The sequence below is a fragment of the Enterobacter sp. 725m/11 genome, from assembly GCF_011683705.1.
Taxonomy (GTDB): domain Bacteria; phylum Pseudomonadota; class Gammaproteobacteria; order Enterobacterales; family Enterobacteriaceae; genus Enterobacter; species Enterobacter bugandensis.
This window is the reverse complement of the sequence record NZ_JAAQOK010000014.1, coordinates 1-54991: the sequence shown is the minus strand read 5'-3', so window position 1 is coordinate 54991 and position 54991 is coordinate 1. Positions and strand designations below refer to the sequence as shown.

At 56.2% G+C, this 54991-nt stretch carries 61 protein-coding genes and 2 tRNA genes (1 of these 63 cut by a window edge); 29 read left to right on the top strand and 34 right to left on the bottom strand.

The features are described 5' to 3' along the window. The 7 genes in view from rutG to rutA are tightly spaced (at most 21 nt apart) and all read right to left on the bottom strand, a layout consistent with a single transcriptional unit that may run on beyond the window. Positions 1-313: the 5' end (the start) of a pyrimidine utilization transport protein G gene (gene rutG, locus HBA26_RS08265; protein ID WP_126345229.1), read on the bottom strand. It extends 1010 nt beyond the left edge of the window; 313 of the gene's 1323 nt are visible here — the first part of the coding sequence; the start codon lies at positions 311-313; its stop codon lies beyond the left edge, outside the window. Positions 314-334: 21 nt separating this feature from the next. Next, positions 335-829: an NADH-dependent FMN reductase RutF gene (rutF, locus tag HBA26_RS08260; RefSeq protein ID WP_028012654.1), complete on the bottom strand. Its 495-nt coding sequence runs from the start codon at positions 827-829 to the stop codon at positions 335-337. Positions 830-838: 9 nt separating this feature from the next. Next, positions 839-1429, bottom strand: coding sequence for a malonic semialdehyde reductase (locus HBA26_RS08255; protein WP_028012655.1), 591 nt, complete (start codon positions 1427-1429; stop codon positions 839-841). A gap of 9 nt (positions 1430-1438) precedes the next feature. Further along, on the bottom strand, positions 1439-2239 hold the full coding sequence (gene rutD, locus HBA26_RS08250; RefSeq protein WP_028012656.1) for a pyrimidine utilization protein D: 801 nt from the start codon (positions 2237-2239) through the stop codon (positions 1439-1441). Between the two features lie 7 nt (positions 2240-2246). Then, positions 2247-2633: a pyrimidine utilization protein C gene (gene rutC, locus HBA26_RS08245; RefSeq protein ID WP_008499822.1), complete on the bottom strand. Its 387-nt coding sequence runs from the start codon at positions 2631-2633 to the stop codon at positions 2247-2249. An 11-nt stretch (positions 2634-2644) separates the two neighbouring features. Next, on the bottom strand, positions 2645-3334 hold the full coding sequence (gene rutB / locus HBA26_RS08240; RefSeq protein ID WP_028012657.1) for a pyrimidine utilization protein B: 690 nt from the start codon (positions 3332-3334) through the stop codon (positions 2645-2647). Next, the gene (rutA, locus tag HBA26_RS08235) at positions 3334-4425 is read right to left on the bottom strand and encodes a pyrimidine utilization protein A (protein WP_041910549.1); all 1092 of its coding nucleotides are present in this window, start codon (positions 4423-4425) and stop codon (positions 3334-3336) included. The genes rutB and rutA overlap by 1 nt, the downstream gene beginning before the upstream one ends. 245 nt (positions 4426-4670) lie before the next feature. Between rutA and rutR the strand changes: the two genes are divergently transcribed. Next, on the top strand, positions 4671-5309 hold the full coding sequence (gene rutR / locus HBA26_RS08230; protein WP_028012659.1) for an HTH-type transcriptional regulator RutR: 639 nt from the start codon (positions 4671-4673) through the stop codon (positions 5307-5309). Here rutR and HBA26_RS08225 read toward each other — a convergent pair. Both HBA26_RS08225 and putA read right to left on the bottom strand, forming a co-directional pair. Next, on the bottom strand, positions 5306-5701 hold the full coding sequence (locus HBA26_RS08225; RefSeq protein WP_041910548.1) for a lysozyme inhibitor LprI family protein: 396 nt from the start codon (positions 5699-5701) through the stop codon (positions 5306-5308). The two genes, rutR and HBA26_RS08225, sit on opposite strands and share 4 nt — an antisense overlap. Before the next feature lie 51 nt (positions 5702-5752). Next, entirely contained in the window at positions 5753-9715 is a 3963-nt protein-coding gene (putA, locus tag HBA26_RS08220; protein ID WP_126345231.1) for a trifunctional transcriptional regulator/proline dehydrogenase/L-glutamate gamma-semialdehyde dehydrogenase, read from the bottom strand. A gap of 422 nt (positions 9716-10137) precedes the next feature. Here putA and putP point away from each other — a divergent pair, with 422 nt between their 5' ends. After that, positions 10138-11646: a sodium/proline symporter PutP gene (putP, locus tag HBA26_RS08215; protein ID WP_045261668.1), complete on the top strand. Its 1509-nt coding sequence runs from the start codon at positions 10138-10140 to the stop codon at positions 11644-11646. Positions 11647-11762: 116 nt separating this feature from the next. Beyond that, positions 11763-12182 (top strand): DUF3574 domain-containing protein, encoded by a 420-nt coding sequence (locus HBA26_RS08210; protein WP_126345232.1) that lies wholly within the window; start codon positions 11763-11765, stop codon positions 12180-12182. A gap of 48 nt (positions 12183-12230) precedes the next feature. Here the strand turns inward: HBA26_RS08210 and HBA26_RS08205 are convergent, their stop codons facing one another. Next, complete coding sequence (locus HBA26_RS08205) at positions 12231-13415, bottom strand: nucleoside transporter C-terminal domain-containing protein (protein ID WP_047368266.1); 1185 nt, start codon at positions 13413-13415, stop codon at positions 12231-12233. A gap of 251 nt (positions 13416-13666) precedes the next feature. Between HBA26_RS08205 and efeU the strand changes: the two genes are divergently transcribed. The 4 genes from efeU to phoH all read left to right on the top strand — a co-directional run bounded on the left by efeU (position 13667) and on the right by phoH (position 18245). Continuing rightward, positions 13667-14500 carry an iron uptake transporter permease EfeU gene (efeU, locus tag HBA26_RS08200; RefSeq protein ID WP_028012665.1) on the top strand — a complete coding sequence of 278 codons (834 nt, stop codon included), beginning with the start codon at positions 13667-13669 and terminating at the stop codon, positions 14498-14500. 40 nt (positions 14501-14540) lie between these two features. Further along, positions 14541-15668: an iron uptake system protein EfeO gene (gene efeO, locus HBA26_RS08195; protein ID WP_028012666.1), complete on the top strand. Its 1128-nt coding sequence runs from the start codon at positions 14541-14543 to the stop codon at positions 15666-15668. 5 nt (positions 15669-15673) lie between these two features. Next, positions 15674-16957, top strand: a complete 1284-nt coding sequence (gene efeB, locus HBA26_RS08190; RefSeq protein WP_126345233.1) for an iron uptake transporter deferrochelatase/peroxidase subunit — start codon at positions 15674-15676, stop codon at positions 16955-16957. A 499-nt stretch (positions 16958-17456) separates the two neighbouring features. Continuing rightward, on the top strand, positions 17457-18245 hold the full coding sequence (gene phoH / locus HBA26_RS08185) for a phosphate starvation-inducible protein PhoH (RefSeq protein ID WP_024908976.1): 789 nt from the start codon (positions 17457-17459) through the stop codon (positions 18243-18245). A 292-nt stretch (positions 18246-18537) separates the two neighbouring features. Here phoH and HBA26_RS08180 read toward each other — a convergent pair. The 3 genes from HBA26_RS08180 to HBA26_RS08170 form a co-directional block, all read right to left on the bottom strand. After that, positions 18538-18625 (bottom strand) — tRNA-Ser (locus HBA26_RS08180). A 137-nt stretch (positions 18626-18762) separates the two neighbouring features. Further along, the gene (locus HBA26_RS08175; RefSeq protein ID WP_025755865.1) at positions 18763-19440 is read right to left on the bottom strand and encodes an isochorismatase family protein; all 678 of its coding nucleotides are present in this window, start codon (positions 19438-19440) and stop codon (positions 18763-18765) included. A gap of 20 nt (positions 19441-19460) precedes the next feature. Then, the gene (locus HBA26_RS08170) at positions 19461-20321 is read right to left on the bottom strand and encodes a pirin family protein (RefSeq protein WP_126345235.1); all 861 of its coding nucleotides are present in this window, start codon (positions 20319-20321) and stop codon (positions 19461-19463) included. 109 nt (positions 20322-20430) lie between these two features. On the opposite strand from HBA26_RS08170, the gene HBA26_RS08165 reads away from it, so the two are divergent. Then, a complete protein-coding gene (locus HBA26_RS08165) occupies positions 20431-21336 on the top strand; it encodes a LysR family transcriptional regulator (RefSeq protein ID WP_048957843.1) in 906 nt (301 codons plus the stop codon). A gap of 243 nt (positions 21337-21579) precedes the next feature. Here HBA26_RS08165 and HBA26_RS08160 read toward each other — a convergent pair. Beyond that, positions 21580-21667, bottom strand: a tRNA-Ser gene (locus tag HBA26_RS08160). A gap of 232 nt (positions 21668-21899) precedes the next feature. Between HBA26_RS08160 and ghrA the strand changes: the two genes are divergently transcribed. From ghrA to HBA26_RS08140, 4 genes are all read left to right on the top strand, one after another. Then, positions 21900-22838, top strand: coding sequence for a glyoxylate/hydroxypyruvate reductase GhrA (ghrA, locus tag HBA26_RS08155; RefSeq protein ID WP_028012670.1), 939 nt, complete (start codon positions 21900-21902; stop codon positions 22836-22838). A gap of 84 nt (positions 22839-22922) precedes the next feature. Continuing rightward, positions 22923-23660 (top strand): phosphatase, encoded by a 738-nt coding sequence (locus HBA26_RS08150; protein WP_028012671.1) that lies wholly within the window; start codon positions 22923-22925, stop codon positions 23658-23660. A 20-nt stretch (positions 23661-23680) separates the two neighbouring features. Beyond that, the gene (locus HBA26_RS08145; RefSeq protein ID WP_028012672.1) at positions 23681-24235 is read left to right on the top strand and encodes a molecular chaperone; all 555 of its coding nucleotides are present in this window, start codon (positions 23681-23683) and stop codon (positions 24233-24235) included. 96 nt (positions 24236-24331) lie between these two features. Continuing rightward, entirely contained in the window at positions 24332-24814 is a 483-nt protein-coding gene (locus HBA26_RS08140) for a DUF1097 domain-containing protein (protein WP_072201771.1), read from the top strand. A 45-nt stretch (positions 24815-24859) separates the two neighbouring features. Here HBA26_RS08140 and csgG read toward each other — a convergent pair whose 3' ends face one another. Genes csgG through csgD form a run of 4 tightly spaced genes read right to left on the bottom strand, consistent with a single transcriptional unit; the run spans position 24860 to position 27201 of the window. Then, positions 24860-25693, bottom strand: a complete 834-nt coding sequence (gene csgG / locus HBA26_RS08135) for a curli production assembly/transport protein CsgG (RefSeq protein WP_047368272.1) — start codon at positions 25691-25693, stop codon at positions 24860-24862. Between the two features lie 26 nt (positions 25694-25719). Continuing rightward, positions 25720-26133 (bottom strand): curli production assembly/transport protein CsgF, encoded by a 414-nt coding sequence (csgF, locus tag HBA26_RS08130; RefSeq protein ID WP_028012675.1) that lies wholly within the window; start codon positions 26131-26133, stop codon positions 25720-25722. A gap of 23 nt (positions 26134-26156) precedes the next feature. Further along, complete coding sequence (csgE, locus tag HBA26_RS08125) at positions 26157-26546, bottom strand: curli production assembly/transport protein CsgE (protein ID WP_028012676.1); 390 nt, start codon at positions 26544-26546, stop codon at positions 26157-26159. A gap of 4 nt (positions 26547-26550) precedes the next feature. After that, the gene (gene csgD / locus HBA26_RS08120; protein ID WP_028012677.1) at positions 26551-27201 is read right to left on the bottom strand and encodes a biofilm master transcriptional regulator CsgD; all 651 of its coding nucleotides are present in this window, start codon (positions 27199-27201) and stop codon (positions 26551-26553) included. Between the two features lie 755 nt (positions 27202-27956). Here csgD and csgB point away from each other — a divergent pair. The 5 genes from csgB to ymdB all read left to right on the top strand — a co-directional run bounded on the left by csgB (position 27957) and on the right by ymdB (position 30417). After that, on the top strand, positions 27957-28412 hold the full coding sequence (csgB, locus tag HBA26_RS08115) for a curli minor subunit CsgB (RefSeq protein ID WP_028012679.1): 456 nt from the start codon (positions 27957-27959) through the stop codon (positions 28410-28412). Positions 28413-28453: 41 nt separating this feature from the next. Beyond that, entirely contained in the window at positions 28454-28906 is a 453-nt protein-coding gene (csgA, locus tag HBA26_RS08110; RefSeq protein WP_047368274.1) for a curli major subunit CsgA, read from the top strand. 61 nt (positions 28907-28967) lie between these two features. Then, positions 28968-29300 (top strand): curli assembly chaperone CsgC, encoded by a 333-nt coding sequence (gene csgC, locus HBA26_RS08105; protein WP_041910536.1) that lies wholly within the window; start codon positions 28968-28970, stop codon positions 29298-29300. Between the two features lie 150 nt (positions 29301-29450). Beyond that, positions 29451-29771, top strand: a complete 321-nt coding sequence (locus tag HBA26_RS08100) for a hypothetical protein (RefSeq protein WP_063153821.1) — start codon at positions 29451-29453, stop codon at positions 29769-29771. Positions 29772-29874: 103 nt separating this feature from the next. Beyond that, positions 29875-30417: an O-acetyl-ADP-ribose deacetylase gene (gene ymdB / locus HBA26_RS08095; protein WP_063153822.1), complete on the top strand. Its 543-nt coding sequence runs from the start codon at positions 29875-29877 to the stop codon at positions 30415-30417. 35 nt (positions 30418-30452) lie between these two features. On the opposite strand, the gene mdoC is transcribed toward ymdB, so the two are convergent. After that, positions 30453-31592, bottom strand: coding sequence for a glucans biosynthesis protein MdoC (mdoC, locus tag HBA26_RS08090; RefSeq protein WP_041910534.1), 1140 nt, complete (start codon positions 31590-31592; stop codon positions 30453-30455). A gap of 254 nt (positions 31593-31846) precedes the next feature. Here mdoC and mdoG point away from each other — a divergent pair, with 254 nt between their 5' ends. The 3 genes from mdoG (at position 31847) to HBA26_RS08075 (ending at position 36233) form a co-directional block, all read left to right on the top strand. Next, positions 31847-33400 carry a glucans biosynthesis protein MdoG gene (mdoG, locus tag HBA26_RS08085; RefSeq protein WP_028012685.1) on the top strand — a complete coding sequence of 518 codons (1554 nt, stop codon included), beginning with the start codon at positions 31847-31849 and terminating at the stop codon, positions 33398-33400. Then, positions 33393-35921 carry a glucans biosynthesis glucosyltransferase MdoH gene (gene mdoH / locus HBA26_RS08080; protein WP_166720868.1) on the top strand — a complete coding sequence of 843 codons (2529 nt, stop codon included), beginning with the start codon at positions 33393-33395 and terminating at the stop codon, positions 35919-35921. Before mdoG ends, mdoH begins: the two co-directional genes overlap by 8 nt. 84 nt (positions 35922-36005) lie before the next feature. Next, positions 36006-36233: a YceK/YidQ family lipoprotein gene (locus HBA26_RS08075; protein ID WP_013097162.1), complete on the top strand. Its 228-nt coding sequence runs from the start codon at positions 36006-36008 to the stop codon at positions 36231-36233. A 6-nt stretch (positions 36234-36239) separates the two neighbouring features. Here the strand turns inward: HBA26_RS08075 and HBA26_RS08070 are convergent, their stop codons facing one another. The 3 genes from HBA26_RS08070 to HBA26_RS08060 form a co-directional block, all read right to left on the bottom strand. After that, entirely contained in the window at positions 36240-36614 is a 375-nt protein-coding gene (locus tag HBA26_RS08070) for a MysB family protein (RefSeq protein ID WP_028012687.1), read from the bottom strand. Between the two features lie 97 nt (positions 36615-36711). Then, complete coding sequence (gene mdtG / locus HBA26_RS08065) at positions 36712-37929, bottom strand: multidrug efflux MFS transporter MdtG (protein WP_045630082.1); 1218 nt, start codon at positions 37927-37929, stop codon at positions 36712-36714. Between the two features lie 140 nt (positions 37930-38069). Next, positions 38070-38996 carry a Kdo(2)-lipid IV(A) acyltransferase gene (locus HBA26_RS08060; RefSeq protein ID WP_028012689.1) on the bottom strand — a complete coding sequence of 309 codons (927 nt, stop codon included), beginning with the start codon at positions 38994-38996 and terminating at the stop codon, positions 38070-38072. Positions 38997-39217: 221 nt separating this feature from the next. Here HBA26_RS08060 and HBA26_RS08055 point away from each other — a divergent pair, with 221 nt between their 5' ends. Beyond that, on the top strand, positions 39218-40267 hold the full coding sequence (locus tag HBA26_RS08055; RefSeq protein WP_048956746.1) for a rhodanese-related sulfurtransferase: 1050 nt from the start codon (positions 39218-39220) through the stop codon (positions 40265-40267). A 41-nt stretch (positions 40268-40308) separates the two neighbouring features. On the opposite strand, the gene HBA26_RS08050 is transcribed toward HBA26_RS08055, so the two are convergent. The 9 genes from HBA26_RS08050 to mdtH form a co-directional block, all read right to left on the bottom strand. Then, the gene (locus tag HBA26_RS08050) at positions 40309-40887 is read right to left on the bottom strand and encodes a YceI family protein (RefSeq protein WP_061098591.1); all 579 of its coding nucleotides are present in this window, start codon (positions 40885-40887) and stop codon (positions 40309-40311) included. Between the two features lies 1 nt (position 40888). Continuing rightward, entirely contained in the window at positions 40889-41455 is a 567-nt protein-coding gene (locus HBA26_RS08045) for a cytochrome b (RefSeq protein ID WP_028012692.1), read from the bottom strand. Positions 41456-41668: 213 nt separating this feature from the next. Next, positions 41669-41782: a YceO family protein gene (locus HBA26_RS08040; RefSeq protein ID WP_032644857.1), complete on the bottom strand. Its 114-nt coding sequence runs from the start codon at positions 41780-41782 to the stop codon at positions 41669-41671. A gap of 60 nt (positions 41783-41842) precedes the next feature. Continuing rightward, positions 41843-42961 carry an N-methyl-L-tryptophan oxidase gene (solA, locus tag HBA26_RS08035; RefSeq protein WP_047368279.1) on the bottom strand — a complete coding sequence of 373 codons (1119 nt, stop codon included), beginning with the start codon at positions 42959-42961 and terminating at the stop codon, positions 41843-41845. 116 nt (positions 42962-43077) lie between these two features. Beyond that, positions 43078-43332 carry a biofilm formation regulator BssS gene (gene bssS / locus HBA26_RS08030; protein WP_023299782.1) on the bottom strand — a complete coding sequence of 85 codons (255 nt, stop codon included), beginning with the start codon at positions 43330-43332 and terminating at the stop codon, positions 43078-43080. Between the two features lie 272 nt (positions 43333-43604). Then, positions 43605-43850, bottom strand: a complete 246-nt coding sequence (gene dinI, locus HBA26_RS08025) for a DNA damage-inducible protein I (RefSeq protein ID WP_028012694.1) — start codon at positions 43848-43850, stop codon at positions 43605-43607. Positions 43851-43924: 74 nt separating this feature from the next. Next, positions 43925-44971, bottom strand: coding sequence for a dihydroorotase (gene pyrC, locus HBA26_RS08020; RefSeq protein ID WP_028012695.1), 1047 nt, complete (start codon positions 44969-44971; stop codon positions 43925-43927). Positions 44972-45097: 126 nt separating this feature from the next. Next, the gene (locus tag HBA26_RS08015; RefSeq protein WP_028012696.1) at positions 45098-45658 is read right to left on the bottom strand and encodes a lipoprotein; all 561 of its coding nucleotides are present in this window, start codon (positions 45656-45658) and stop codon (positions 45098-45100) included. A gap of 123 nt (positions 45659-45781) precedes the next feature. After that, the gene (mdtH, locus tag HBA26_RS08010; protein WP_049000010.1) at positions 45782-46990 is read right to left on the bottom strand and encodes a multidrug efflux MFS transporter MdtH; all 1209 of its coding nucleotides are present in this window, start codon (positions 46988-46990) and stop codon (positions 45782-45784) included. Between the two features lie 236 nt (positions 46991-47226). On the opposite strand from mdtH, the gene rimJ reads away from it, so the two are divergent. The 4 genes from rimJ (at position 47227) to murJ (ending at position 51059) form a co-directional block, all read left to right on the top strand. Further along, positions 47227-47811: a ribosomal protein S5-alanine N-acetyltransferase gene (gene rimJ / locus HBA26_RS08005; protein WP_013097146.1), complete on the top strand. Its 585-nt coding sequence runs from the start codon at positions 47227-47229 to the stop codon at positions 47809-47811. A 9-nt stretch (positions 47812-47820) separates the two neighbouring features. Then, on the top strand, positions 47821-48468 hold the full coding sequence (locus tag HBA26_RS08000; protein ID WP_069732489.1) for a YceH family protein: 648 nt from the start codon (positions 47821-47823) through the stop codon (positions 48466-48468). A gap of 2 nt (positions 48469-48470) precedes the next feature. Further along, entirely contained in the window at positions 48471-49394 is a 924-nt protein-coding gene (locus HBA26_RS07995; protein ID WP_100170481.1) for a Gfo/Idh/MocA family oxidoreductase, read from the top strand. Positions 49395-49523: 129 nt separating this feature from the next. Continuing rightward, entirely contained in the window at positions 49524-51059 is a 1536-nt protein-coding gene (gene murJ / locus HBA26_RS07990; protein WP_126345237.1) for a murein biosynthesis integral membrane protein MurJ, read from the top strand. A gap of 59 nt (positions 51060-51118) precedes the next feature. On the opposite strand, the gene flgN is transcribed toward murJ, so the two are convergent. The 3 genes from flgN to flgA form a co-directional block, all read right to left on the bottom strand. Continuing rightward, the gene (gene flgN / locus HBA26_RS07985) at positions 51119-51544 is read right to left on the bottom strand and encodes a flagella biosynthesis chaperone FlgN (protein WP_028012701.1); all 426 of its coding nucleotides are present in this window, start codon (positions 51542-51544) and stop codon (positions 51119-51121) included. Positions 51545-51548: 4 nt separating this feature from the next. Beyond that, complete coding sequence (flgM, locus tag HBA26_RS07980) at positions 51549-51842, bottom strand: flagellar biosynthesis anti-sigma factor FlgM (RefSeq protein ID WP_014883360.1); 294 nt, start codon at positions 51840-51842, stop codon at positions 51549-51551. Positions 51843-51935: 93 nt separating this feature from the next. Next, on the bottom strand, positions 51936-52595 hold the full coding sequence (flgA, locus tag HBA26_RS07975) for a flagellar basal body P-ring formation chaperone FlgA (protein WP_049136770.1): 660 nt from the start codon (positions 52593-52595) through the stop codon (positions 51936-51938). Between the two features lie 157 nt (positions 52596-52752). Between flgA and flgB the strand changes: the two genes are divergently transcribed. The 4 genes from flgB to HBA26_RS07955 all read left to right on the top strand — a co-directional run. Next, positions 52753-53169, top strand: a complete 417-nt coding sequence (gene flgB / locus HBA26_RS07970) for a flagellar basal body rod protein FlgB (protein ID WP_008500815.1) — start codon at positions 52753-52755, stop codon at positions 53167-53169. A 3-nt stretch (positions 53170-53172) separates the two neighbouring features. Further along, entirely contained in the window at positions 53173-53577 is a 405-nt protein-coding gene (gene flgC, locus HBA26_RS07965; RefSeq protein ID WP_013097138.1) for a flagellar basal body rod protein FlgC, read from the top strand. An 11-nt stretch (positions 53578-53588) separates the two neighbouring features. Beyond that, positions 53589-54299 carry a flagellar hook assembly protein FlgD gene (gene flgD, locus HBA26_RS07960; protein ID WP_041910524.1) on the top strand — a complete coding sequence of 237 codons (711 nt, stop codon included), beginning with the start codon at positions 53589-53591 and terminating at the stop codon, positions 54297-54299. Between the two features lie 26 nt (positions 54300-54325). After that, on the top strand, positions 54326-54991 hold a 666-nt coding region (locus tag HBA26_RS07955), incomplete at its 3' end, for a flagellar hook-basal body complex protein (RefSeq protein ID WP_166720867.1).

Genomic DNA, 54991 nt, shown 5'->3' with positions numbered 1-54991 from the left:
GGTTGATCCCCTGGCCGTTAAAACCGGTAGTGGCGATCACCACGCCGACAAAAGCGGCGCTGGAGCCCAGGTAGCTGGGCACGCGCCCGCCGGTAACAAAAAAGAACAGCAGGGTGCCGATTCCCGACATCAGAATAGACAGGTTGGGATCGAGCCCCATCAGCATCGGCATCAATACCGTCGCGCCAAACATCGCGACTGCATGCTGGACGCCCATCACCATGGTTTGCCCGAGCGGGAGGCGTTCATCCGGCGCGACCACGCCTGCTTCAGTGGAGGTCGATTTCAACTGCCAGTGGGGAAATCCGAACATGGTCTGTCTCCTTAAAGCGCCTTAGCAGGCGGGTCGCATAAGCGCGTGGTAGCTGCGGTCAAACCACACCAGACCTTGCGGTGCGGGGTGGCGAATAATCGATACGATGTCGCAAAACAGAATGTCGTGGGTACCGACGCTGACCACCTGGCTGATGCGGCAGTCAAAGGAGGCCAGCGCATCCTCCAGACGCGGGCAGCCCGTGTCGCCCGTCTGCCAGCGGGCGGCGGTAAAGCGTTCCGCCATCGGCGTTTTGCCGCCAAACAGATTGGATAAAGGCTCCTGTCCGGCGCTCAGGGTATTCACGCAAAGGGTGCGGTTTTCGCTGAACGTGGGCCAGACCGACGCGCCGCGGTTCAGGCACACCAGCAGGGTGGGAGGGGAATCCGTGACGCTGCATACCGCGCTGGCGGTAAAGCCCGCCATCCCCGCCGGGCCGTCGGTGGTGATGATGTTGACCGCCGCGCCAACGCAGGCCATGGCGTCGCGAAAGGTTTGTTTATCGGGTGTCATCACGATCGCTCCTTACGCCAGTCCGCAGGCATCGTCGAAGGTCAGGCGCGGCAGGCGCCCGTAAAGTTTGCGCGTATCGCCATAGCCAATGTTGATCAGCAGGTTGCTTTTAAGCGTTGTGCCGGTGAAAAAGGCCTCGTCGACCTTTTGTCGGTCAAAGCCCGACATCGGGCCGGTGTCCAGCCCCAAGGCGCGACAGGCGAAAATCAGATACGCGGCCTGCATTGAGCTGTTGCGAAAGGCCGTCTCTTCCGCCAGCGCGGGGCTTGCGGTAAACCAGCTTCTGGCATCGCCGTGCGGGAACAGCTCGGGCAGGCGCTCGTAGAATTCCCCGTCCCAGGCGACAATCGCTGTCACCGGGGCGGTAAGCGTTTTCTCGAGGTTGCCGCTGGAGAGCGCCGGGCGCAGCTTCTCTTTTCCCTCTGCGCTTCGCACAAAGATAATGCGCGCCGGTGAGCAGTTGGCAGACGTTGGGCCCCATTTCATCAGGTCATACATCTCGCGCAGCGTCTCGTCGCTGACCGGCATATCCAGCCAGCCGTTGTGGGTGCGGGCACCGGTGAACAGCGTTTCCAGCGCGGCGGGGGTAATGGCTTCGCTCATTAAAGCTCCTTATAAAGCGGGTTCAGGGCTGTGCAGCAGGCTGGCAAGCCCGTTCAGCAGCAGGGTGTTAAAGGTGTCCGGCTCGGTGACGTTGCAGGCATGTCCGCCCTGGCGCATGACCGTTTTGTGGGCGTGCGGGAGGGCGGCGTGCAGTTCAGCGGAACAGACGGACGGCACCAGCACGTCGTCGGCGGAACAGATAATGTGAACCGGGCAGCGAATGCGTGCGGACTGGCGGCGGAAGTCGGCTTTTTTCAGGGCGCTGAGCCTGCGCAGCAGGTTGGTTTTACCCTGGAAATGGGCCAGCGCCAGCGCTTCTTCAGCTTCCAGACGCGGCGCGCGGGCGGCCATCCAGTCTGCCGGGTAGAGAAACAGCGGCTGCGCCTCGACCCACGCCTGCGCGCCGCCGGAATGCAGCAGCCGCTCGCGAACGTCAAAACAGCGGCGGGTGTGGGCATTGAGGGTCAGCCAGCCGTTGACGCACACCAGCGCGGTGAGGGCGTCGGGCCTGTCGAGGGCCAGTTGCAGGCCGACCAGCGCGCCGAGCGCGTGCCCGACGACGCTGTAGCGCGCAATGCCTGCGTCAGCCAGCGCCTGGGCGAGCTCGTCTGCCATCTGCGCAAGGCTGTAACCCTCCGGCAGGGTGTCGGGGTTATTGCCCGTTCCCCGCTGGTCATAGCACACCACCTGATACTCCGGCTCCAGCGCGGCCTGCTGGGGCAGCCAGTAGCTGCCGCTGCCGCCGAGACCGGAAATAAAGACCACCACGGGCGCACCCTCGTACGGCGGCGGCGAGACGGAAAGTTTCATGCCTGCCTCACTTCGCGATGTGCGCAACGGTGGCGATCTCAACCAGCGCGTCCGGTTTTACCAGCCCGCACTGAATGCAGAACCGCGCCGGTTTATCGCCGGGGAAGAACTCGGCGTAGATTTCGTTAATCGCGGCGTAGTTTTTCCAGTCGGTGATAAAGATGCTGTTGAAGGTCACGTCCTCCATGGTGCCACCCGCCGTTTCGATCACGGTTTTGATCGTCTCCAGTACGTGGCGGGTTTGCGCCTTTGGGTCGTTGATAAATACCACGTTGTTGTCTTTATCAAACGGCAGCGTGCCGGAGACATACACCACGCCGTCGGCGAGGGTGCCGGGGACGAACGGGGCGATGGGCGTGCTGGTGCCCGGCGGGATGATTACGGATTTCGGCATCGTGTGTCTCCTCAGGCGATACGGGCGAGCGGAGGATTCAGGGCGTCGCAGAAATCCGCAACGTTACTGACCCAGCCAAAAAAGGTTTCGATATTGAACAAAGCTGCCTTTTGGGCGAATTCCGGCCCGGCCTGATGGGTCGCGTCTTCCAGCACCACGCCGAAATACTCGAGGAAAAAGCCGTCGCGCAGGGTCGACTCTACGCAGACGTTGGTGGCAATGCCGGTGAACACCAGGTGGCGAATGCCCCGGCTGCGCAGCAGGCTGTCGAGCGGGGTGTTGAAAAAGCCGCTGTAGCGCGGTTTCGGCAGGACGATATCACCCGCCTGCGGGACCAGCTCGTCCACCAGCTGATAATCCCAGCCGCCTTTGGCCAGCAGCTTGCCCTGCAGTTCGGGCCGTTTACGCATGGTTTTCAGGGCGTTGGATTTGTGGAAGTTGGGCGAGCCGGGGCCACCGGCCTCGACGTACTGGTCGTCCCAGCCGTTCTGGAACCATATAATGAGCATGCCCGCAGCGCGCGCGGCGGCGACGGCGGTTTTGATGTTCTCGATCACCGGCCTTGTGGCGGAGACGTCGAACCCCGCCAGATCCAGATAACCGCCCTGGCTGGCATAGGCGTTTTGCATGTCCACCACGATCAGCGCGCTCTGCTGCGGCGCAAAGGTGATGGCTTCCGGGCGAGCGTTTAAGGTCGTCATTACGCCACCTCCTTCGTGACGGCAGGAATGTGGGCGCGGCACTGCATCAGCGGCTGGATGCGCTCGCCGAAGGTTTCCACGCCGGTGAGGAAATCATCGAAGGTCAGCAGGACGCCCTCAGCGCCGGGTACGGCTGCCACTTCGTCGAGCATCCTGGCAACGCTGGCGTACGAGCCAACCAGCGTGCCCATGTTGATATTGACGGCGGAGGTTGGGTCGGCCATCTGACGCACGTTGGTGTCTGCGCCGGAACGGGTATCCTTCTGGCTCTGCTCGGTAAGCCAGCTCAGGGCTTCGTCGTCAGCGCCGTCCTTATACCGTTCCCATTTGGCGCGTGCGGCGTCGTCGGTTTCGTCGGCAATGACCATGAACAGCACGTACGAGCCCACGTCGCGCCCGGTTTTGTCGGCGGCCTCCTTCATGCGTGCCGCGGTCGGGGCAAAGGCGGCAGGGGTGTTAACGCCTTTGCCGAAACAGAAGTTAAAGTCGGCGTATTTCGCGGAGAATTCCATGCCCGCGTCGCTCTGCCCGGCGCAAATCACCTTCATCGGCACCGACGGCTGCGGGCTGACGCGGCAGTCGTTCATGGTAAAGAAATCGCCTTTGAAGTCGCTTTTGCCGGTGCCCCACAGGTCGCGCAGCACCTGTACGTATTCGGTCAGGTAGTCGTAGCGACGGGAGAAGTAATCGTCGCCCGGCCAGAGTCCCATCTGCTCGTACTCCGGTTTTTGCCAGCCGGTGACCAGGTTAACGCCAAAGCGCCCGCCGGAGATGGAGTCGATGGTGGAGGCCATGCGTGCCACGATCGCGGGCGGAAGGGTGAGGGTGGCCGCGGTGGCGTAGATCTGGATCCGCGAGGTAACCGCTGCCAGCCCGGCCATCAGTGTGAAGGACTCCAGGTTGTGATCCCAGAATTCCGTTTTGCCGCCAAAGCCGCGCAGCTTGATCATCGAAAGCGCAAAGTCGAAATGGTAGTGCTCCGCTTTCTGCACGATGGCTTTGTTCAGCTCAAAGGTCGGCATGTACTGCGGTGCAGTGGTCGAGATAAGCCAGCCGTTGTTGCCGATGGGTACAAATACGCCAATTTTCATCACGAACCTCTCTTCATTACGTCGCAGGTGTAACGGAGGTTTTGCAAAGGCAATGCCAGTTTTGAAAACGCTTGTGTTATTAATGTGTTAATCAAAGGTTGGAGGATTGATGCCGCTAAATGTGGACTAAATGGTCAAAAACATTGCACAGAAAACAGGCACTCATGCGCGATGGGAGTGCAGAAGGTCGTGGCGAGGCGGGGGTTTTGCTATGCTGAGCGCAGGAAAGAAAATGGAGAGCGGAAATGACACAAGGCGCAGTGAAAACACCCGGAAAACGTTCGCAGGCGGTGAGCGCCAAAAAGCAGGCGATCCTCAGCGCCGCGCTGGAGACCTTTTCACAGTTTGGCATTCACGGCACGCGCCTGGAGCAGGTGGCGGAGCAGTCCGGGGTGTCTAAAACCAATCTGCTCTACTATTACCCGTCGAAAGAGGCGCTGTATGTGGCGGTGATGCAGCAGATCCTCGATATCTGGCTGGCGCCGCTCAAGGCATTTCGCGAAGAGCTGGCCCCGCTGGTGGCTATCGAGGAGTACATTCGCCTGAAGCTCGAGGTGTCGCGCGATTACCCGCAGGCGTCAAGGCTGTTTTGTCTTGAGATGCTGCAGGGCGCGCCGCTGCTACAGGCGGAGCTGACGGGGGATTTAAAGCAGCTGGTGGACGATAAGTCGGCGATTATCGCCGGATGGGTTGCCAGCGGAAAGCTGGCACCGGTCGACCCGCAGCACCTGATCTTTATGATCTGGGCCGCTACCCAGCACTACGCTGACTTTGCGGCCCAGGTCGAGGCGGTAACCGGTAAAACGCTCCAGGACGAGGCGTTTTTCCAGAGCACCCTCGAAAACGTGCAGCGGATGATTATCGAAGGGATCCGCGTGCGTTAATTGCCCGGCGGGAGAGGGCAGCTTAAGTCGCCCTCTTCACACTGCATCAGCGAGGCCAGAAACGCCTCGCGCTCCACGGTTTTTTCCGCCAGGCACTGGTTAACAATCATTGGCTGGACGCTCCCGCCTTCCGTCCCCGAACCGATAAACGCGCAGTCCGCGTCGCGTAGGGTAATCCACGCCTGTTGCGCTTTTTTCAGCAGGTCGCGCTGGGGGGCCGCCGCGCGTTTGATGGCGGCCTGGTAGGTCTGGTTGAGTTTTTTATCGGCTGCCTGGTACTGCTGCGCGCTACAGGTGTTCAGTTCAAGCTGCGTAGTGGCGTTGTCGCACTCGTTGGCCAGCGCGCTGGTGCTGAGCAGCAATGCCGCACCGGCGATAAGATATCGTTTCATATACTCCCCAATAAAATAAGGCTCCGTCTCCGGAGCCTTATTAGCACAGCGTTAGCCGATTGTCATCAGGCTGGCGTTACCGCCCGCCGCTGCGGTGTTGACGCTGAGCGAGCGCTCCACGTACAGACGCTCCAGCAGCAGGTTGGTTTCCCCGCGGGCGAAGCCCTGCACGGAAACAATCGCCCCGCTGCGGGCCGCCACCTGCTCGCACAGCTCGCGCAGCTGGTCGGAATCACCGTGGTAGATCACCGCGTCAAACGGCTGGGTCAGCAGGGCATCGGCTTTCGCGAAGTGAATACGGGCCGAGACCGCTTTCGGCAGCTGTTTGGCGAGATCGCGATGCAGCGCATCGTCCGGCCACAGCACTTCACACCCGGTGGCCATCGCCGCGGCTAGCTGTACCAGCGCGTCCTGCTCGTTATCCGCCACGCACAGTACGCGCTCGCGCGGCATCAGCGTCCAGGTGTTGCGCTCGCCGGTTGGCCCCGGCAGCAAACGCTGGGTACCGGCCTGCGCCAGCTCGCCGTACTGCTGGGCAACCGCACGCAGCTCAGGACGTTTTTCCGCCCAGGCGATCAGCGCCTCCAGCGGTTGCGTCAGCACGGTTTTCAGCTGCGCATCCACCGGATACTCCGCATCCTGACGCGCCAGGGTGACTCCCAGTGCGTTCTCAGGACGGTTCGCCAGCAGCCGGTACAGGTAGAGCGGGCCGCCCGCTTTCGGACCCGTACCGGAGAGGCCTTCGCCGCCGAACGGCTGCACGCCCACGACCGCGCCAACCATGTTGCGGTTGACGTACAGGTTGCCGACTTTGGCCGTGCCGGTGACCTGCGCAATGGTCTCGTCGATTCGGGTATGCACGCCGAGCGTCAGGCCGTAGCCGGAGGCGTTGATCTGGTCGATAAGCGCGTTGAGGTTGTTACGGTTGTAACGCACCACGTGCAGCACCGGGCCGAAGACCTCTTTTTTCAGCTCGTCGAAGCTTGCCAGCTCAATCAGCGTAGGCGGCACGAAGGTGCCAGTCTGCCACTCGCGGGCATCTTCGCTGTTCTCGCGCACCGCCTGGAACACCGGACGGCCTTTGGCGCGCATGGCCTGAATATGGTTTTCAATGTTGGCTTTGGCTTCCGCGTCGATCACCGGCCCGATGTCGGTGGTGAGACGGCCCGGGTTGCCCATGCGGCATTCCGCCATCGCGCCGCGCAGCATCTTCAGCGTGTGGTCAGCCACGTCATCCTGTAAGCACAGCACGCGCAGGGCGGAGCAGCGCTGACCAGCGCTATCGAAGGCGGAGGCCAGCACGTCAACCACCACCTGCTCGGTGAGCGCGGAGGAGTCAACAATCATGGCGTTCATGCCGCCAGTTTCGGCGATAAGCGGGGTAGGACGACCCTGCGCATCCAGACGGGTGGCGATGTTGCGTTGCAGCAGGGAGGCCACTTCGGTCGAACCGGTAAACATCACGCCGCGCACGCGGTTATCGGAGGTGAGTTTGGCGCCCACCGTTTCACCGCGCCCTGGCAGCAGTTGCACCACGCCCGCCGGAACGCCTGCTTCCAGAAGAATGTTGATGCCCTGGGCGGCAATCAGCGGGGTTTGCTCTGCCGGTTTCGCCAGCACGCTGTTGCCTGCGGCAAGGGCGGCGGCAATCTGGCCGGTGAAGATCGCCAGCGGGAAGTTCCACGGGCTGATACAGACCACCGGACCGAGCGGACGGTGCGTTTCGTTGTCGAAATCATCGCGCACCTGACCGGCGTAGTAGTGCAGGAAGTCGACCGCCTCACGCACTTCGGCGATGGCGTTGCTGAAGGTTTTCCCCGCCTCACGCACCAGAATGCCGATGAGCGACTGCATTTGATCTTCCATCAGCACCGCGGCGCGTTCCAGAATGGCGGCACGCTCCTGCGGCGGGGTGGCGAACCAGATTGGCGCGTTATTCACCGCGCTCTCCAGCGCCTGTTCCACTTCCGCTTCGGTTGCTTCACGCGCGTAGCCGACGATGTCCTTCGGCTCTGCCGGGTTGATCACCGGCTGCATTTCACCGTCCTCAACGGACTGCTCAAGGATCGGTTTGGCCTGCCATTTCTGCAATGCGCTGTTGAGCAGGGCAGAGGAGAGCGACGCCAGACGGTGTTCGTTCGCCAGATCCAGGCCCGCCGAGTTGACGCGGCCCGCGCCGTACAGCTCGCGCGGCAGGGCAATTTTCGGATGCGGCAGACCAATCTGGCCTTCCTGCGCCGCCAGCTTCTCAACGGCCTGCACCGGATCGGCCACCAGTTCGTCGAGCGGCAGGGTGGTGTCGGCGATGCGGTTAACGAAGGAGGTGTTCGCCCCGTTCTCCAGCAGACGACGCACCAGGTACGCCAGCAGGGTTTCGTGGGTGCCCACCGGGGCATAGATACGGCACGGGCGGTTCAGCTTGCCGTCCGCCACTTTACCGGTGACCTGCTCGTACAGCGGTTCGCCCATGCCGTGCAGGCACTGGAACTCGTACTGGCCCGGATAGTAGTTCTGCCCGGCCAGGCTGTAGATCGCCGCCAGGGTATGGGCGTTGTGGGTCGCGAACTGCGGATAAATCAGGTTCGGCACGCCGAGCAGTTTTTTCGCGCACGCGAGGTAAGAGACGTCGGTGTAGACCTTGCGGGTATAGACCGGATAGCCTTCCAGACCTTCCATCTGGGCGCGTTTGATTTCGCTGTCCCAGTAGGCGCCTTTCACCAGGCGGATCATCAGGCGGCGACGGCTGCGGCTGGCCAGGTCAATCAGGTAATCAATGACGAACGGACAGCGTTTCTGGTAGGCCTGGATGACGAAACCAATCCCGTTCCAGCCTGCCAGTTCCGGCTCGAAGCACAATTTTTCCAGCAGATCGAGGGAGATCTCCAGACGGTCAGCCTCTTCGGCGTCGATATTAATGCCGATGTCATACTGGCGCGCCAGCAGGGTCAGGGACTTCAGGCGCGGATAGAGCTCTTCCATCACCCGGTCGTACTGCGCGCGGCTGTAGCGCGGGTGCAGGGCAGAGAGCTTAATAGAGATGCCCGGGCCTTCATAAATACCGCGACCGTTGGACGCTTTACCGATGGCGTGGATCGCCTGCTGGTAAGAGACCATGTAGGCCTGCGCGTCGGCGGCGGTGAGCGCCGCTTCGCCCAGCATGTCATAGGAGTAGCGGAAACCTTTGTCTTCCAGCTTGCGGGCATTCGCCAGCGCTTCGGCAATGGTTTCCCCGGTGACGAATTGCTCGCCCATCAGGCGCATCGCCATGTCCACGCCCTTGCGGATCAGCGGCTCGCCGCTCTTGCCGATAATGCGGTTCAGAGAGCGTGACAGGTTGGCTTCGTTATGGGTGGAGACCAGCTTGCCGGTAAACAGCAGACCCCAGGTGGCGGCGTTGACGAACAGCGACGGGCTGCGGCCAATGTGGGAGTGCCAGTTGCCGTTGCTGATCTTGTCGCGGATCAGCGCGTCGCGGGTAGCTTTATCCGGAATACGCAGCAGCGCTTCCGCCAGGCACATCAGCGCCACGCCTTCCTGTGAGGAGAGGGAGAACTCCTGCAACAGGCCCTGCACCATCCCGGCGCGGCCGGTGGCGGTTTTCTGGTTGCGCAGCTTGTCGGCTAACTGATACGCCAGGCTGTGCGCCTGGGCGGCAATGGCTTCCGGCAGGCGGGCCTGCTCCAGCAGCATCGGCACGGCGTCGGTTTCGGCGCGGCGGTAAGCCCCGGTAATGGCGGCGCGGCTGACGGACTGCGGCAGGATCTGCTCGGCAAATTCGAGGAACGGCTGGTGGTTCTCTTCCACCGCCGTCGCGGCGTCTTCGCTTTCGTTCGCTGCGCCCGCCAGCAGGGCAGGCAGCTCCGGCAGGCCGTCTTCGCTTTCCAGCCTTTCCAGATAGTTAAAAATCGCCTGCTTGATTAACCAGTGCGGTGTGCGATCAATGCGGGTTGCTGCGGTCTTAATCCGTTCGCGGGTCGCGTCATCCAGCTTAACCCCCATGGTGGTCATCCCCATGCCAAGACTCCTGTTGTTCTGTAATAGCGTTCTGTTGATAGCGTGAAATATCCACCATGTTGCAACTTTGTGCAACCGTGTTAAATGTGACCTGGTTTGCAAGCTGGAAAATGAATGGATTGTTAACGAATAGTTAGCTGGAAAAAAGCGCTGGCTTCTGCATGCGAAGCCTGTTTTTATGCGGTGCTTAACACTTTTAAAAGGTGCAACCCGTATAAATGTGAGCGAGTGCAACCTATAGGAAAGACGTATAAAACCAGGGATGAAATTCATGTAAATGCAGTGTTAAATCGTTTGTCAGTGGGAAGCGTATACGGCAGGATAGCGCGCCCAACGGAAACACATACACACATCACTACGTTCCGGTGATGACATAACAAGGCAACCCGGACGGTTGTCGCTCGACATTTTGGAGAATTTGAATGGCTATTAGCACACCGATGCTGGTGACATTTCTCGTTTATATTTTTGGCATGATCCTGATAGGGTTTTTGGCATGGCGTTCCACTAAAAACTTTGACGACTACATCCTTGGCGGGCGTAGCTTAGGCCCAATGGTCACCGCGCTCTCTGCGGGCGCATCCGACATGAGCGGTTGGCTGCTGATGGGGCTGCCGGGCGCGATTTTCATCTCTGGTATTTCCGAAAGCTGGATCGCCATCGGCCTGACCGTCGGCGCATGGATCAACTGGAAGCTGGTGGCAGGCCGTCTGCGCGTGCATACCGAAGCCAACAACAACGCCCTGACGCTGCCAGATTACTTCACCGGACGCTTTGAAGATAACAGCCGCATTCTGCGCATTATCTCCGCGGTGGTGATCCTGCTGTTCTTCACCATCTACTGCGCCTCCGGCATCGTGGCGGGTGCGCGACTGTTCGAAAGCACCTTCGGCATGAGCTATGAAACCGCCCTGTGGGCCGGTGCCGCGGCAACCATCCTCTATACCTTCGTGGGCGGGTTCCTGGCAGTAAGCTGGACCGACACCGTGCAGGCGAGCCTGATGATCTTCGCCCTGATCCTGACCCCGGTGATTGTGATTTTCACCGTTGGCGGCTTTGGCGATTCACTGGAAGTGATCAAGCAGAAGAGCATCGAAAACGTCGACATGCTGAAAGGGCTGAATTTCGTTGCCATCGTCTCCCTTATGGGCTGGGGCCTGGGCTACTTCGGTCAGCCGCACATTCTGGCGCGCTTTATGGCGGCGGATTCTCATCACACCATCGTTCACGCGCGTCGCATCAGCATGACGTGGATGATCCTGTGTCTGGCGGGCGCGTGTGCGGTCGGCTTCTTCGGTATCGCCTACTTCAGCAATAACCCGGCGCAGGCGGGCGCGGTGAACCAGAACGCCGAGCGCGTGTTCATCGAGCTGGCGCAGATTCTGTTTAACCCGTGGATTGCCGGTATTTTGCTCTCCGCGATCCTGGCGGCGGTGATGTCCACCCTGAGCTGTCAGCTGCTGGTTTGCTCCAGTGCAATCACCGAAGACCTCTACAAGGCCTTCCTGCGTAAAAATGCGAGCCAGAAAGAGCTGGTGTGGGTAGGGCGCTTTATGGTGCTGGTGGTGGCGCTGGTAGCCATTGCGCTGGCAGCCAACCCGGAAAACCGCGTGCTGGGTCTCGTGAGCTACGCGTGGGCGGGCTTCGGTGCCGCGTTTGGGCCGGTGGTGCTGTTCTCCGTCATGTGGTCACGCATGACCCGCAACGGCGCGCTGGCGGGGATGATCATCGGTGCGGTGACCGTCATCGTCTGGAAGCAGTTCGCGTGGCTGGGCCTGTACGAAATCATTCCGGGCTTCATCTTCGGCAGCATCGGTATTGTGGTGTTCAGCCTGCTGGGTAAAGCGCCGTCTGCCTCTATGCAGAAGCGCTTTGCGGAAGCGGATGCGCACTACCACACTGCGCCGCCGACTAAGCTTCAGGCAGAATAATTTTCTCACGCAGTACCGTAGGCCGGGTAAGCGCAAGCGCCACCCGGCTTTTTTCTTGCCAAAATCCGTATTTTCCTGTGATATCCATGTGCTTATAACAATGAGGATAGCGACATATGACAATCAAAACAGGGTTAATGGCGGTGGCATTATTGATGCTGGCGGGTTGTAACGCACCCTCGCAGCGTGCGGCGGTGGAGACCTGCAAAGCGGATAACCAGATGCAGCAGACCACGCTCTATTTTGGCTTGAATCGCCCGGCAGGGGCGCAGATTACCGGCAGCGAGTGGCAGCAGTTTGTTGACCAGGACGTGACGCCGCGTTTTCGCGATGGCTTAACGGTGTTTGATGCGCGCGGGCAGTGGCTGGGCAACGACGGGAAAGTGGCGCGTGAATCCAGCAAAGCGTTAATGCTGATCCACGGTAAAGATGCGCAGAGCGAGAAGAACATCGAAGCATTGCGCGGGATTTATAAGTCTCGTTTCGCGCAGGAATCGGTGATGCGGGTCGACCAGCCGGTGTGCGTACAGTTTTAATAAAAAACGGCGGGATAACCCGCCGTTGTTGTTTTGTAGCAAAGCTATTTACAGCACTAATCCCGCAAAGCTCGCCGACAGCAGGCTCACCAGCGTCGCACCGTATACCAGGCGCAGACCAAACCGCGACACCACGTTGCCCTGCTGCTCGTTAAGCCCCTTAATTGCCCCGGCGACGATGCCGATGGAGGCGAAGTTAGCGAACGAGACGAGGAAGACGGACAAAATACCCAACCCGCGCGGTGACATTTCATGAGCAATTTTTTGCAGCTCAATCATCGCCACAAATTCATTCGCCACCAGCTTGGTTGCCATAATGCTGCCCGCGTTTAACGCATCGCTCAGCGGAATCCCGATAAGCCACGCCAGCGGATAAAACACATAGCCCAGGATCTGCTGGAAGCTCATGCCGAATACGCTGGAGAAGAGGGCGTTAACGGCGCTGATGAGGGCGATAAAGCCAATCAGCATCGCCAGAATAATCATCGCCACCTTAAAACCGGCCAGAATATACTCGCCCAGCATTTCAAAGAAGCTCTGGGATTCGTGCAGTTTTTCCAGCTTGATATCCGGTTCGGCTTCCGGACGCACCGGGTTAATGACCGAGAGAATAATAAAGGTGCTGAACATGTTCAGGATCAGCGCGGCAACGACAAATTTGGCGTCGAGCATGGTCATATAGGCACCGACAATCGACAGGGAGACCGTCGACATGGCCGTGGCCGCCATGGTGAACAGACGACGCGAGGAGAGATCCCCCAGCACGCCTTTATAGGCAATGAAGTTTTCCGACTGGCCGAGGATCAGCGAGCTCACCGCGTTGAACGATTCCAGCTTGCCCATGCCGTTCAGCTTTGACAGCAGCGTCCCGATGATTCGAATAAAAATCGGCAGGATCCGCCAGTGCTGGAGAATACCAATCAGTGCGGAAATAAAAATAATCGGACACAGCACGCCGAGGAAAATAAACGCCAGCCCTTTTTCTCCCATTCCGCCAAAGACGAAATTCGTCCCTTCCGAGGCAAATTTCAGCAGTGACTCAAAGAAGCCGGAAACGTATTTAATCAGGAATAGCCCGCTTTCGGCGTGCAGGAAAAAGAACGCCAGGGCAATTTCAATAACAATCAGCTGTAAAACATAACGAATGCGAATTTTTCGGCGGTCGAAACTCACCAGCCAGGCAAGCGCAAGAATAATCACCAGCGCCAGCAGGAAATGGACAATCTTAAACATGGAATATTTTCGGTTGGTTTTTGAGGCGGATATTTAGCCACAGCACTGGTTAACCGTAAATGGGCATTTTAATTATAACTTATAAACTTAACGGTAACGGTGGCAACTATTAACAGGCTTTGAGTTTACAACTCGTCATCAAATCACCACACATTTCGCTTGTGTTTCCTTCCGCCGTAATGATAATCACTATCACAAGAATTTACCTTTCTTTGCATCAGTTGACCGCGATAAACATTTAAGGTGTCGGCATGTTTGTTCCATTTCTCATTATGTTACGTGAAGGCCTTGAAGCGGCCCTGATTGTCAGCCTTATCGCCAGCTATCTCAAGCGCACCCAGCGTGGGCGCTGGATTGGCGTGATGTGGGTTGGCGTATTCCTTGCCGCGGCGCTCTGCCTGGGCTTAGGTATCCTCATCAATGAAACCACCGGCGAATTCCCGCAGAAAGAGCAGGAGCTGTTTGAAGGTATCGTCGCCGTGATTGCGGTGTTCATCCTGACGTGGATGGTCTTCTGGATGCGCAAAGTTTCCCGCAACGTGAAGGTGCAGCTGGAGCAGGCGGTGGATAACGCCCTGCAGAAGGGGAATCACCACGGCTGGGCGCTGATCATGATGGTCTTTTTCGCCGTGGCGCGCGAGGGTCTGGAATCGGTTTTCTTCCTGCTGGCGGCATTCCAGCAGGACGTGGGCATCTGGCCGCCGCTGGGCGCTATGCTCGGTCTGGCAACGGCGGTGGTGCTGGGCTTTCTGCTCTACTGGGGCGGCATTCGCCTCAACCTGGGCGCCTTCTTTAAGTGGACCAGCCTGTTCATTCTGCTGGTGGCCGCGGGGCTGGCGGCAGGGGCGATCCGCGCCTTCCACGAGGCGGGCCTGTGGAACCACTTCCAGGACGTGGCGTTCGATCTTAGCAACGTTCTCTCCACCCATTCACTGACCGGCACCCTGCTCGAAGGCATCTTCGGCTACCAGGAAACGCCGAGCGTCAGCGAAGTGGCGATGTACTTTATCTATCTGGTTCCGGCGCTGGTGCTGTTCGCGATGCCGCCGCGTACCGGTTCGCAGGCGTCGCGCGTTGCGCCGTAATTATTGTTTTAGTTACAACATACTTTTTAAGGGAAGAGTCATGGCAATTCAGTTTCGTCGTAGTGCATTGTGCGCAGGCATTGCCGCGCTGTTCGCTTCTGCATTCGCTGCGCAGGCTGCGGATATTCCGCAGGTAAAAGTCACCGTTAACGATAAGCAGTGCGAGCCGATGACCATCACGGTTAACAGCGGTAAAACCCAGTTTATCATTCAGAACCACAGCCAGAAGGCGCTGGAGTGGGAGATCCTCAAAGGCGTGATGGTGGTGGAAGAGCGCGAGAACATCGCGCCGGGCTTCAGCCAGAAGATGACCGCCAACCTGCAGCCGGGTGAATACGACATGACCTGCGGCCTGCTGACCAACCCTAAAGGCAAGCTGATCGTCAAAGGTGCAGCGACGGCGGACGCGGCCAAAGGCACGGCCCTGCTGAGCCTGGGCGACGCTATCACCGCCTATAAAGCCTACGTCACCAAAGAGACGGCGGACCTGGTCACGGGTACCAAAGCCTTCACCGACGCCGTGAAAGCGGGCGATATCGAAAAAGCGAAATCCCTGTACGCGCCAACCCGTCAGCACTACGAGCGCATCGAGCCGATTGCCGAGCTGTTCTCTGACCTCGACGGCAGCATTGATGCCCGCGAAGATGACTACGAGCAGAAGGCCGCCGATCCGAAATTCACCGGCTTCCACCGTCTGGAAAAAGCCCTGTTTGGCGATAACTCCACCAAAGGAATGGAGAAATACGCCGGGCAGCTGAACACCGACGTGCTGGAGCTGCAAAAGCGCATCAGCGAGCTGGCCTTCCCGCCGTCGAAGGTGGTGGGCGGCGCGGCCGGTCTGATTGAAGAAGTGGCCGCGAGCAAAATCAGCGGTGAAGAAGATCGCTACAGCCACACCGACCTGTGGGACTTCCAGGCCAACGTCGACGGTGCGCAGAAGATTGTCGAGCTGCTGCGTCCTCAGCTTCAGAAAGAGAACGGCGAACTGCTGGCGAAAGTGGATGCCAACTTCAAAAAGGTCGATACCATCCTGGCGAAGTACCGTACCAAAGACGGGTTCGAAACCTACGACAAGCTGACCGACGCCGACCGTAACGCGCTGAAAGGCCCGATTACGACGCTGGCGGAAGATCTCTCCCTGCTGCGCGGCGTACTGGGTCTGGACTAAGCACGATGAACAAGCACGAAGAATTCGACGTGGCGGAACCTTCCCGACGTCGTTTGTTAAAAGGGGTAGGGGCGCTGGGCGGCGCGTTTGCCCTGGCGGGAGGTTGCCCGGTGGCGCATGCGGCGAAACCGCAGAGCGCGCCCGGTACGCTCTCGCCGGATGCCCGCATGGAGACCCAGCCGTTTTATGGCGCGCACCAGGCGGGTATTCTCACGCCGCAGCAGGCTTCCATGATGCTGGTGGCCTTTGATTCGCTGGCCAGCGATAAGGCGGATCTGGAGCGTCTGTTCCGCCTGCTGACGGCGCGCATCGCGTTTCTTACCGCGGGCGGGCCGGCACCGGATACGCCGAACCCGCGCCTGCCGCCGATGGATTCCGGTATCCTCGGGGCGTTTATCGCGCCGGATAACCTGACCATTACCGTGTCGGTAGGGGAGTCGCTGTTTGACGGCCGCTACGGCCTGGCAAAACAGAAGCCGAACGCGCTGCAGAAGATGACGCGCTTCCCGAATGACTCCCTCGACGCGGCGCTGTGCCACGGCGATCTGCTCCTGCAGATTTGTGCCAATACCCAGGACACGGTGATCCACGCCCTGCGCGATATCATCAAGCACACGCCGGATCTGCTGAGCGTGCGCTGGAAGCGGGAAGGGTTTATCTCTGACCACGCCGCCCGCAGCAAAGGCAAAGAGACGCCGGTTAACCTGCTGGGCTTTAAGGACGGCACGGCCAACCCGGACAGCAGCGATGCGGCGCTGATGAAAGACGTGGTGTGGGTGACGGCAGATCAGGGGGAACCCGCATGGGCGGTGGGCGGCAGCTACCAGGCTGTGCGCATTATTCAGTTCCACGTGGAGTTCTGGGACCGCACGCCGTTGAAAGAGCAGCAGACGATTTTTGGCCGCGACAAGCAGAGCGGGGCGCCGCTGGGCATGAAGCACGAGCATGATGTGCCGGACTACGCGAACGACCCGGATGGCAACGTTATCGCGCTCGACAGCCATATTCGCCTTGCCAACCCGCGCACCAAAGAGACGCAGTCCAGCCTGATGATGCGCCGTGGCTACAGCTATTCGCTGGGCGTGACCAATTCCGGCCAGCTTGATATGGGGCTACTGTTCGTCTGCTATCAGCACGATCTGGAGAAAGGCTTCCTGACCGTGCAGAAGCGGTTAAACGGCGAAGCGCTGGAAGAGTACATTAAGCCCATCGGCGGCGGCTATTTCTTTGCCCTGCCCGGCGCGCGCGATGCTGGCGCGTATCTCGCACAAGGTCTGATGGAAGCCTGATAATTGTCCCTGCGATAGTTCGCGGGGACATTATTTTTTCATATGACTATCTTATTGTTATATTTCTGTAATATTCATATATAAGACTGATTCCGCTGCAGGAACAGTCTTAAAAGTTGCATCCAGGTAAAATAAATGTTGCATTTATGATAACTCCTGATGTACTTAAGATAAGACAGCGGTAGTTCCCGGCAGTGATGCTGAATCACTATGGAGATCGCGAATGGTTGCGTCCTGTACTGGACAAGGTAAACATAACAACCGCAGCACCCGGCGCGGAGGCTCAGACTCCGGCAGCGATCTCCTCACCACTAAATTCTCCCCCACACCTCAAGAATCTGATTCGACCGACGTGCAGACCGGTGCGCGTAGCCGTTCTGTATCGTCATCTGATAAAGCAAGCAATGGCTTACAAGGAAGCCAACCCTCTGATGTTCGTGCGCATAATCGTGCCGAAGCTGGCGCGTGTGATGAATACCAACAACTCAAGGTGCTATCCATGGGAAGACAAAAAGCAGTGATCAAAGCTCGTCGCGAAGCAAAACGTGTGCTGAGACGGGACTCACGTAGCCATAAACAACGTGAAGAAGAATCGGTCACCTCGCTTGTGCAGATGAGTGGCGTAGAAGCAATTGGCATGGCCAGAGACAGCCGTGATAATTCTCCAATTGTGGCGCGCAATGAGGCTCAGGCGCACTACCTGAATGCTATCGAGAGTAAACAGCTCATCTTTGCAACCGGTGAAGCCGGATGCGGGAAAACCTGGATCAGTGCAGCCAAAGCAGCGGAAGCGCTGATCCATAAGGACGTGGAGCGCATTATTGTTACCCGTCCTGTACTGCAAGCTGATGAAGATCTCGGCTTCCTGCCCGGCGATATTTCGGAGAAGTTTGCTCCGTACTTCAGGCCCGTCTATGACGTGCTGGTGAAGCGACTGGGTGCATCCTTTATGCAGTACTGCCTGCGACCAGAGATTGGCAAGGTGGAAATCGCGCCGTTCGCCTATATGCGCGGACGTACATTTGAAAATGCGGTCGTTATTCTCGACGAGGCTCAGAACGTGACCGCTGCGCAAATGAAGATGTTTTTAACGCGCCTCGGGGAGAACGTGACGGTTATCGTTAACGGCGATATTACCCAGTGTGACCTGCCGTCGGGCGTGAAGTCCGGCCTCAGCGACGCCATGTCACGTTTTGAGGAAGATGAGATGATTGGGGTGGTACGCTTCACCAAAGAGGACTGCGTGCGCTCGGCACTCTGTCAGCGCACGCTGCAAGCGTATTACTGAGTTTGCTGTTGTGTTCAAGGCCCGGGAAACCGGGCTTTGTTTTATGTGCAATTTATTCCCTCTCCCCTGGGGAGAGGGTTAGGGTGAGGGTCTCAGGCCGCACCGAGCTGAATATAGCACCGGGGGGGATTGACTCGCTTCGCTCGCCCTGCGGGCAGCCTGTTCGCTTCGCTCTCAGTCTGTCCAACTGGCTGCGCCAGTTGTCGAACCCCGGTCGGGGGTTCTCATCCCCCCTTACGGAGAATATAAAAGAAAAAAGCCCGTACTTTCGTACGAGCTCTCATCTCAAATATGGCGGTGAGGGGGGGATTCGAACCCCCGATACGTTGCCGTATACACACTTTCCAGGCGTGCTCCTTCAGCCACTCGGACACCTCACCATATTGTTTTGCTGCCTGACCGCTTGGGGGGCAACGGGGCGCTACTATAGGGAGTTGCGCGAAAGCGGTCAAGCAGATTTTCTGAATTCGTGCTTGTTCGGTTAAGCCTTAATCAGCTTATGTCGTACAGCGCAGGATTAACGCTGCGAATCGAGCACTTCGCTGTTTTTCACCACCTCCTGCGCTTTGCCGTAGCTTTCGATCAGCAGCTGGTAGGCCGGGAAGATGTGGGTGTATACCTCAGCCCATTCAGCCGCATCTTCACGGTTCCAGGTTCGCTGGATCTCAGAGGCCACAGCGGCGGTATCCATCGGCACCACGCCTGCCTGGACCACGCGGGCCAGGGTGATCTCCTGCGCCATTTTGCTGTAGGTGCCGGAGGCATCAATCACCGCAAACACTTTATATCCGTCCGCCACCGCGCTGATGGACGGGAAGGCCATGCAGACGCTGGTGATCGTGCCTGCAATAATTAACGTCTTGCGACCGGTAGCTTTTACCGCCGCCACGAATTCCGGGTTATCCCAGGCGTTGATCTCACCTTTGCGGGCCACATACTGCGCATGCGGCGCGTTGGCGTGGATCTCCGGGATAAGCGGGCCGTTCGGTCCCTGTGGAACGGAGGCGGTGGTGATCACCGGGATCTTCGCCAGCGTGGCGATCTTTGCCAGCGCCGCCGCACGGGCGCGCAGCTCCGGCATGGGCATGTCGCCGACGGTCTGGAACAGCCCGCTCTGGTGGTCGATAAGCAGCATGACGGCATCATTTACGTCAATGACGGGACGTGCACCGTTGAAGTTTGCAGGGGTGGACATATTGCGCTCCTTAATTACGTTCAGATCTGGCCAAAGCGGCCGGAGTTGAAATCACGAATGGCTTCCGCGATCTCGGTTTTACTGTTCATCACAAACGGGCCGTAGCCCACAATCGGTTCATTCAGCGGCTCACCGGCCATCAGCAGCAATTTCGCGTCGCTGTTCGCTTCCAGATGCAGCTTTTCACCGCTCTGACTTAGCACAACCAGCTGCGCTTCACCCGCTGGCGTGGTGCCGTTCACCGTTACGCTGCCCTCAAGTACCACCAGCGCCGTGCTCCAGCCTTCGGGCTGGTTGAGCGTCAGATGGCTGCCCTGGTTAAGCGCGATGTCCCAGACGTTCAGCGGTGAGAAGGTATGGGCCGGGCCCGTCACGTCCTCAAGGCGACCGGCGATGACCCGCAGCGTGCCGCTGTTATCCGGCAGCGTGACCACCGGGATATCCGCTTTGGTGATACTCTGGTAGCCGGGCGTCGCCATTTTGTCTTTGGCGGGCAGGTTGACCCACAGCTGCATCATTTTTAGTTCACCGCCTTTCTGCGCGAAGGCGCTGGAGTGGAACTCCTCGTGCAGGATGCCTGCGCCCGCCGTCATCCACTGCACGTCGCCGGGGCCAATAACGCCGCCTCTGCCGGTGGAGTCGCGATGCTCCACTTCGCCGGCGTAAACGATGGTCACCGTTTCAAAGCCGCGATGAGGATGCTCGCCCACGCCGCGTTTCGCGCCGTCCGCCGGGAAGGTGTACGGTCCGGCATAGTCCAGCAGCAGAAACGGGCTCAGCGGCTCGCCGTGCGTCTGGTAAGAAAACATTGAACGAACCGGGAAACCGTCACCGACCCAGTGCGGACGAGGTGCGGTATAAACGCCTGTTACTTTTTTCATGATGTACTCCTGATGTTCTGTTGATGTAATTAGCTTATATTCAGGGTTAATATCCCGGTAGATAGTGAAAATGACATTCACTGTTCTGAATATGGAACGATGAGGGCGTATGCAGGATCTCAATGATTTCGCGTGGTTTGTGAAGGTGGTGGACCATGGTGGATTTGCGGCGGCGGGTCGGGCGCTCGATCAGCCCAAGTCAAAACTGAGCCGCCGGATTGCCCAGCTGGAAGAGCGCCTTGGCGTGCGGTTGATCCAGCGCACCACCCGGCAGTTTACGGTGACGGAAGTGGGGCTGACGTTCTATCAGCACTGTAAAGCCATGCTGGTAGAGGCCGAAGCTGCGGAAGAGGCGGTGGCGGCGTTGCAGGCCGAGCCACGCGGCGTGGTCAGGATCACCTGTCCGGTCACCTTGCTGCACGTGCACGTTGGTCCCATGCTGGCGCGGTTTATGGCGCGCTATCCGGGGATCAATCTTCAGCTTGAGGCCACCAACCGACGGGTTGATCTGGTGGGTGAGGGCATCGACGTGGCGATCCGCGTTCGTCCACGTCCGTTTGATGACAGCGACCTGGTGTTAAGAGTGCTGGCAGACAGGGGACACTGCCTGGTGGCGAGCCCTGCGCTGATTGAGCGGATGGGTCACCCTGCCGTGCCCTCTGAGCTGAGCGAGTGGCCGGGTTTGAGCATGGGGGTGGGAAAGCAGCTGCACAGATGGGAGCTGAGCGGGCCGGAGGGAGCGAAAGCCGCGATTCATTACACGCCGCGCTTTATTACCACCGACATGCTGGCGCTGCGTGAAGCGGCGATGGCGGGGGTGGGCGTGGTGCAGCTGCCGATTTTGATGGTCAAGGATCAGCTGGCATCCGGGGAACTGGTAAGGGTGCTGGACGCATGGGAACCCCGACGGGAAGTGATTCACGCTGTTTATCCTTCCAGGCGAGGTTTGCTGCCGTCCGTCAGAACGCTGGTGGATTTTCTTACTGAAGAGTATGCGCGGATGGTGGAGGAGTAACGATCCCCTCGCCCTTTTGGGGAGAGGGTTAGGGTGAGGCGCTCAGGCTGCACCGAGCTGAATATAGCACCGGGGGGGATTGACTCGCTTCGCTCGCCCTGCGGGCAGCCTGTTCGCTTTGCTCACAGTCTGTCCAACTGGCTGCGCCAGTTGTCGAACCCCGCTCGGGGGTTCTCATCCCCCCGCAGGCGTGCAACATGCGAAAAAAAAGCCCGCATTTTCATGCGAGCTCTTCTTAAAATATGGCGGTGAGGGGGGGATTCGAACCCCCGATACGTTGCCGTATACACACTTTCCAGGCGTGCTCCTTCAGCCACTCGGACACCTCACCATATTGTCATCCCGTTGTTGCTGGGACGGGCGCTAATGTAAGGAAAAGCCGAACTGCCGTCAACCCACTTTTTCAGTAATTTAGCGCGTTTAGACAAACTTCAGGCAACATGATTCTTAAATGTGCTGAAAGCGTCTTTTTTATCAACAACACGATCACGCAATAAATTTGCTATGCTGACCGTCCAGTTAAAAAGCAAAATAAATCAGCGCAATAAAAGGCAGGATTGACTATGGATATACTCTTCTATCACCCCACTTTTGATACGGCTTACTGGATTAAGGCACTTTCTGCGGCACTGCCGGGCGCTCGCGTTCGTGAGTGGAAGCGGGGCGATAACGAACATGCTGACTACGCGCTGGTCTGGCATCCGCCGGTAGAAATGCTCCAGGGCCGTAAGCTAAAGGCCGTGTTCGCGCTCGGAGCCGGCGTGGATTCCATTCTGAGCAAGCTGAAAGCACACCCTGAAATGTTGCCGGAAGATATTCCTCTGTTCCGCCTGGAAGATACCGGTATGGGCCAGCAAATGCAGGAATATGCCGTCAGCCAGGTGCTGCACTGGTTCCGCCGCTTTGATGACTATCAGGCGCTTAAGCAGCAATCCCGCTGGGAGCCGCTGCCTGAATATCCGCGCGAAGCGTTTACCGTTGGTATCCTCGGCGCAGGCGTGCTGGGTTCGAAAGTGGCTGAAGCGCTCGCGCCGTGGGGCTTCCCGCTGCGCTGCTGGAGCCGCAGCCGTAAAGACTATCCGGGCGTTGAGAGCTTTGCCGGAACGGATGAGCTTCCGGCCTTCCTGAACGGCACGCGTGTGCTGATTAACCTGCTGCCCAATACGGCGGAAACGGTGGGGATTATCAATGAAGGCCTGCTCAACCAACTGGACGACCAGAGCTACCTGATGAACCTGGCGCGCGGCGTGCATCTGGTCGAGCCGGATCTGCTGAAGGCGCTGGATAGCGGGAAGCTTAAAGGCGCCATGCTGGATGTCTACAGCCGTGAGCCGCTGCCGGAGGAAAGCCCGCTGTGGCGACACCCGCGCGTGGCAATGACTCCGCACGTTGCCGCCGTGACGCGACCTGCCGAGGCGGTGGCCTATATCTCGCACACGATCGGTGAAATAGAGAAGGGTAACCCGGTCACCGGACAGGTCGACCGACAGCGCGGCTACTGAGAGAAACCCGGCGTTCGCCGGGTTTTTGCTAATATTCGCCGCTGATAACTGCTATCCTTTGGAAAAAACGCAGAGGAGAGAAAGATGTATCCCGTTGACCTGCATATGCACACCGTCGCCAGCACCCACGCGTATAGCAACCTCCATGATTATATTGCCCAGGCGAAGCTTAAGGGCATCAAGCTGTTCGCGATAACCGATCACGGCCCGGATATGGCGGATGCGCCGCACTACTGGCATTTTGTGAATATGCGTATCTGGCCACGTCTGGTGGACGGGATTGGGATACTGCGCGGCATTGAGGCGAACATCAAAAACACCGACGGTGAAATTGACTGTACCGGCCCGATGCTGACCTCCTTAGATCTGATCCTTGCCGGCTTCCATGAGCCGGTTTTCCCGCCGCAGGATAAAGAGACCAATACCGCGGCGATGATTGCCACTATTGCCAGCGGCAATGTGCACATCATCAGCCATCCGGGCAATCCGAAATACCCGATTGATATTCAGGCCGTGGCGCAGGCCGCGGCGAAACACCGCGTGGCGCTGGAGATTAATAACTCCTCGTTCGTGCACTCGCGTAAAGGCAGTGAAGCCAACTGTCGCGAAGTGGCTGCCGCCGTGCGTGATGCGGGTGGCATGGTGGCGCTGGGCTCTGATTCGCACACGGCCTTCACGCTGGGGGATTTTAGCGAGTGCCTGAAAATATTGCAGGATGTGGATTTCCCGGAAGAACGCATCCTGAACGTCACGCCGCGTCGTATGCTTGATTTCCTCGAGTCGCGCGGCATGGCGCCGATTGATGAATTTGCCGATCTTTAATTGAATAACGGAATAAAACAATGAATGAATTTTCCATCCTTTGCCGCGTGCTGGGCTCCCTGTATTACCGCCAGCCGCAGGACCCGCTGCTGGTGCCGCTGTTTACGCTGATTCGCGAAGGTAAACTGGCGCAGAACTGGCCGCTGGAACAGGATGAGTTGCTGGAGCGCCTGCAGAAAAGCTGCGATATGCAGCAGATCTCAACGGACTACAATGCTCTGTTCGTGGGCGAAGAGTGCCGCGTGTCGCCGTATCGTTCCGCCTGGCAGGAAGGCGCGACCGAAGCGGAAGTGCGGGCATTCCTTTCAGAACGCGGGATGCCGCTGAGCGATACCCCAGCCGATCATATCGGTACGCTGCTGCTGGCCGCGTCCTGGATCGAAGACAACGCTGGCGACGATGAAAATGAAGCCATCGGGATCCTCTTCGAAACGTATCTGCTGCCGTGGGTGGGGACCTTCCTGGGTAAAGTGGAAGCCCATGCCACCTCTCCGTTCTGGCGAACGCTGGCCCCGCTGACGCGTGACGCCATCGCAGCAATGTGGGACGAGCTGGAAGAAGAGAGCGAGGAGTGATGTAAATCACAAAAATCCTGCAACGATACATTTCAACTTGCACGTAATGTGCTTCTGATCGCATTTCTACGGCGCGCTTCTGCTAAGATGCGCGCCATGAACATATTACTTTGTATTGCAATCACGACGGGCATCCTCTCCGGTATTTGGGGATGGGTAGCGGTGTCTCTCGGTCTGTTAAGCTGGGCTGGCTTCCTGGGTTGCACGGCCTATTTCGCCTGTCCTCAAGGCGGGCTGAAAGGGCTCTTTATCTCAGGCTGCACGCTGATGAGCGGCGTTATCTGGGCGCTGGTCATCATGAAAGGCAGCGCGCTGGCGCCGCATCTGGAGATGCTGGGGTACGTCATGACGGGTGTCGTCGCCTTCCTGATGTGTATCCAGGCGAAGCATCTGCTGCTGTCGTTTGTGCCGGGAACCTTTATGGGGGCCTGCGCAACCTTTGCCGGGCAGGGGGACTGGAAGCTGGTGGTTCCTTCCCTGGCGCTGGGGCTGCTGTTTGGCTACGCCATGAAGAACAGCGGTCTTTGGCTGGCGGCGCGACGGGAAAAAACGCAAAACATCACCGCGGTGAGTGAATAAAAAAAAAGGCGAGATAATCATCTCGCCTTTTTTATGCGCTGCCCGTCAGGATTCCGGAGGCACCGACATATCACGGTATTTCACCAGGATCGGGTTCTGCACCTCCGCTTTGTTTTGCAGATCCCACAGCCCGCGATCGATACCATCGTTGATTAAGAAGATCACACCGGTTTCAATGGCTGACATCAGACACATCATGACCGGTTCGTTAGAGGTGTAGCCAATTTCTCCCTCCAGCAGACGCTGGTAATCGATGAAGCGGAATACCCCAGCCTGAACTTCATAAGACAATATCGTTTTGCTGGTGTTGACCGAAGAGAGCACTTCACCGGTACTGACGTTCACGACGCGCAGGTTAACCGCAATTTGGTCGAGCTGGTACTGGGTATCTGCGCCGATACCAAAGTAGCGCGCGCCCACGCCACCCGATTTCACGTTGCTCTCGTAACCGATAATCGACCCTTCAATCATCACGTTTGCGGCGGCCAGAGATTGCAGAGGCATCCGGTTATTGTCCGCAACGGTGCCATTCTCCTGCGCGGCACGAATGATTTTTCGTTCATTTAACAGGTTCTGAAGCCCCTGGCGTTCCAGCGGAATAAACCAGTGCGAATCTTTAAGTGCAGTCACCAGCATGGCGGTGGCGCTTTGCGGCACCGCGGTGGAGAAGTTACTTGCCGGATAAGGCTTAAATTGTCCGGTTTCATCCTGAATGTTGTATACCGAGACAAATATCTTGCCCGTAGGTGAAGGCAAATGGGTTAAATCACGGTAACTCTGGGCCCGCGGCATTAATGTGGGTTTTGCAGCTTCTTTAGGCGGAGCAGTTAAACAACCGCTCAATAAGCACACTGCAACAAATATCAGGAAGCGCTGCATGGTCGTTGTCCTTATTTAGCTATTGTTTAAAAGTCAGTTGAATTATTTTGCAGGCCGGAAACCTCTATGGTGGAAGTTTTTCCGGTTTTACGATCGGTCACATTCAACTGGAGCTGTCCGTCCCTGTTGGCGATGTCGACGATAAAGTCGTTGGTCATCATTCGGCCGGGTTTGCCGGTATTAATGTTGGTCAGCAATCCCCCTAAAATCTGCGACTGGATAGCCTGGGTGAAGTTATCCAGTGCGGAAGGGGTATCAACGGTAAAATCCTGAAAGCTCGGATCTTTATAGGAGTTTTGTGCCTGAGCTTGATTCAGCAGAAAGGCACCGTTGTTGGGGTTACCGCCAAAGTTAGGGTTACGGAACTGGAAGGTCATATTTCCGGCCCAGCTCAGGGGAGCAATAAGCATGATTGAAACAACTGCATATGCAATACGCATGACAGCCTCCGCATATCGGTTCGCTAGAACTCATCTTTTGCTAAATCGCTGGTGCTTAATAGGGCTTTATCTATTTGCAGGCGATTAATAGCGTCTTCAGTTTGAGCCAGTGCTAAGGCTACGTTTTTTTCGAAGTCTGTTTTCGAGGGGAATAAAAACGTTTGATAAATAACGTCCTGATTGGCCGTTATGGTTATCCAGCTTCCCCATCGTGCACTGGGCCGCTCGTTGATTGTTAAATTACCCGTGTAAGGACTGTCCCATTTATCGCTGAAGGCCCGGTAAAAACTGTGCCCAATCGATGAGACAGTGTGGTCAGTTAACAATCCGGGAACTTCGACCTCAACGGCCTGCAGGTTCCCTGCAGCGAGCAGGAGACTCGCTGCGGCGATCCAACTCAACGTGCGCTTCATGTGATTAACGCCTGAGGTTATCGTTTGCCCATGAAACCGCCTGAGTTCGGTTTTTAACAGCTATCTTCTTGAAAAGATTATAAAGGTGCGTCTTTACCGTATTTTCGCTGATAAATAACGAACGGGCGATTTCAATATTTGAAGCACCAATGCGTAATTTGTTCAGGATCTCTTTCTCACGGTGGGTGAGCAGCGCTGATTCCGAACTGTTATAGCGGTAATTTCCGGAGTGCGTGATGAGGTAGCTGGCCAGCTTTTGCGAGAAATAGCATTCGCCGCGCAATATGCCTTGCAGACCATCTACCACCCGAACCTCTTCTTCAGTGACGTAGAACACGCCATTGATATGCGGCCAGCTTTCAATATCTCTGAAAGGATATTCATCAGGCGTATTCAATAATAACACGCGGATATTATTGTTTTTCCTGCTTAAGTTATCTTGCCAGTAATGGATAAGCTTTTTATCGGCTTCCATCATATCAAACAGAATGATGCTGCCAGGCGCAATATCATCAAAAGAACGTTGAATATTATGCAATTTCCCGTTCAGTGATAGAGATTGCTTTAAGTGTTGTAATAAAGCTGTCGCTTGCAGAGAAGGTTTTGTGATCAACAGTAATGTATGACCATGTAAACTATGGACTTCATTATACATGATGAAACCCCACTTATTTTTGGCACCTGACAGCCGCCCTCTCTGTAAAGAAGAGGGCACCAGAAGTACTGACAGATGTTGCACTGCTGTGTGTAGAATCAGAACATAACCTCCACAGGGAGGTAAATATAAAACCAATTTCGTACATCTAATTTCAATCTAGCTTTTACGAATTTTAAAGCAAGTGTTAATCATGTAACAAGATGTAAAAATCAATATTAATTTGTGAAAATTGCAGATTTTTAATGTTGTTATTTGATATGAAAGTTGTACATGGAAATAGTTGTGCATAGATTTTAAAAATCATACAAATATAATTAACTGGTTAATATTTATAAGTATTTATTATTTTCTTTAGTTTGTACCCAGGTATGAGTAACTGATACTTTCTAAGTCATGCCGTTCTGGTTTTTCTGGCTTAAGAAAACTCGCCTTGTGTCACGCCCTGAAGAAAATGTCATCCTGGCGTTACGCTTAAACAACGCGGGAAGGGGCATGGACGGCTTTCTCGCCGTTGTACAACATGTCGCGCATAAATATTTCATAAAAAAATAAAAACGGCCTGTGTCATGCCTTTTATGGTGCAAATTACAACTTTGTGGTGACCTGAAAAATAAAAATAAGCCGCGCGGGTGAGATATTTAAAATGTTTCAGCGGACATACTCTTCACCGTAACGACGCGTTAACAAAAACGAGTCGTTTAATACGAAATACGATCAGGGTGTTTTCAGGTAGCCGGGTCCAGGGTGACAACATGAAAAACACATCGTTATTTTTGATGTTTACATTACTGGGTGCGCCTGGATTTGTAACCGCCGCGAATTCAGATTTGGCAAACGCTGAATATAATTTTGCGGTTAATGAATTAAGTTATTCATCATTAAATCAGGCAGCCATTATTGGTCAACAGGGCGTATTTAATGACGCTCAGCTTCGCCAGGAAGGATCGAAACTCTTGTCCGTCATTTCTCAGGATGGGGCAGGCAACAGAGCGAGAGTTGATCAATCAGGGACTTACAATATTGCCTGGATCGATCAGAGCGGTAACGGGAACGATGCAGGTATTACGCAGGATGGATATGGTAATAGTGCGAAAATTATCCAGAAAGGGTCGGGTAATAGAGCAAATATTACGCAGTACGGTACGCAGAAAACCGCAGTTGTAGTGCAGAAACAGTCGCAGATGGCAATTCGCGTTATTCAGCGCTAGCTATTTCGCGACGACGTTAATCAATCCGATGGGGGTTTACCATGAAATTTATCAAAGTGGCAGCACTTGCAGCAATCGTCGTTTCTGGTAGTGCTATGGCTGGTATGATTAATCAGGGCGGATGGGGTCATGGACACGGTCATGGCGGAAACAGTGGTCCAAATTCAACCCTGAATATTTATCAGAACGGTGGCGGTAACTCCGCGCTGGCGTTGCAGACAGATGCCAGAAATTCCGTTCTTAATATTAGCCAGACCGGTGGCGGTAACGGGGCTGATGTCGGTCAGGGTTCTGACGACAGCAAAATCAACCTGACCCAGAACGGCTTTGGCAACAGTGCGACACTCGATCAGTGGAACAGCAAAAAATCCGTTATGAATGTTAGCCAGTACGGCGGCCTTAACGGTGCGCTCGTAGACCAGACGGCGTCTAACTCCACCGTCAACGTTACCCAGATCGGCTTTGGTAACCACGCGACAGCGCATCAGTACTGATACTGAAATCTGTACTACAAAAAAACAGGGCCGATGCCCTGTTTTTTTTCGGGAGTTCCTCATGAATACCTTCATTCTCCTTGCCGCGCTTTCCGGCCAGATAACCTTTCAAACGTCACAGCAGGGAAATATGACGACCATTATTCCGCAGGTCATTTTGACGGAACCGTGTGATTGTCAGGTTCAGATCCTCTCTTTGAAGGAAGGGCAGAGTGGGCAAAGTGCTTCGCGACAGCAAAATACCCTTTTTATTCCCGCTAATCAGCCGATTGATTTAACGCGGTTGAGTTTAACTATTTCTGCGGAAGACACGATCAACATCGTTGTCACCGTCACGGATGGAAAAGCGCTTCATTTATCACAGCAGTGGTCGCCAGCCGGGGGTGCGCTGTAAATATTCATGAAATCAATGCATTGTGAATATTTGCCGTTGAACTAAGCTGTTATCAGGAACTGCGTTGTTAGGTTCCGTAACGTCAGCCTTCGTTTGCATAATGAAGCGCGTTTGCCCCTCATGGACGATTTTCATTGAGGAGTACATATCGTGACCCACTCTTTTGCACATCTTATTTCAGGTCTGGGCCTGCTTGTTTCGGCATTTATCGCTCCAGCTTATTCGGCCACGCTCGCGCAGGGCGGCGTTATTCACTTTCGCGGCGCAATCGTTGCTGACCCTTGCGAAGTTACCCACCAGCAGCGGCAGCTGGCGGTGTCGTGTCCGGAAAAAAATCGTATGCAAACGCGTATGGTGAGTTACGGCGACGCGCTGAACGGCAAGGCGACGGCTTCCGGCCTGGCGACAGTGAATATGACGTACCTGAATCCTGAAAAAACGCTCGCGGTTGTTCAGATCCAGTACCGTTAATACCCGTGCGCGCCCGTCGGCGGGGGCGGTTTTACGCCTATCGTTTTTCTCAATAACCCCTCTGCGATACACTTATAAAAAAGGCGGGCAGCAGAGGGGCTTTATGAAACCGCAAATTGAAATTATTCATGGCGATATTACGACAGTTCATGTCGACGTCATCGTCAATGCGGCCAATCCTTCCCTGATGGGGGGAGGAGGCGTAGACGGCGCTATTCACCGGGCTGCCGGACCGCAGTTACTGGAAGCCTGTAAAATGGTGCGTCAGCAACAGGGTGAATGCCCACCGGGCCATGCGGTGATTACGCTGGCGGGCAACCTTCCTGCCAAAGCGGTGATTCATGCTGTCGGGCCCGTGTGGCACGGCGGAGACCAGCATGAAGCGAGCCTTCTGGAGGAGGCATACCGAAACTGTCTGCGGCTTGCCGCCGACAACGGCTATAAAACGATGGCGTTCCCGGCCATCAGCACCGGCGTGTATGGATATCCTAAGGCGGCAGCGGCGACCATCGCCGTCGAAACGGTTTACCGCTATTTGTCGCTTAAACCGCTGCCAGAGAAGGTGATTTTTGTCTGCTTCGATGAAGACACCACGCATCTTTATCAGCGGCTTTTGACTCAGCGCAGACAAGAGCTGGAGAGCTGAAGCGAAGGCGGCGCACCGTGAGTGCGCCGCGCTGCTCAGGCGGCTTTCGGCTGAGGTTTTCCTGAAAACAGGAAGCGCAGAAGAGGGATCCGCAGATGGATCTCGTAGAGTACGACGGCAATCCCCACCACAAACACCAGCCCGGTAAAGAAGCCCAGCGTGTTGGATGCGATGTGCGGCGTGATGTATGCCCCGAAGAACAGCGTCAATGGGTGGTGCACCAGATAGATAAACAGTGAGGCATTGACGAAGTAGGTCACGCGGCTGGACTTAAAGTTCAGCAAACGGTGGCCGAGCGCGAACACCACGTTCACCATCCACAAGCCCAACAGCATGGTGATCACGCTTTCCGTTTCATACATCCAGGCGTCGCCACTCCCGTAGCGCTGGTTCAGCAGGTAGGCCGCAAACGCGATGGCTGCACCCACCGCGCACCACGGTGACGGGGTGGTAAACAGCGCTTTAAGCCTCGGATGAATAAAGGCCAGCGCGCCAATCAAAAAGAACGGAATGTAGAACAGCGACTGCATCACCACAAAATTGAACAGGCCGTCGCTCAGTATTGGTGGATAGACGATAAACAACGTGCGTCTCACCGCGGCATAGGCGATCCCCAGCAGTAAAAAGAGCACCGACAGTTTGCCCAGCGTGACGTTAGCGAAGAAAGAGTCTGCTGTCGTGCTGAGATGACGGCGCAGGCGGCTGAAAATCACCAGACTGACCGTGGTCAGCACCACCAGAACCAGCAGGAACCAGAGGTGAGACACGAGCTCCCAGACCAGCGTGTTGTACTTTTCATACAGCGAGAGATTCGGCCAGTTTTCCGCCTTGCCTTTAACGTATTGCAGCATAATGAACTGCGGCAGCGTCAGGAGCGGTATGGCGGTTAACATGGGAATACCTACGCGCTCCACGCGCACTTTCCACCAGCGCTTAAGCGGATAGCGTAAAAAAAGCATGTACGAGAAATAGCCGGAGATGACAAAAAACACCTGCATGCGGAAGGCGTGAATAAAGTCATTAAACAGCGTCAGCCACCAGGAGGGCATCTGGCTATTAACATGCCACGTGTGGCTGGAGTAAATCAGTGAAATATGAAAGGGGATCCCCAATAGCATCAGCCATGCCCGGATCGAGTCGAGGAAATATTCCCGTTGTATCGGTGTTGTGCTCATATAACGTTGCGCATTCTCAGACTTTTCGCCTTATCCCTAAGGCTCATAATGGTTACATTCGACGCCAACCCTACACCAAGACCGACACACTGTCTCCAGGATAAGCACGCAAAGTGAATAACGGGTTCTTTCATTTGCTTAATCCATGAGCCAGCAGCTGAACAAAGCAGTGATTATGTTGTCGGATTGCCTGAGTTTCCATTAAAATGGATCGGATCGATATAAGCACACAAAGGGGGAAGTGCTTACTTATTATGAAACATAAACCACAGATGATGAAAATGCGTTGGTTGGGTGTTGCGGTGGTGTTATCACTGTATACCTCATCGGCACTGGCCTTTAACATCGACGATGTCGCAAAACAGGCAAAATCGATGGCAGGCAAGAGCTACGAAGCGCCGAAAAGTAACCTGCCCTCCGTTTTCCGCGACATGAAGTATGCGGACTATCAGCAGATCCAGTTCAACCACGATAAAGCGTACTGGAACAACGTTAAAACCCCGTTCAAGCTTGAATTTTATCATCAGGGTATGTACTTCGACACGCCTGTTGCCATCAATGAAGTGACGGCGACCGCGGTACGTAAGATCAAGTACAGCCCGGATTACTTCAATTTTGGCAATGTGCAGCACGATAAAGATACGGTGAAAGACCTGGGCTTCGCAGGCTTCAAGGTGCTTTACCCGATCAACAGCAAAGATAAAAACGACGAAATCGTTAGCATGCTTGGCGCCAGCTACTTCCGCGTGATTGGCGCGGGGCAGGTGTACGGGCTTTCTGCGCGCGGTCTGGCTATTGATACCGCGCTGCCATCAGGTGAAGAGTTCCCGCGTTTCCGCGAGTTCTGGATTGAGCGTCCAAAACCAACGGACAAACGTCTGACTATTTATGCGCTGCTGGATTCCCCACGCGCAACCGGTGCCTATCGCTTTGTGATTATGCCAGGTCGTGACACGGTCGTTGACGTGCAGTCTAAGGTTTACCTGCGTGACAAAGTGGGCAAACTGGGCGTCGCTCCGCTGACCAGTATGTTCCTGTTTGGGCCGAACCAGCCGTCACCGGCAACCAACTTCCGCCCGGAACTGCATGACTCCAACGGTCTGTCCATTCATGCCGGTAACGGTGAGTGGATCTGGCGTCCGCTGAATAACCCGAAACATCTGGCGGTCAGCAGCTTTGCGATGGAAAACCCGCAGGGCTTTGGCCTGCTGCAACGTGGCCGTCAGTTCTCTCGCTTTGAAGATCTTGACGACCGCTATGACCTGCGTCCAAGCGCCTGGGTTACGCCGAAAGGCGACTGGGGTAAAGGCAAGGTAGAGCTGGTTGAAATTCCAACCAACGACGAAACCAACGACAACATCGTCGCATACTGGACGCCGGATCAGCTGCCGGAAGCCGGTAAAGAGATGAACTTCAAGTACACCATTACCTTCAGCCGCGATGAAGATAAGCTGCATGCGCCGGATAACGCGTATGTGACGCAGACTCGCCGCTCTACGGGTGACGTGAAGCAGTCTAACCTTATCCGTCAGCCTGACGGTACGGTAGCGTTTGTCGTGGACTTCACTGGCCAGGATATGAAGAAACTGTCTCCTGATACTGCGGTGTCGGCCCAGGCCAGCATCGGTGACAACGGTGAAATCGTAGAGAACACCGTGCGTTACAACCCGGTAACCAAAGGCTGGCGTCTGACCCTGCGCGTGAAAGTGAAAGATCCGAAACAGACCACTGAAATGCGTGCTGCGCTGGTCAGTGAAGATCAGCCGCTGAGTGAAACCTGGAGCTACCAGCTACCTGCCAATGAATAATACATCTGAATATATTGATGCCATGCCGCTGACGGATATCGAAAAAGCGGCGCTGCCTAAGAGCGACATCCGCGCGGTTCATACCGCGCTGGATTGCGAACATCGTCAGTTTTCCCGTGATGATGATACGCCGCTGGGGTCAGTCAAGGCGCGTCTGGAGCAGGCCTGGCCGGACTCGCTGGCAGAAGGGCAGTTGATTAAAGACGACGAAGGACGCGATCAGCTTCAGGCGATGCCGAAAGCGACGCGTTCCTCAATGTTCCCCGATCCATGGCGCACCAACCCGGTTGGCCGCTTCTGGGATCGCCTGCGCGGGCGTGACGTCACGCCGCGCTATCTGTCGCGCCTGACGAAAGAAGAGCAGGCCTCCGAACAGAAATGGCGTACCGTGGGGACAATTCGCCGTTATATCCTGCTGCTTCTGACGCTGGCGCAGACGGTTGTCGCGACCTGGTATATGAAAACCATTCTGCCTTACCAGGGCTGGGCGTTTATCAACCCGACGGACATGATGGGCCAGGATCTCTGGGTCTCCTTCATGCAGCTGCTGCCGTATATCCTGCAGAGCGGCATTCTCCTGCTGTTCGCGGTCCTCTTCTGCTGGGTCTCGGCCGGTTTCTGGACCGCGCTGATGGGCTTCCTGCAGCTGCTGATGGGACGGGACAAGTACAGCATTTCGGCGTCAACGGTCGGGGATGAACCCCTCAATCCCGAGCACCGTACCGCACTGATTATGCCTATCTGTAACGAAGACGTTGACCGCGTATTTGCGGGCCTGCGTGCAACCTGGGAGTCCGTAAAGGCAACCGGTAATGCGGCGCATTTCGACGTTTACATCCTGAGCGACAGTTACAACCCGGATATCTGCGTGGCAGAGCAAAAAGCCTGGATGGAGCTGATTGCGGAAGTGCAGGGCGAAGGACAGATCTTCTACCGCCGCCGCCGCCGTCGCGTGAAGCGTAAAAGCGGCAACATCGATGACTTCTGCCGCCGCTGGGGTAACCAGTACAGCTACATGGTCGTGCTGGATGCTGACTCCGTCATGAGCGGTGACTGCCTGAGCGGTCTGGTGCGTCTGATGGAAGCCAACCCGAACGCGGGGATCATTCAGTCTTCGCCAAAAGCATCCGGCATGGACACCCTGTACGCGCGCTGCCAGCAGTTCGCCACCCGTGTTTACGGCCCGCTGTTTACCGCCGGTCTGCACTTCTGGCAGTTGGGTGAGTCGCACTACTGGGGCCACAACGCCATTATCCGCGTGAAGCCGTTCATCGAACACTGTGCGCTGGCGCCGCTGCCGGGCGAGGGTTCGTTTGCCGGTTCGATTCTGTCGCATGACTTCGTGGAAGCGGCGCTGATGCGTCGTGCTGGCTGGGGCGTCTGGATTGCCTACGACCTGCCGGGATCGTACGAAGAGCTGCCGCCGAACCTGCTGGACGAGCTCAAGCGCGACCGCCGCTGGTGTCACGGTAACCTGATGAACTTCCGCCTGTTCCTCGTAAAAGGGATGCACCCGGTTCACCGTGCGGTGTTCCTGACGGGCGTAATGTCTTATCTCTCCGCACCGCTGTGGTTTATGTTCCTCGCGCTCTCCACTGCGCTGCAGGTCGTCCATGCCCTGACGGAGCCGCAATACTTCCTGCAACCGCGCCAGCTGTTCCCGGTGTGGCCGCAGTGGCGTCCGGAGCTGGCGATTGCGCTGTTTGCTTCCACCATGGTGCTACTGTTCCTGCCTAAGCTGCTCAGCATCATCCTGATCTGGTGCAAAGGCTCGAAAGAGTACGGCGGATTCTTCCGCGTAACCCTTTCGCTGCTGCTGGAAGTGCTGTTCTCCGTGCTGCTGGCGCCGGTGCGTATGCTGTTCCACACCGTGTTTGTGGTCAGTGCCTTCCTGGGCTGGGAAGTGGTCTGGAACTCACCGCAGCGTGATGACGATTCCACGCCGTGGAGTGAAGCCTTCATGCGCCACGGCTCTCAGTTGCTGCTGGGCCTGGTGTGGGCGGCCGGGATGGCCTGGCTGGATCTGCGCTTCCTGTTCTGGCTGGCGCCGATTGTCTTCTCGCTGATCCTGTCGCCGTTTGTGTCCGTGATCTCCAGCCGTTCAACGGTAGGGCTGCGTACCAAACGCTGGAAACTGTTCCTGATCCCGGAAGAGTATTCTCCGCCGCAGGTGCTGGTGGATACCGATACCTATCTGGAGCAGAACCGTAACCGCACGCTGGACGATGGCTTTATGCACGCCGTGTTTAATCCGTCATTCAACGCTCTGGCGACGGCAATGGCCACCGCGCGCCACCGCGCAAGCCAGGTGCTGGAGATTGCCCGCGATCGTCACGTTGAGCAGGCGCTTAACGAGACCCCGGAAAAACTCAATCGCGACCGTCGTCTGGTGCTGCTGAGCGATCCGGTCACGATGGCAAGACTTCACTATCGCGTATGGTCCGCTCCGGAGAAGTACTCTTCGTGGGTGAACTACTACAAAGAGCTGAAGCTGAACCCGCTGGCGCTGAAGGCGAAGTAAGCGGTTAAGCAAGGCGGGTAAGCAAAGCGCCACCCGCCAGATAAAATACCGGCTGTGAGGCCGGTATTTTTTTAGAGGTTACTGATGAAAATAATCATCGTCGTCATGATGGCATGCCTGCTGAGCGGCTGCGGCAGCATCATCAGCCGCACCATTCCAGGTCAGGGCCATGGCAACCAGTACTACCCGGGCGTAAAATGGGATGTCCGTGATTCCGCATGGCGCTACCTGACGGTGCTCGATCTGCCGTTCTCGCTGATTTTCGACACGCTGTTGCTGCCCATCGATGCCAGCCACGGCCCGTACGAGTAGCGTAAATTAACGCTCGTCCCATTCATCGGCTGCGGTTTGACCTTCTTCCGTATCCAGCGGTGGCTCGAGCTGAAATTCGCCCTCATCCCACTCGTGCAGCGTATTCTCCTCCAGCCATTCCTGGCGTAACTCGATTTCATCATAGTCGCCATCAAACACGGCCTGCGCACCTGCACCGCTCAGGACCGGCAAACATTCTCCTTCTTCACCCTCGTCGGCAAAGAATTCGGCCTGCCACATAATATCCCCATCCTGCAGAACATATTTTTGGATATTAAGTTGTTGCACGTCAGCATCTTCTTCCTCAACGCCGGGATTATCGGCAAGGAACTCTTCACGAGCGGCATCAATAGCTTCTTCCAGCGTGGCGTACATGGTCATTGGTGTCTCCCTGTTTTCCAGAAGGTTTCAGGGAAAGAATAGCTGAATATCAGATTCTGCAAGTATGAATGCGAAAATAAGCCGTCAGGCGTTCTTCTTATTCCGTCACCGGCCGTAACGCGCGGGATAAACTGAACCACGAGTAAATCGCGTTGAACAGCACCACGCCTGCCGTCACGATAAAGACGGCGCGAAAACCGAAGCTGGCGGAAATACCCGCCCCGAGAAGCGGCCCGGTGACGTTACCGATATCGCGAAACGACTGGTTATAGCTAAAGATACGCCCGGCAATCTGGTTCGTGGAGTTGTAGACCAGCAGGGTCTGTACGGCGGGCAACAACGCTCCGTCGGCGGCGCCCAGCAAAAAGCGAAGCACGCCCAGCTGCCACGGAGAGTGCACCATCGACATGGGGATAAGCAGCAGGACGGAAATGATCAGTGCGCAGATCAGGATCTTTTCCGGGCCGACCCGGTCACCCAATTTCCCCAGTCTCGGTGCGCTAACCAGCGCCGCCACGCCGGGCACAGAAGCAATCAGTCCGCTGATAAACGCAATATTGCTGACGTTACCCGCCAGGTCGCGAACGTATAGGGTGAGAATAGGAGCGATCGATCCGGTTGCCACTTGAATGATCAATGTCGTTACGAACAGGCTCAGCACCAGTCTGGGATTTTTAAGCGAGGTCAGCACGTCTCTGGCGTGAAGCATCTCTTTTTTGGCGACGGGCGTAAATTTTTCACGGATGCAGACCAGGGTGACGATAAAGCACAGGAACAACACGCTGGCGGTGATGAAAAAGACCGGGCGCAGGCCGTAGTTATCCGCCAGTAATCCCCCCGCCAGCGGCCCAAGCAGGGCGCCGCTCACGCCACCGGTTGAGAGCGTGCCAAGCGCCCAGCCGCTCTTATGGCGAGGAATTTGCGTGGCGATCAGGGCGTTCGCGTTGGGAATAAATCCGCCCAATAAGCCCAGTAATGCGCGCAATATCAGGAACTGCCAGACGTTCTGCGCCACGCCCATCAGCGCCATGATTATCGCCATCCCCAGCGCCGAACGCAGCAGCATGATTTTACGTCCCTTGCGGTCGGCAAGGCCGCCCCAGAAGGGCGAGGCAATGGCGGAAAAGAGAAACGTGATGCTGAATACCAGGCCAGACCACATGTTGAGTGCGCTATGGCCCGTCACGCCCAGCTGTTCGACGTAGAGCGGCAGGAAAGGCATGACCAGGCTAAACGCCGCACCGGTAAGAAAACAGCCAAGCCACGCAACCGTGAGGTTACGCTTCCAGTTTATGGGGGCATCTGAGGGTGTCATAACAATCCGCATAGTGAGGTGCAGAGCACCTGAGGCATGAAGTAATAAGCCTGCTAATTATGCGCCTGGGTTATGATTGCCGCAATGAGGGGGAGCTTTTAAAGCTAAAATAGCATGCGGCCCTGAGGGCCGCATGAGGATCAATAGCGGGAAGGCGTGCCTTCTGGCCGCGTTTTAAAGCGTCGATGCAGCCACATGTACTGCTCGGGTGCCAGCATGATGCACTTTTCCACAACGCCGTTCATCCAGCGCGCGGTGGTTTCCGCATCTTCCAGCGGCGGCGCGAGTTCCGGCTCAAGCATCATCAGCTCGTAGCCTGAGCCATCCGGCATACGGCGGGGAACAAAGGGAACGATGGCGGCTTTGGACATCCGCGCCAGCATCCAGGTGCCGGTCGTGGTGGCGGCCTCATCAACGGCGAAGAAGGGGACAAAGACGCTGGCCTGGGGGCCATAGTCGTGATCGGGGGCATACCAGACCACTTCACCGGACTTCAGCGCGCGGATCATGCCCTTCAGATCCTTACGGTCGATCATGCTTTTGTTGGAGCGCATGCGGCCGTTGGTCTGGATGAGATCGATCACCGGGTTGTCGTTAGGACGGTAAACCCCGATGCCGGGCGCCTGCATGCCAAACATACGCGCCCCGATTTCGAGCGTCAGGAAATGGACGCCGATCAGCAGCACGCCGGTCTGATTGGCCTGAAGCGTATGCACCGGCTCCATGCCGGTGCCTGTAACCTTGCTCCAGCGGGCCATACGTTTGTCCGACCAGAACCACGCCATTCCGGTCTCCATGAGACCCATGCCGACGGATTCGAAATTCTTCGAGACCATATCATGGCGCTCCGCCTCGCTCATCTGCGGAAAGCACAGCTCAAGGTTACGATACGCGATGCGGGCGCGGCGCTTCATAAGCGTTTGCGCGAGTCGGCCTAATGATGTACCTAACCGGAAGATAACAGGGTAGGGAAGCTGTACCAGTAGCCATAAAAAGCCAATGCCAAGCCAGGTCATCCAATAGCGGGGGTGCAAAAGGGCGACGGTAAATTTTGGTAACTGGGTCATGTCTTTCCTGTGTTCAAACGTCCTGTTTCGCTATTGTCGCATTTTTTGAGACGTAGCCAAAATATCTGCCGTCGAAACCTGCACGACGACGGCAATTGTTAAGCCTGATTCATCAGGGTGTGTGAAATGTAGCGTAAATTGTGTGGATGTAAATTGGTTTTGTTTGCTATATGATGCCGACCGATTTTGATTCTCTCTGACGATTGCAGGACTTGTACACCATGCCAGTGTTACACAACCGCGTTTCGAATGAGATGTTAAAGGCGCGCATGTTGGCTGAAACCGAACCGCGCACGACCATCTCCTTCTACAAATACTTCACTATCGACGATCCGCAGGCGACCCGCGATGCGCTTTATCAGGCCTTCACGGCACTGAACGTTTTCGGGCGCGTCTACCTTGCCCGCGAAGGCATTAACGCGCAGATTAGCGTGCCGGAAAGTAAAGTGGATGCGTTCCGCGACGCGCTTTATAGCTTCGATCCGGCCCTCAACGGCTTACGCCTGAACATTGCCCTGGATGACGATGGAAAATCGTTCTGGGTGCTGCGCATGAAGGTGCGTGAACGCATCGTGGCGGACGGTATTGACGATCCTGAGTTTAACCCGGCGGACGTCGGCGAATATCTGAAGGCCGCGGAAGTGAATGCGATGCTGGACGATCCGGATGCCGTGTTCATTGATATGCGTAACCACTACGAGTACGAAGTGGGGCATTTCGAAAACGCGATGGAGATTCCGGCCGATACCTTCCGCGAGCAGCTGCCTAAAGCGGTGGAGATGATGCAGGAGCATAAGGATAAAAAAATCGTTATGTACTGCACCGGCGGTATCCGCTGCGAGAAGGCCAGCGCGTGGATGAAGCACAATGGGTTCAACAAGGTCTGGCACATTGAAGGCGGTATTATTGAGTACGCCCGCCGCGCCCGTGAGCAGGGCTTACCGGTACGCTTTATCGGTAAAAACTTCGTCTTTGACGAGCGCATGGGCGAGCGCATTTCAGAAGATGTGATTGCCCAGTGCCACCAGTGCGGCGCGCCGTGCGATACCCACACCAACTGCAAAAACGACGGTTGCCACCTGCTGTTTATTCAGTGCCCGGCCTGTGCCGAGAAGTTTAACGGCTGCTGTAGCGAGCTGTGCAGCGAAGAGAGCGTCCTGCCGGAAGAAGAGCAGCGTCGTCGTCGCGCGGGGCGTGAAAACGGTAATAAGATTTTTAATAAATCACGCGGCCGTCTGAATACCAAACTGGGTATTCCTGACCCGGAATGATAATAACGCCCGGCACGGCGAAAGCCTGCCGGGCGAATCTATTACGACTTCTGCTGCACACCTTCAACGGAAATAACCAGCTCAACGTCCTGCGACGCCGGGCCTAAATCCGTTGTGATATTAAAATCTTTCAGGTGAATTTTACCCGCCGCTTCAAAACCTGCGCGTTTTCCGCCCCACGGATCGTCGCCCTGACCGATCAACTTCGCATCCAGAGTAACGGGTTTGGTTACGCCATTCAGCGTCAGATTCCCGGTAATAGCCAATTTATCACCGTCTTTCTTAACTTCCGTGGAGGTGAAGGTGGCCTGTGGGAATTTTGTGACGTTGAGGAACTCTGCGCTGCGCAGGTGTTTATCGCGCTCAGCATGGTTCGTGTCGACGCTGTTCGTATTAATGGTCACATTGACTTTATCTGCCGCAGGATTTTTCTCGTCAAAAGTAAATGTGCCGTCGAAATCTTTAAAGGTGCCGTACAGCCAGCTGTATCCCAGGTGCTGAATGCGGAAATTGACGAAAGCGTGCTGGCCCTCTTTATCAATTTTATAGTCAGCCGCTACGGCAGAACCGGCGGTGAATAACAGAGAACCGAGGGCAATACCCAGCAGGTGTTTTTTCATTTTATGCTCCAGAGTCAACTGACGAGCGGCCAAGCATGCGCTTAAGCGTATCGTCTTTATCAATAAAATGGTGTTTAAGGGCGGCGAGCCCGTGCAGTACGGACAGGATCACCACGCTCCAGGCAAGCCAGAGGTGAACGACCCCTGCCGTATCGGCCTGAGCCCCGGCATCGCTGAGCGTTGCCGGAACCTCGAACAGGCCAAAAACGCTAATCGGTTTGCCGTCTGCCGTTGAAATGAGATAGCCGCTGATCAGAATGGCGAAGAGCAGCGCGTAGAGCGCAATATGCGCGGCAACGGCGCTGACGCGGGTTATTTTTCCATATGTCTTTAGTGGCGCGGGCGGTGGGGAAATATGTCGCCAGATGGCGCGAAATACCAGCCCCAGCATCAGCAGAACCCCGATGCTTTTATGCAGCTCGGGTGCCTGATGATACCAGCCATCGTAATAGCTGAGCGTGACCATCCAGAGTCCAAGTCCGAACATACCGTAGACGGCAATGGCAAATATCCAGTGCAAACTTATGGATATTATTCCGTAGCGCCGGGAGGAGTTACGCAATTGCATCAGAATGTCCATTTTCAAATTAACCGAAAGGTAAAAATGAACGGGAAGACGCGATATTGCAACTGAAATAATTGACTATTGATTTTTATTTATTTCAGCGATTTTGAAAAGAAACGGCAAGGTTAATTCAATGGCTTCGTGCAAGACGTATTTAGCAGAAGAAAAAACCTTAAATAAACATAAAGTAACGTCAGTTAACGTCAATTGTCACTTTCAATAAAACACAATGTATATAACATCAACGATAGCGAGCAGCGCCCACAATAAGATATAGAGCATAAAGTGTTCGCGAATGTTATTGATGAGGAAATCCACTATCCTGCGCATAACGCCCCACAATTGAGTACGAAGAAAACGGGCCCCGATGCCGCCGGAGCCCGTGGCCGATTATCCGTTAAAACGCGAGAGTGAGAACGGCGTCAGATCAAACTGTGGCGTGATACCCTGGGCAAACTGCGCGGCGATTTCACCCAACACCGAAGCGAACTTAAAGCCGTGGCCACTCAGCCCGGTAATCAGCAGGGTGTTGTCATGTCCCGGCAGCGTATCAATGATAAAGTCTTCATCCGGCGTGTTGTCATAGGTGCAGGCCGCGCCATAAAGCAGGCCACCGACGCCCGGGAGAATATTGCGCAGGAACGAGAAGGCTTCTGAGCCGTCCTGCGGGCAGGCGCCAAACGGCTTGCGCTCCTCAGGTGAGGAGATGACCTGCCCGCCGTTGTGTTTTCCAATCTTGAGAGCGTCCTTCTCGGAAGGGAAACCGTAGAACTGATCGCCGTTGGGTAACTCGCCGGTAAACGCCGGGAATTTATTTTGCGCGCTGTAACGCCCGTCCGACTGGAACCAGGAGAAGACCTTGCGTACCGGCTGGATCGGCAGGTCCGGGAGCAGGCGGGTAACCCAGGTTCCTGCGCTAATAAGCAGGCGGGAAGCCGAATATTCCCCGTCTACGGTTTTCACCGTAACGCCGTTTGCATCATGCGTGATGGCCTCTACGGGGCAATTGAACAGCTGCGCACAGCCCGCTTTGGCGGCAAGATCGACCCAGGTTTTGATCGCCGTTTCACAGTGCAGCACACCGGAGTTGGCTTCAAAGAGACCAATATAATCCTCCGGGACGGTAATTTCAGGCCAGCGCGAGGTAATGGCCGCCGCGTCCAGCTTCTCAACGTCAAGATTAAAGGCTTTCGCGCTGCGTTCGACGTTGGCGAGAAATTCTGAACGGGCCGGACCGAGGTTGATGATCCCCGTGCGTTCGAAAATGCGCTCTTCAGTCTGTTTCGCCAGCTCGTCCCACAGCGTCTGGGCGCGAAGCACCAGCGGAACGTAGCGCTCCCCCTCGCCATAGGCATGGCGAATGAGACGGGTGTCGCCATGATGGCTACCTTCGCTATGCGGCGGCAGGTGGGCGTCAATCATCAGGACGTTTAGCCCTGCCTGCGTTGCGTAATAACCGGCGGCCGATCCAACGGAGCCGCTACCAATAATGATTAAGTCGTATCTCATATGCATCTCGTAAACTTACGGTTTGTTAGCAGAGTAATTAACAACGCGGGCGTAAACAAGCGGGAAATAAATAAGGCACCGCGAGGGTGCCTGTTGAGTGAAAAGTGGGCATAAGGTTAGTGCCGTTTATACTCATTTTCCTGATAGTCGCCAGATTCTATTTTTGCAATGCCTGCCTCTAAAATAGAAATAAACTGACGGGCGACGTCTGTTGTTAGCCACAGCGTCTGTCCCACTTCCGCTTCGTCACGGTTGAGTTGATTTGGGGTCTGGTAGTGCAAACGCAGCATCAGTGCATCGTAGCTATCTACGGTACTGATATCCCAGCCTACAAGCGGATGGGTCTGGATGACTTCGTTATTCTTTTCCATTATAACCCCCTTAATGCGTGTTAGAAGACAACGGCTCTGAGGTTCAATGCATGTTTTTCTGAAAGCTTCTTCAGTATACCAAGTAATAAGGGTTCCAAAGGGAAAAATAAACAGGTAGCAACACATTTTTCTGCTTTTTAGGATTGTTCGAACAATAAAACACCATCTCGTTCACGATTTTTTAAGAACACGCTGAATTAATTTGAACTTTCGAAATTACAGGCAAAAAAAAGCCGGGGCGACCCGGCAAAAAACACAATGAGGGAGCAGTGTTAATCGGTAATGAACCAGTCGTCTGCGCTTTCCCACGTTTCCTGCAGGATTTCGCTGATGCGATCTTTATCTTCTTTTGCGGCACCCATGACGGAGAGGTTGTTCGCTGCGGCGTAACGCACCGTTACGGCGCCCGCGTTGTCGGGAAAGGTGTTGTTAATACGACGGGATAATTCGCCTGCCAGAGCGTCAAGCGCGCCGGCAGGCAGAACGGTAGTTTTGGCTATGGTGACTTCAATACGCATAAATGCCCCCTGTGTAATATACTGTTTATTTATACAGGCATATTATCGGTTTGACAACAAGGGGCGTTGATTTTTTAGCGTTTTACCGTCCAGCTTACGGTTTCACCTGCCAGGAAGGGGATCAGCGTGTCATCCGTCAGCGCGATAGACTCCTCAACCTGGCTCGCTTTGCGCTCCAGCTCAATGAAGGTGTCATTGACCGGCAGGCCGTAGAAGCGCGGGCCGTTGAGGGAGCAGAACGCTTCGAAATGTTCCAGCGCGTTCATCTCTTCAAATACGGTTGCGTAGCTGGCAAGCGCCGTTGGGGCGTTGAAACAGCCCGCGCAGCCGCAGCTTGCCTCTTTGCGATGGCGGGCGTGAGGCGCGGAGTCCGTGCCCAGGAACGCACGCGTGAATCCGCTGGCGACCAGCTCGCGCAGCGCCTGCTGGTGAACGTTGCGCTTGAGGATCGGCAGGCAGTACAGGTGAGGGCGCACTCCGCCCACCAGCATATGGTTACGGTTAAACATCAGATGCTGTGGGGTGATGGTCGCAGCGATCAGCTCGTTACCGTCGCGAACATACTCTGCCGCGTCTTTGGTGGTGATATGCTCAAAGACCACCTTAAGCGCCGGCAGGCGCTGGCGCAGGGGCTCCATCACGGTTTCGATAAAACGGGCTTCACGGTCGAAGATGTCAATCTCCGCATGCGTTACTTCACCGTGTACCAGCAGCGGCATGCCCAGTTTCTGCATGCGCTCCAGCACCGGCATGATGGCATCAATACTGGTGACGCCGTGGCTGGAGTTGGTGGTGGCGTTCGCCGGGTAGAGTTTCGCCGCCGTAAATACGCCTTCGTTAAACCCGCGTTCCACTTCGTTCGGATCCAGTGAATCGGTCAGGTAGCAGGTCATCAACGGGGTGAAATCATGTCCCGCCGGAACGGCATCCAGAATGCGCTGACGGTAGGCAATGGCGGCATCGACGGTGGTGACTGGCGGAACCAGGTTTGGCATGACAATCGCGCGGCCATAAATTTCACTGGTATAGGGCACGACGGTTTTCAGCATATCGCCATCGCGCAGATGGATATGCCAGTCGTCTGGGCGGCGGATTTTAAGAACCTGGGGTTGTGCAGTCATGGAAGCTCCGGCTTGTCAGGAATCAGTCATAAGGATGGCTGTTTTTGCCGGACACAAATCATAAGCGGAAACGTTTTCGTTTGCACACTTTTCCGTAAAAAAAAGGGCACCGTAGCGCCCTTCAGGTTAATCGGTGAAAGGAATAACGATCTCTCCCGGTTTCACCTCTATCCCTTTTGCGTATTTCTTCGCGAGAGCTTCACCCTTGCTGTTGTCTTCGCTTAAGACGTACGCCGGCTGCTGGTTAAAGTAGTTTCGCAGCGACTGGTTAAGATAGGGCATCAGGGTTTGCAGTACCGGCGCCATTTTGTCCGGCGAAACCTGCGCATCGACCACTTCCATCTCCTGCAGGAATATCGCCCCTTTCTCTTTGTTGAAAACGGGGAGCGCCTTCAGCTTGAGCTTGATGTTGGCTTTCTGATTGCCAAAAAGGGACGTCATATCAAGCGCGGCATCGCCTGCGAGAGTGACTTTATTCGGCTCTTCGCGACCAATCTGGCTGGTGAGATTGGTGAGCACGATGTGGGCATCGGCCAGCCCCGGCACGCCAATGTCTTTAGAGAAATTGTTATGTTTTTCCAGCGCCTGATTAATTTCCTGCTCACTGACGGTATATTGCGTAAGCTGGTTACAGCCCACCAGCAGACCGCTGACAACGAATGCCGCGGCTAAGACAATTTTCTTCATAGTGCTCCTCAACGAAAAATCGGCGCTTCTGTCCTGTTACGCCAGTATGTCAGCGTGAATGGGCAGAAACCAGCAGAAAAAACTGAGAAGTGGGGCGGGTGAGGCTCCCGCCCGAGGGAAAGGCTACGCTCCAGGCTCGAGCATGCCGCTCGCGCTGCGTTTCTGGCTGAACTGCCACCACAGGGCGAGAAGCGTCATGACGCCCACCACGCCGAGCATCATCCAGGGGAGTTCCGGCTGGTTCAGCGCTTTGCCGGCATCGAACAGCCAGCCGCCGCCGGCGTAACCCAGCGCACCGCCAAAGGCCAGACCCAGGCGGCTGAAGCCCATATAGCTGCCGCGCGCACGCGCATCTGCAAGCGAGGCGCTCAGCGTTTCGCGGGCGGGCTCGGCGATGATGGAGCCGATATAGAAGGTGCAGATCAGCGTAAAAAGCTGCTGAAGCGTGTTTACCAGACCGATCGGCATCATGCTCAGCGTCATCAGAAACAGCCCTGCCATCAGGCGATGCTCCAGGCGAAAACGCCGTTCACTCCAGCGGGCAATCGGATAAAGCAGCGTTAATGAAAGGCAGGCTTCGATGGCGTACATCCATTTTACGGCAGCAGGCGTGCCCGCAATATCGTTCACCATGATTGGCAGCATCAGCATCACCTGTACGGCGAGCATGTAATAGCCGGTCAGGGTCAACACGTAGGTGACAAAACGCCTGTCGCGCAGGACGCGTCCTAGTCCCTCGCGCACCGGGGCTTTTACCGTCGACAGCTTCCAGGCCGGAAGGTAGAGGCCGTTAAACAGGGCGCACAGGATAAACAGCACCGCCCCGGCCGCGCAAACCAGACGGAAATCGTACTGCAGCAGCCAGCTGCCCAGCAGGGCGCCAACAACCGCCCCGGCGCTGTCCTGCATCATCAGAATGGAGAAGAAGCGGCCGCGGTGCTGAGGACGAATCAGCTTTACCACCAGCGCGGTGCGCGGCGGGTCAAACAGAGTGCCACCGATACCGGAGAGAAAGCAGGAGAACCACAGCAGCCAGGGCTCGTGGGCGATCGCCATCGTGGCAAAGCCTGCCGCGCGGAGCAGCATACCGGTCACGATCATCGGTTTAGCGCCAAAGCGGTCAGCGATCGCGCCGCCAAAGACGCCCAGCCCCTGCTGGACAAACTGACGTAGCCCCAGGGCAATCCCAACCATTAATGCCGCCCAGCCCATTTGATCGACAAAGCGGATCGAGATGAGGGGGAACACGACAAAAAAGCCGAGCACGACCAGCATGTTATCGACGAGCAGGAAATATTTACCCAGGCTCCTGGCCTGTGATACGCGGGACATTTTCCCTCCAGGGAAAATAAGAAGGTGAGCACGCTAACATTCTGCGGTGTCGCCGCGTTTTTTCCCACCCCCGGGCGCGACAATATTTTTTTATCAAAACGGTGCTTTGATAGAGAGTTCTCATCGAAAAATGTGAAAAGAGGTCAAAATGGTATGTCACTGTTTTCACAGACGGCACGGGCGCAGGTATAGTAAAGCTAATGGGTAAGCTGAAGTGACGGGAAGGAGTGGTATTGATGTTTGGCTATCGCAGTAATGTGCCAAAAGTGCGTCTGACAACGGACAGGCTGGTCGTTCGTCTTGTGCATGAGCGTGATGCCTGGCGTCTGGCGGATTATTACGCCGAGAATCGCCAGTTTTTAAAACCCTGGGAACCCGTTCGGGATGAGAGCCATTGTTACCCCTCCGGCTGGCAGGCACGCCTCAGCATGATCGCTGAATTTCATAAGCAGGGCAGCGCGTTTTATTTCGCGCTGCTGGATCCAGAAGAGAAAGAGATTATCGGGATCGCCAATTTTTCAAACGTGGTGCGGGGATCTTTTCACGCCTGCTACCTTGGCTATTCCATCGGCCAGAAATGGCAGGGGCAGGGGCTGATGTACGAGGCGTTAACGGTAGCCATCCGCTATATGCAACGCACGCAGCATATCCATCGCATTATGGCGAACTACATGCCGCATAATCAGCGCAGCGGGAATTTGCTGGCGCGTTTAGGGTTTGAGAAAGAGGGTTATGCCAAAGACTATCTGCTGATAGACGGAGAGTGGCGCGACCACGTTCTGACGGCATTAACCACCCGTGACTGGACCGCAGGTCGTTAAGGAGAAAAGATGAAGTATCAGCTAAACGGTACGGAAGCGCGCGTGATTGGGTGCTTACTCGAAAAACAGGTCACCACGCCGGAGCAGTATCCGCTCTCTGTTAATGCCGTGACCATGGCCTGCAACCAGAAGACCAACCGCGAGCCGGTGATGAATCTCAGCGAGCATGAGGTTCAGGACGTGCTGGATGCGCTCGTGAAGCGCCACTATCTGCGCACCGTCAGCGGCTTCGGCAACCGCGTGACCAAATACGAGCAGCGCTTCTGTAACTCCGAATTTGGCGATCTGAAGCTGAACAGCGCGGAAGTGGCGGTTATTACCTCGCTGCTGCTGCGCGGGGCGCAAACGCCGGGGGAACTGCGAACGCGCGCTTCCCGAATGCATGAGTTCAGCGACATGCAGGAAGTCGAGCAGACCCTGGAAGGGCTGGCCGCGCGTGAGGATGGCCCTTACGTGGTGCGCCTGGCGCGCGAGCCGGGTAAACGTGAGAGCCGCTACATGCATCTCTTCAGCGGCGACGTTGACGCCGCAAGCGTGGCGACGGAATCGAGCCCTGCAACCCGTGACGACCTTGCCGCGCGCGTAGAGGCGCTGGAAGACGAGGTGGCCGGGCTGAAACAGCGTCTGGATGCACTGCTGGCACATTTGGGAGACTAACGGTGAAAAAATTACGCATTGGCGTGGTGGGGCTGGGCGGTATTGCACAGAAAGCCTGGCTGCCCGTATTGGGCGCTGCGTCTGACTGGACGCTGCAAGGGGCATGGTCACCCACCCGAGAAAAGGCAGAACGTATCTGTGAAACCTGGCGTATCCCGTATGCGGCATCGCTCCAGGATCTGGCCCGCGAGTGCGATGCGGTCTTTGTGCATACCTCAACGGCAACCCACTATCAGGTGGTGAGCGAGTTGCTCAATGCGGGGGTTCACGTCTGCGTGGATAAACCGCTGGCGGAAAATGTTCAGGACGCCGAACGGCTGATTGAGCTGGCGGCACGTAAAAAACTGACGCTGATGGTCGGTTTCAACCGCCGCTTCGCGCCGCTTTACCAGCAGCTGAAGGCGCAGTCCGGCAATATGGCCTCGCTGCGCATGGATAAGCACCGCACCGACAGCGTGGGTCCAAACGATCTACGCTTTACCCTTCTCGATGACTACCTCCACGTGGTGGACACCGCGCTGTGGCTGACTAACGGCGAAGCGCTGCTGAAAAGCGGCACTCTTGTCACCAACGAACAGGGGCAGATGGTCTATGCGGAACACCATTTTGCCGTTGAGCATCTTCAGGTCACTACCAGCATGCACCGCCGCGCGGGCAGCCAGCGGGAATCCGTGCAGGCGGTAACCGACGGCGCGCTGTACGACGTTACCGACATGCGTGAATGGCGGGAAGAGAAGGGCGGCGGCGTGGTGATGCAGCCGGTACCCGGCTGGCAAAGCACTCTGGAGCAACGAGGTTTCGCTGGATGTGCCCGCCACTTTATCACCTGCGTGCAAAATCAGACGGCTCCTGAAACGTCCGGCGAGCAGGCCATTCTGGCTCAGCGCATTGTGGAACGGCTCTGGCGCGAGGCCATGAGTGAATAACTCGCTGTAACATCTGCGGATAGTAATTCGTTGAAATCGGGTTAGACTAAGCGCCGCTTGTTGGCTTTGCCGGGTGGCGCTTGTGCGTTCCCGGTCTATAAATCCGTATGGTTCTGGAAATTCACGTTAATGAACTTATTAAAATCGCTGGCAGCCGTCAGCTCGATGACCATGTTCTCTCGCGTTCTCGGTTTTGCGCGCGATGCCATTGTGGCAAGGGTCTTTGGTGCAGGGATGGCAACGGACGCCTTTTTCGTGGCGTTCAAGCTGCCGAACCTGCTGCGTCGCATTTTTGCTGAAGGGGCGTTCTCCCAGGCGTTTGTGCCCATTTTGGCGGAATATAAAAGCAAGCAGGGTGAAGACGCGACGCGCGTGTTTGTCTCTTATGTCTCCGGGTTGCTGACGCTGGCGCTGGCCGTGGTGACGGTAGTCGGTATGCTGGCCGCGCCCTGGGTCATTATGGTGACCGCGCCCGGCTTTGCCGACACGGCGGATAAATTTGCCCTGACCTCGCAGCTTCTGCGCATTACCTTCCCCTATATTCTGCTGATCTCGCTGGCCTCGCTGGTGGGGGCGATCCTGAACACCTGGAACCGCTTCTCCGTTCCGGCGTTTGCGCCGACGTTTCTCAACGTCAGCATGATCGGTTTTGCGCTGTTCGCCGCGCCGCACTTCAACCCGCCGGTGCTGGCCCTGGCCTGGGCGGTCACCGTGGGCGGCGTGCTGCAGCTGGCGTATCAGCTGCCGCACCTGAAAAAAATCGGCATGCTGGTGCTGCCGCGTATCAACCTGAAAGATGCCGGGGCGATGCGCGTTATCAAGCAGATGGGGCCCGCCATTCTTGGCGTCTCCGTCAGCCAGATCTCGCTGATTATCAACACCATTTTTGCCTCTTTCCTGGTGTCGGGTTCCGTCTCGTGGATGTACTACGCTGACCGCCTGATGGAGTTCCCGTCCGGCGTGCTGGGCGTGGCGCTGGGGACCATCCTGCTGCCGTCGCTGTCGAAAAGCTTTGCCAGCGGCAACCATGACGAATACTGCCGCCTGATGGACTGGGGCCTGCGTCTCTGCTTCCTGCTGGCCCTGCCAAGCGCGGTAGCGCTGGGGATCCTCGCCAAGCCGCTGACGGTATCGCTTTTCCAGTACGGGAAATTCACCGCGTTTGACGCCGCGATGACCCAGCGCGCGCTGGTCGCTTACTCGGTGGGATTGATGGGGCTGATTGTCGTCAAAGTGCTGGCACCAGGGTTCTATTCACGTCAGGACATTAAAACGCCGGTGAAAATTGCCATTGTGACGCTGATTATGACGCAGCTGATGAACCTGGCATTTATCGGCCCGCTGAAGCATGCCGGCCTGTCGCTGTCTATTGGTCTGGCGGCCTGTCTGAATGCCGGGCTGCTTTACTGGCAGCTGCGCAAGCAGGATATCTTTACGCCGCAGCCGGGGTGGGCAAGTTTCCTCGTGCGTTTGGTAGTGGCGGTGCTGGTGATGTCTGCGGCACTCATCGGGATGATGTGCGTCATGCCGGAGTGGTCTCTGGGCACGATGCCTTATCGTCTGATGCGGCTGATGGCCGTGGTGGGCGTTGGGGTGGTAGCGTATTTTGCCACGCTCGCCGTGCTGGGCTTCAAAGTGAAAGAGTTTACCCGCCGGACGGCATAAACGCTAAAAGGGGAGTTCACCTCAGGGTGCTCCCCACTGCAAGATTTGTCGCTTACGCGTCAAATCGAAATCTTTTTTACACCCGCAATACGTGCCGTCGCCGTCTGACCATCCGCGCCGTACAGTCCGGTTTCTTTATGCGGCTTCAGCACCTCAAGCGCCTGCTGATTACGCTCTATCTGGCCTTCAAGCAGCCAGCCGTTATGCTGGTTGAGATCGCGCAGATGCTGGGTTTTTTCAGTAATGGTCTGCCAGCGCTCAGCAATATCGTCATTGGCGCTGCGCTTCGAGTCCTGCTCGGCGCGGCGCTGCTGCTCCAGATAATCCAGCGTGGCCAGCAGCGAACTCTTATCTTCAGTAATACGCTGCAGCGCGCTGCCGTTAATGTGACCGGAAGAGAGATGCTGTTGTTCAGCATCCATTACCGTTTTCAGGTCGTTCAGGACAACCGTCATTTGATCCAGTATTTCTGACAGTCGACTCATACGGTTAGTTACTCTGTAAGAAACTCTGTGCTTCCTGAATCAGGGCATCAGCGATTTTGCTGGTGTCCATTTTCAGCTCACCGTTGCGAATAGCCGTTTTCAGCGCTTCAACACGTTCCATATTGATATCGTTGCTGCCTGGCTGCATCAGTTTTGCCTGGGCATCGCTCAGGGTCACGCTGGTGCTGTTAGACGTTGACGGTTTTTCCAGACGCGTTTTCTGAGGGGTAGCGTCGTTCGTTTCGCGAGGCTGTACAGCGCTTACCGGCTTCAGGGCTGATGTACGATCAATGCTCATAGTGTTGTCCTCATCGAGGGTTCGCGGCGTTTGCGCCTGACATCATCATTAGTGGAATATTTATCGGCACGCGCCGCGAAATCTTTAAAAAGATTATAGGTTAATCAGAATATTCCCATCAGAATCGACGGTTCCGCTCACCACCTGGCCTGAGGACATTCTGACGCGGGCGTTTTGCGCTACCGCGGCATTGTTTAACGCTTTCCCTTCACTGTTGATGCTAAAGCCGTCTCCGTTGGCAACGACCATCACCTGCTGTCCCGCTTTGACACGCCACGCCTGGCGCAGCATGGAGATCTGAATCGGCTGGCCCGGCGCGACATCGCGCAGGCTGACGGCGTCCTGTGCCTGGTTAATGTCCAGCATTGTCCGCGGCGGGAGCTGATCCAGACGCCCGCGCTTTAACGTCACGCTGTTTGCCTGCAGCGCGCTGCCACGCACAATGGGTACGGCGGCGACAACATAATTGCCCGTCGCCTGAACTGCAACCTGTAAATAGCGTTTTTCGTTGGCGCAGCGTGCCAGGACGTTCACATTGCCCCACAGCTTCGTGGTCCCCGTCACGCTGAATGACGGTTGCTCGCAGGTCGGATACAGATTCGGCGGCGTGCGGATGGTCACGTTAACGTCATCGCTAAAGCCCGCCAGCTTCTGGGCAAAAAAATTCGTCAGCGCATCCTGTAAATCCCCGGCATTCACCAGAGGGCTAAACAGCAAGAAGGTTGCCATCAGGCCACGTTTTAACGTTTGCATCGCAAGTTCCACCGTTTCCAGAGTTGGATGAATTCTACCTGCAGTGGTTTTGCATCAACGGAATAAATAGCGACGCATTTTGTGCTTATTCCGTCGATAGGGGAGACCGGGTGAGATTTAAGCTGTGAACTGAAATTTTGCCATCAGCGGAGGAGACATGCTCGATAAACTCGACGCCGCGTTACGTTTTCAGCAGGAAGCGCTCAATTTACGCGCCCAGCGGCAGGAGATTTTAGCCGCCAACATCGCTAACGCCGATACGCCCGGGTATCAGGCGCGCGATATTGATTTTTCCAGTGAGCTCAAAAAGGTGATGGAGCGTGGACGTGCCGAAGGAACCGGTGTTGCACTCGCCATGACATCCTCTCGCCATATTCCCGCTCAGGCGATGACCGCGCCAGCGACCGATTTACTTTATCGCATCCCTGACCAGCCTTCACTCGACGGTAACACCGTGGATATGGACCGGGAGCGTACGCAGTTTGCCGATAACAGCCTGAAATACCAGACGGGCCTGACCGTACTCGGCGGACAAATCAAAGGCATGATGAACGTCCTGCAGGGGGGCAACTGATAAATGGCCTTGCTGAATATTTTTGATATCGCCGGCTCGGCGTTAACCGCCCAGTCCAAACGTCTGAACGTGGCCGCCAGTAACCTGGCGAACGCCGACAGCGTGACCGGACCTGACGGACAGCCTTATCGTGCCAAACAGGTTGTGTTTCAGGTCGACGCTGCGCCAGGCGCGGCGACGGGCGGCGTGAAGGTGTCTGACGTGGTTGAGAGCCAGGCGCCGGACAAGCTGGTGTATGAGCCAGGTAACCCGCTCGCGGACGCTAACGGATACGTGAAGATGCCAAACGTGGATGTGGTGGGTGAGATGGTGAACTCCATGTCGGCGTCCCGTAGCTACCAGGCGAACGTCGAAGTGCTTAATACCGTGAAGAGCATGATGCTCAAAACACTCACTCTCGGCCAGTAAAGGAGACATGCATGTCCATCGCCGTAAATGTGAATGATCCCACGAACACGGGTGTTAACAACACCAAAAGTTCGACAAGCTCCAGCTCCCTGACGGGAAGCAATGCCTCCGATTTGCAGAGCAGTTTTCTGACGCTGCTGGTGGCGCAGCTTAAGAACCAGGATCCGACTAACCCAATGCAGAACAACGAACTGACCACGCAGCTTGCGCAGATCAGTACCGTGAGCGGCATTGAGAAACTGAACACCACCCTCGGTTCCGTCTCCGGTCAGATTAACAGCGCTCAGTCCCTGCAGGCGGCAAGCCTGATTGGTCACGGCGTGATGATCCCGGGGACCACGATCCTGGCGGGCACCAGCACCACCGACGGTACATCGACCACCACCACTACGCCGTTCGGCGTTGAATTGCAGCAGGCGGCTGACAAAGTGACGGCGACGATCACCGACTCAACCGGCGCCGTGGTTCGCACCATCGACATCGGCGAGCTGAAAGCGGGCGTTCATACCTTTACCTGGGACGGCAGCCTGACCGACGGCACGAAAGCACCAAATGGCTCTTACAAAGTCGCGATTAGCGCCAGCAACGGGACGACCCAACTGGTGGCGCAGCCGCTGCAGTTCGCGCTGGTTCAGGGCGTGATTAAAGGGGGCGACGGCAACAAACTGGATTTGGGTACCTCCGGTACCACCACACTCGACGAAGTTCGGCAGATTATCTAAGCCTTAACACTTATCAGGAGTAAGTCATGGCCTTTTCTCAAGCGGTCAGCGGCCTGAATGCTGCGGCCACCAACCTGGACGTCATTGGCAACAACATCGCCAACTCCGCGACCTATGGTTTCAAATCCGGTTCTGCGTCTTTTGCAGATATGTTTGCCGGTTCCAAAGTGGGTCTGGGCGTAAAAGTTGCGGGCATCACTCAGGACTTTACCGACGGTACCACTACCAACACCGGTCGTGGCCTGGACGTTGCCATCAGCCAGAACGGTTTCTTCCGTATGGTCGATGCAAACGGCTCGGTGTTCTACAGCCGTAACGGCCAGTTCAAGCTGGACGAAAACCGTAACCTGGTGAACATGCAGGGGATGCAATTAACGGGGTATCCGGTTGCGGGAACGCCATCAACGGTTCAGACCGGTGCGAATCCACAGGCGATTAATATCCCGACCACGCTGATGGCCGCGAAGTCCACCACCACGGCTTCCCAGCAGATTAACCTCAACTCCACCGATGCCGCACCAACCGCCGCCTTCGATCCGGCCAACCCGGACACCTACAACAAAAAAGGTACGGTAACCGTCTTTGATAGCCAGGGTAATGCGCACAACATGAACCTGTTTTACGTCAAAGATGCGACCCCGGCTAACTCCTGGAACTGTCTCTTATACACATCTGACGCTGCCGACGACGGA

Coding starts and splice junctions, on each gene's coding strand:
- csgD (WP_028012677.1), bottom strand. CDS start 27,201: ATGTATAATGAAGTCCATAGTTTACATGGTCATACATTACTGTTGATC.
- HBA26_RS08070 (WP_028012687.1), bottom strand. CDS start 36,614: ATGACCATGTACGCCACGCTGGAAGAAGCTATTGATGCCGCTCGTGAA.
- phoH (WP_024908976.1), top strand. CDS start 17,457: ATGGGAAGACAAAAAGCAGTGATCAAAGCTCGTCGCGAAGCAAAACGT.
- ymdB (WP_063153822.1), top strand. CDS start 29,875: ATGAAACCGCAAATTGAAATTATTCATGGCGATATTACGACAGTTCAT.
- mdtH (WP_049000010.1), bottom strand. CDS start 46,990: ATGTCCCGCGTATCACAGGCCAGGAGCCTGGGTAAATATTTCCTGCTC.
- HBA26_RS08050 (WP_061098591.1), bottom strand. CDS start 40,887: ATGAAAAAACACCTGCTGGGTATTGCCCTCGGTTCTCTGTTATTCACC.
- flgC (WP_013097138.1), top strand. CDS start 53,173: ATGGCCTTGCTGAATATTTTTGATATCGCCGGCTCGGCGTTAACCGCC.
- csgE (WP_028012676.1), bottom strand. CDS start 26,546: ATGAAGCGCACGTTGAGTTGGATCGCCGCAGCGAGTCTCCTGCTCGCT.
- rutA (WP_041910549.1), bottom strand. CDS start 4,425: ATGAAAATTGGCGTATTTGTACCCATCGGCAACAACGGCTGGCTTATC.
- efeU (WP_028012665.1), top strand. CDS start 13,667: ATGTTTGTTCCATTTCTCATTATGTTACGTGAAGGCCTTGAAGCGGCC.
- efeB (WP_126345233.1), top strand. CDS start 15,674: ATGAACAAGCACGAAGAATTCGACGTGGCGGAACCTTCCCGACGTCGT.
- HBA26_RS08255 (WP_028012655.1), bottom strand. CDS start 1,429: ATGAGCGAAGCCATTACCCCCGCCGCGCTGGAAACGCTGTTCACCGGT.
- rimJ (WP_013097146.1), top strand. CDS start 47,227: ATGTTTGGCTATCGCAGTAATGTGCCAAAAGTGCGTCTGACAACGGAC.
- flgM (WP_014883360.1), bottom strand. CDS start 51,842: ATGAGCATTGATCGTACATCAGCCCTGAAGCCGGTAAGCGCTGTACAG.
- flgA (WP_049136770.1), bottom strand. CDS start 52,595: ATGCAAACGTTAAAACGTGGCCTGATGGCAACCTTCTTGCTGTTTAGC.
- HBA26_RS08165 (WP_048957843.1), top strand. CDS start 20,431: ATGCAGGATCTCAATGATTTCGCGTGGTTTGTGAAGGTGGTGGACCAT.
- putP (WP_045261668.1), top strand. CDS start 10,138: ATGGCTATTAGCACACCGATGCTGGTGACATTTCTCGTTTATATTTTT.
- mdoH (WP_166720868.1), top strand. CDS start 33,393: ATGAATAATACATCTGAATATATTGATGCCATGCCGCTGACGGATATC.
- ghrA (WP_028012670.1), top strand. CDS start 21,900: ATGGATATACTCTTCTATCACCCCACTTTTGATACGGCTTACTGGATT.
- mdoG (WP_028012685.1), top strand. CDS start 31,847: ATGAAACATAAACCACAGATGATGAAAATGCGTTGGTTGGGTGTTGCG.
- rutR (WP_028012659.1), top strand. CDS start 4,671: ATGACACAAGGCGCAGTGAAAACACCCGGAAAACGTTCGCAGGCGGTG.
- HBA26_RS08210 (WP_126345232.1), top strand. CDS start 11,763: ATGACAATCAAAACAGGGTTAATGGCGGTGGCATTATTGATGCTGGCG.
- HBA26_RS08140 (WP_072201771.1), top strand. CDS start 24,332: ATGAACATATTACTTTGTATTGCAATCACGACGGGCATCCTCTCCGGT.
- flgD (WP_041910524.1), top strand. CDS start 53,589: ATGTCCATCGCCGTAAATGTGAATGATCCCACGAACACGGGTGTTAAC.
- HBA26_RS08175 (WP_025755865.1), bottom strand. CDS start 19,440: ATGTCCACCCCTGCAAACTTCAACGGTGCACGTCCCGTCATTGACGTA.
- csgC (WP_041910536.1), top strand. CDS start 28,968: ATGAATACCTTCATTCTCCTTGCCGCGCTTTCCGGCCAGATAACCTTT.
- HBA26_RS08015 (WP_028012696.1), bottom strand. CDS start 45,658: ATGAAGAAAATTGTCTTAGCCGCGGCATTCGTTGTCAGCGGTCTGCTG.
- rutD (WP_028012656.1), bottom strand. CDS start 2,239: ATGAAACTTTCCGTCTCGCCGCCGCCGTACGAGGGTGCGCCCGTGGTG.
- dinI (WP_028012694.1), bottom strand. CDS start 43,850: ATGCGTATTGAAGTCACCATAGCCAAAACTACCGTTCTGCCTGCCGGC.
- csgG (WP_047368272.1), bottom strand. CDS start 25,693: ATGCAGCGCTTCCTGATATTTGTTGCAGTGTGCTTATTGAGCGGTTGT.
- HBA26_RS08075 (WP_013097162.1), top strand. CDS start 36,006: ATGAAAATAATCATCGTCGTCATGATGGCATGCCTGCTGAGCGGCTGC.
- mdtG (WP_045630082.1), bottom strand. CDS start 37,929: ATGACACCCTCAGATGCCCCCATAAACTGGAAGCGTAACCTCACGGTT.
- bssS (WP_023299782.1), bottom strand. CDS start 43,332: ATGGAAAAGAATAACGAAGTCATCCAGACCCATCCGCTTGTAGGCTGG.
- csgA (WP_047368274.1), top strand. CDS start 28,454: ATGAAATTTATCAAAGTGGCAGCACTTGCAGCAATCGTCGTTTCTGGT.
- HBA26_RS08045 (WP_028012692.1), bottom strand. CDS start 41,455: ATGCAATTGCGTAACTCCTCCCGGCGCTACGGAATAATATCCATAAGT.
- murJ (WP_126345237.1), top strand. CDS start 49,524: ATGAACTTATTAAAATCGCTGGCAGCCGTCAGCTCGATGACCATGTTC.
- HBA26_RS08040 (WP_032644857.1), bottom strand. CDS start 41,782: ATGCGCAGGATAGTGGATTTCCTCATCAATAACATTCGCGAACACTTT.
- HBA26_RS08000 (WP_069732489.1), top strand. CDS start 47,821: ATGAAGTATCAGCTAAACGGTACGGAAGCGCGCGTGATTGGGTGCTTA.
- HBA26_RS08060 (WP_028012689.1), bottom strand. CDS start 38,996: ATGACCCAGTTACCAAAATTTACCGTCGCCCTTTTGCACCCCCGCTAT.
- mdoC (WP_041910534.1), bottom strand. CDS start 31,592: ATGAGCACAACACCGATACAACGGGAATATTTCCTCGACTCGATCCGG.
- pyrC (WP_028012695.1), bottom strand. CDS start 44,971: ATGACTGCACAACCCCAGGTTCTTAAAATCCGCCGCCCAGACGACTGG.
- flgN (WP_028012701.1), bottom strand. CDS start 51,544: ATGAGTCGACTGTCAGAAATACTGGATCAAATGACGGTTGTCCTGAAC.
- csgB (WP_028012679.1), top strand. CDS start 27,957: ATGAAAAACACATCGTTATTTTTGATGTTTACATTACTGGGTGCGCCT.
- HBA26_RS08145 (WP_028012672.1), top strand. CDS start 23,681: ATGAATGAATTTTCCATCCTTTGCCGCGTGCTGGGCTCCCTGTATTAC.
- solA (WP_047368279.1), bottom strand. CDS start 42,961: ATGAGATACGACTTAATCATTATTGGTAGCGGCTCCGTTGGATCGGCC.
- HBA26_RS08055 (WP_048956746.1), top strand. CDS start 39,218: ATGCCAGTGTTACACAACCGCGTTTCGAATGAGATGTTAAAGGCGCGC.
- HBA26_RS08170 (WP_126345235.1), bottom strand. CDS start 20,321: ATGAAAAAAGTAACAGGCGTTTATACCGCACCTCGTCCGCACTGGGTC.
- HBA26_RS08225 (WP_041910548.1), bottom strand. CDS start 5,701: ATGAAACGATATCTTATCGCCGGTGCGGCATTGCTGCTCAGCACCAGC.
- rutC (WP_008499822.1), bottom strand. CDS start 2,633: ATGCCGAAATCCGTAATCATCCCGCCGGGCACCAGCACGCCCATCGCC.
- csgF (WP_028012675.1), bottom strand. CDS start 26,133: ATGCGTATTGCATATGCAGTTGTTTCAATCATGCTTATTGCTCCCCTG.
- putA (WP_126345231.1), bottom strand. CDS start 9,715: ATGGGGATGACCACCATGGGGGTTAAGCTGGATGACGCGACCCGCGAA.
- rutB (WP_028012657.1), bottom strand. CDS start 3,334: ATGACGACCTTAAACGCTCGCCCGGAAGCCATCACCTTTGCGCCGCAG.
- efeO (WP_028012666.1), top strand. CDS start 14,541: ATGGCAATTCAGTTTCGTCGTAGTGCATTGTGCGCAGGCATTGCCGCG.
- flgB (WP_008500815.1), top strand. CDS start 52,753: ATGCTCGATAAACTCGACGCCGCGTTACGTTTTCAGCAGGAAGCGCTC.
- HBA26_RS08150 (WP_028012671.1), top strand. CDS start 22,923: ATGTATCCCGTTGACCTGCATATGCACACCGTCGCCAGCACCCACGCG.
- HBA26_RS08205 (WP_047368266.1), bottom strand. CDS start 13,415: ATGTTTAAGATTGTCCATTTCCTGCTGGCGCTGGTGATTATTCTTGCG.